Here is a 41127-nt window from a genome sequence, read left to right as displayed (position 1 = left end):
TGGCCTGGATGTAGAAGCCGGACGCGCCGACCAGCCGCATGATGCCGGTCTCGCGGCGGCGGCTGAACGCCGAGACGCGCACGGTGTTGACGAGGGCCCCTACGGCCAGCCGCAGCCGCCGTACGGACAGCAGGCGCCGTACGGCCAACCTCCTTACGGGCAGCCCCCGTACGGCGTTCCGCAGCCGCCGGCGCCCGGTGGGAAGAAGAAGACCGGGCTCATCATCGGCGCGGTGGCGGTGGTGGCCGCCATCGGTGTGGGCGTGTACTTCGTCCTCGGCTACACCGGGGCGTCCGGTCTCACGGACGACGGTGCCCACAAGCTGACGACGCCGGCGAAGGTGCTCGGTGACTACAACCGGGCGACCAAGGACGGCGACACCACTGACAGCGGCTCGTCGACCGTGAAGGACCTGGAGCAGAGCGGCGTCAAGAACGGCACCGCCGTCCTCGGTGCCTACACGACGGCCGACCTGAGCGGCTATGACCCGGACGACCCCACCACCGCGCCGAGTCAGACGGAACTCCTCACGGCCAAGGGCGTCTCACTCATCGGCGCCTACGGCAAGATCGCCGATCCGGAGAAGGCCCTGGACGCGTTCTTCGCGGACATCCAGAAGGACGTCAAGCAGAGCAACTCCTCCAGCAGCAGCTCGACGGGCGGGAGCGAACTGGTCGGGCAGGCCGAGTCGGTCGACATCGACGGCGCGGTCATGAAGTGCCAGGCGACCAAGGCGACGAACCAGTTGACCAAGAAGCAGCAGACCGACTGGTTCTGCGCCTGGGCCGACTACAGCACCATCGCCATGGTCTCCCCCGGCGACAACACGGCCGACGTGTCGAAGGACACCGCCGTCGACATGACCACCAAGCTGCGTAAGGAAATTCGGGTGAAGGCCTGACCTCGGAGGCCTCAACTACGAAGGGCGCCCGGTCAGTTGACTGACCGGGCGCCCTTCGTGTCGTACAGAGACTGTCGGCTACGCCGTCTTCTGCTCGCCCGGGCCGCGGCCTCGGGCGTCGCGCGGGATCAGGGTCGGGTTGACGTTCGACAGGACGACGTCCGCCGTGATGACGACCCGGGCCACGTCCTTGCGGGACGGGACCTCGTACATGACGCCCTGGAGGACTTCCTCCATGATGGCGCGCAGGCCGCGGGCGCCGGTCTGGCGGAGGATGGCCTGGTCGGCGATGGCTTCGAGGGCCTCGCGCTCGAAGTCCAGCTCCACGCCGTCGAGTTCGAAGAGGCGCTCGTACTGCTTGACGAGAGCGTTGCGCGGCTCGATGAGGATCTGGAGCAGGGCCTCGCGGTCCAGGTTGTGGACCGAGGTGATGACGGGGAGGCGGCCGATGAACTCGGGGATCATGCCGAACTTCACCAGGTCCTCGGGCATGACGTCCTCGAACTGGTCCTTGGCCTGCAACTCCCGCTTGGAGCGGATCGTCGCGCCGAAGCCGATGCCCTTGGCGCCGGCCCTGGACTCGATGAGCTTCTCCAGACCCGAGAAGGCGCCGCCCACGATGAACAGGACGTTCGTCGTGTCGATCTGGATGAACTCCTGGTGCGGGTGTTTACGGCCGCCCTGCGGCGGGACCGAGGCCGTCGTGCCCTCCAGGATCTTCAGCAGGGCCTGCTGGACGCCCTCGCCGGACACGTCACGAGTGATCGAGGGGTTCTCGCTCTTCCTCGCGACCTTGTCGATCTCGTCGATGTAGATGATGCCCGTCTCGGCCTTCTTGACGTCGTAGTCAGCGGCCTGGATGAGCTTCAGCAGGATGTTCTCGACGTCCTCGCCGACGTAGCCCGCCTCCGTGAGCGCGGTCGCGTCGGCGATCGCGAACGGCACGTTCAGCATGCGGGCCAGGGTCTGTGCGAGGAGGGTCTTGCCCGAGCCCGTGGGGCCGAGCAGGAGGATGTTGGACTTCGCCAACTCGATGGCGTCCTCGCGGCTTTGGCCGCCGCCGTTCTCACCGGCCTGGACGCGCTTGTAGTGGTTGTACACCGCTACCGAGAGTGCCTTCTTCGCCGACTCCTGGCCGACGACGTACCCCTCGAGGAACTCGTAGATCTCGCGGGGCTTGGGGAGTTCCTCCCAGCGGACCTCGCTCGTCTCCGCGAGTTCTTCCTCGATGATCTCGTTGCAGAGGTCGATGCACTCGTCGCAGATGTACACACCGGGCCCTGCGATGAGCTTCTTGACCTGCTTCTGGCTCTTGCCGCAGAACGAGCACTTGAGCAGATCGCCGCCGTCACCGATGCGTGCCACGGTGTGCTTCCCCTTCGCCTGGGAGACGCCTAGGTCCAGCGGCTCCTGGTGCTGCCTTATGTCCGACGGTACCTTGCCGGGCCCCCCGTTCGGGCCCCCCTTGGCACGGTTCACTTCCACGTGGACCGTGCCAAGGGGTGGTGGACGATACAGGGTCCGGGTCAGCGGACGTCGGCGTTGTTCATCTTCCGGGTGGAGATGATCTGGTCGATCAGGCCGTACGACAGGGCGTCCTCGGCCGTGAGGATCTTGTCGCGCTCGATGTCCTCGCGGATCTTGTCCAGCGGGGTGGTCGAGTGCTTGGCCAGCATGTCCTCCAGCTGGGCACGCATGCGGAGGATCTCGTTGGCCGCGATCTCGAGGTCGGAGACCTGGCCCCGGCCGGTCTCGCTGTAGGGCTGGTGGATCAGCACGCGCGCGTTCGGCAGCGCCATGCGCTTGCCCGGCGTACCGGCCGCCAGCAGGACGGCGGCGGCGGACGCCGCCTGGCCCATGCAGACCGTCTGAACGTCCGGCTTCACGAACTGCATCGTGTCGTAGATCGCAGTCAGGGCCGTGAAGGAGCCGCCCGGGCTGTTGATGTAGATCGAGATGTCACGGTCGGGGTCCATCGACTCCAGGCACAGCAACTGCGCCATGACGTCGTTGGCCGACGCGTCGTCGATCTGGACACCCAGGAAGATCACGCGCTCCTCGAAGAGCTTCGCGTACGGGTCGTACTCGCGGACGCCCTGCGAGGTGCGCTCCACGAAGCGCGGGATCACATAGCGGGACTCGGCGGCGGGGGCCGTGTATTCGGCGCGTGCGTGGTCGTACAGGCCGTTGCCGGGGAAGTTGTTCACTGTCTCTCTCCTGGGGGCTGTGGCGGTCGGCTGGTGGCTGTCCTGGGGCATCAGGCCCCGGTGCCGCCGCCGCCCGGCATACCGGCGGCCGTGGGAATGACGTCGTCGATGAGGCCGTACTCCTTGGCCTCGTCGGCGTCGAACCAGCGGTCCCGGTCAGAGTCGCGAGTGATCTGCTCGATCGTCTGGCCGGTGTGGAAGGACGTCAGCTCGGCCATGCGCTTCTTGGTGTGCAGCAGCCGCTCCGCGTGGATCTTGATGTCGGAGGCCGAACCGGCCAGGCCGGCGGAGGGCTGGTGGATCAGGATCTCGGCGTTCGGGAGGGCGAAGCGCTTGCCCGGGGTGCCCGCGCTGAGAAGGAACTGGCCCATCGAGGCGGCGAGGCCCATGGCGATGGTCACCACGTCGTTCTTGATGAACTGCATGGTGTCGTAGATCGCCATGCCGGCCGTGATCGAGCCGCCGGGGCTGTTGATGTAGAGGTAGATGTCCTTGTCGGGGTCAGCGGCAAGGAGCAGGAGCTGTGCGGTGATCTTGTTCGCGATGTCGTCGTCGACCGCCTGGCCGAGGAAGATGATCCGCTCACCGAGCAGTCGGTTGTAGACCTGGTCGCCGAGGCCACCGAAAGAGGGCTCGCCGGCGGCTGTAGGCATCAGATTCGTCACGTATCCACCTGCTCGTCTTTACGACGGCGCCGGGCCGTCTCACGTGTACTGCCGGGGGCAACGGGGACTCCCCTGCCCTCGTATTCATGGACCCTAACGCGCGGGTCCCTCCGGGGAATCCCGCAAAGGGAACTGTTCGCTGTCAGCACATCGCTGCGCTGGCCTGAGCGGAATCCCCTGGGGTGGGGTGGTTGCGGTCTGTGGCGGGGCTGCGGGTGAGTGGGGGCTGAGCGCGCCGTTCCCCGCGCCCCTTCGGGCGCGCTCCAGTGGACGGTATGGCAAAGGGCCCCGGGGCTTGATGCAAACCCCAGGGCCCCTCGTTCGGCTGCTTTACGCCTCGGTCGGCTCCTCGACGGTCTCCGCCGTCTCGGTGGCCGTCTCGTCGTCCTCGTCGTCCAGGTCGACGATCTCGCCGTTGGTGTCCTTGACCGTGGCCGCCTCTACGACGACCGCCAGGGCCTTGCCGCGGGCTACCTCGCCGACCAGGAGCGGGACCTGGCCGCCCTCTACGACGGCCTGGGCGAACTGGTCGGGGGACATGCCGGAGGAGGCCGCGCGCCGCATGAGGTGCTCGGTGAGCTCCTCCTGGTTGACGTTCAGCTTCTCCTTGTTGACGAGCTCGTCGAGGACGAACTGCGTCTTGATGCCCTTGACCGCGGCGTCCTTGGTCTCGGTGTCGAACTCCTCGGCCGTCTTGCCCTGGATCTCGAGGTACTTCTCGAGGTCGAGGCCCATCTGACCGAGCTGGTGGTGCTCCAGGTTGTGCTTACGGGTGTTGATCTCGTCCTCGAGCAGCTTCTCGGGGACGGGCACCTCGACGAGCTCCAGCAGCTTCTCCAGGACGCGCTCCTGGGCCTGCGTGGCCTGGTCGTACTGCTTCATGTTCTCGAGGCGCTTGCGGCTGTCCGCGCGCAGCTCCTCCAGGGTGTCGAACTCGGAGGCGAGCTGTGCGAACTCGTCGTCCAGCGCGGGCAGTTCGCGGGCGGCGACCTGGGTGACCTTGACGGTGACCTGGGCCTCCTGGCCGGCCGCGGAGCCGCCCTTGAGCTCGGAGGCGAAGGTGGCCTCGCCACCGGCCTCCAGGCCGGTCACGGCCTCGTCGATGCCTTCGAGCAGCTCGCCGGAGCCGATGGTGTAGGAGACGCCCTCGGCGACGCCGTCCTCGAGGACCTCTCCGTCGACCTTGGCCTCCAGGTCGAGGGTGACGACGTCACCGTCGACGGCGGCGCGCTCGACCGGGGAGGTCGCCGCGAAGCGCTCGCGGAGCTGCTCGACGGACTCGTCGATGTCCTCTTCGCTGACCTCTACGGCGTCGACCTCGACCTCGATGCCCGAGTAGTCCGGGATCTCGATGGTCGGGCGGATGTCGACCTCGGCGGTGAAGTTCAGCGTCTCGCCGTCCTTCAGCTCCGTGATGTCGACCTCGGGCTGGCCGAGCGGGTTGAGCTCCGCCTCGTTGACCGCCTCGGTGTAGAACTTCGGAAGCGCGTCGTTGACCGCCTCCTCCAGGACCGCACCGCGGCCGAACCGCTGGTCGATGACGCGCGCCGGGATCTTGCCCTTCCGGAAGCCCTTCACCGTGACCTGCTGGTTGATCTTCTTGTACGCCGCGTCGAGGCTGTCCTTGAGCTCCTCGAAGGGCACCTCGATGCTGAGCCGAACCCGGGTCGGGTTCAGGGTCTCCACGGCGCTCTTCACGGTTCGGTCTCCTTGGGGGCTGACTTCTTGGTTTGCGGACCCAGACAGGTCCGGCGGTTTCTGGTCGCCCGGAGGACTTCAGAGTGTGAGAGACACACGGGCGCGCAGCTTGCATAGTAGCCGCAGCGACAGGACGCCCCAAAAGGCGATCTCGCGAGGTACTCGTGTGGTACCGGTCCCTGGGGTCCGGTGGTACCGGTCCCTGAAGTTCGGCAGGTGGTCGGGGTGGCGGGATTTGAACCCACGGCCTTCCGCTCCCAAAGCGGACGCGCTACCAAGCTGCGCCACACCCCGTCTGGTGCGACACGTAGGGTACATGCCCGCAGGCGGTTGAGCTGCCGCATTTCACGAGCGCCTGGGCGAGCGCCGGGGCGCCGGAAGGGGCATGGGGAATGCGGTGTGCGCGGAGGCCGCCCGAACCGCTACGATGCCTTCTGTGCCGCGGTCGTCTGACCTGCGGCGCGTCGTGCGCGGGCGTAGCTCAATGGTAGAGCACTAGTCTTCCAAACTAGCTACGCGGGTTCGATTCCCGTCGCCCGCTCCATACGAATCAGGGCCAGGTCGGAGGATCACTCCTCAACCTGGCCCTGAGTCGTTCCCGGGGTCTCGACCCCGGTCAGGACTCAGCGGCCGGCCAGAACTCCGCAGCCGATCAGACCTCAGAAGCTGATCAGATCTCAGAAGCTGATCGAGTTGATCGTCTCCGCCAGCGAGTTTATGAATCTGTTGATGGACGGCGCCATGCCGGTCGAGGCGAGGAAGAAGCCGAAGAGGATCGCGACTATGGCTGGGCCCGCCTTGATCGAACCCCCTCGGATCAACACCACCAGGATGATCGCCAACAGCAGCACCACAGACAGTGAAATGGCCACAACTGATCACACCCTCGGTCGGTCCGCACTCCCGGCCCGGGGTCGCAACCCGCGCACCCCGCCAGAACCATCGTGCCACCAACGCGGCCCACGTATGCGGCGGGTGACGCATCGTTGGTCGCAAAGGTTCGGAAGAGGCGCGTTCGCAGTTCGTTCGCATTATTGGCATGCGCACACGAACAACCCTTCCCCGTGTGCCCTTTTGCGCCTTTTGATCGGGATGAATCGTGACATCGTGAATAGATTCCGGACGCGCGTCCGATGGTTTCACCGATTCCCACAGGCAACGCTAGGGTGCCTCAGATGTTCCACGCTGACACGCCCCCGGGCCAGAACGAACAGAGCAAACAGAACGAAAAGAACGAACAGGCCAAACCGCGTGACGCGTTCTTCGACAACGCGAAGTACCTGGCGATCCTGTTGGTCGCCATCGGGCACTCCTGGGAGCCCCTGAAGGGCGACAGCAGAGTGCTTCAGGGGCTGTACATGGTCGTGTACAGCTTCCACATGCCGGCGTTCATCGTCATCTCCGGCTACTTCTCCCGCAGTTTCGACATGAGCCCCGCCCGCCTGAAGCGGCTCCTCACCGGAGTCGCGCTGCCGTACATCGTCTTCGAGATCGCGTACTCGCTCTTCAGCCGCTACGCCAACGACGACCCGCACCAGCGGATCACCCTCCTCGACCCGCTGTATCTGACCTGGTTCCTCTGCGCGTTGTTCATCTGGCGGCTGACCACCCCGATCTGGAAACTGGTCCGCCACCCGCTGCCGATCGCCCTCGGCATCGCCATGCTCGCGTCCTGCACGCCGGCCATGACCGACGACTTCGATCTGCAGCGGCTCGCGCAGTTCCTGCCGTACTTCGTGCTCGGTCTGGTCCTGAAGCCCGAGCACTTCCAGCTGGTGCGCCGCCGTGAGATGCGGATCCTGTCCGTGCCGGTGTTCGTGGGCGCGGTGCTGTTCGGCTGGTGGGCGGTGCCGCGGATGAACGCGAGTTGGTTCTACCACCACGACTCCGCGCAGGAGTTCGGCGCGCCCTGGTGGGTCGGGCCCGTGATGATGCTCGCGATGTTCGGCTGCTCGCTGCTGCTGACCGCCGGCTTCTACTCCTGGGTGCCGAGCCGCACGACCTGGTTCACGGCGCTCGGCGCGGGCACGCTGTACGGCTATCTGCTGCACGGCTTCCTGATCAAGGGCGCCGGTTACGCGGGCCTGTACGACCACAGTTGGCTGCACCGGCCCTACGGCGTCGCCCTGGTGACCGCCCTCGCGGTCACCGCCGTCACCCTGCTGTGCACCCCGCCCGTACGCCGGGTGTTCCGCTTCGTGGTCGAGCCGGACATGGAGTGGGCGTTCAAGCGCGACGCGGCCGAACTGGCCCGCGACCGCGGGCAGTTCGAGCGGCAGCACGGACAACAGGCCGTACGGGAGACGGTCGACGCCTGATCAGGTACGCCTACAGGGACGCCTAGTCGGGAACGCTCAGGCCGAGAAGTGCGCGCATCCGTGCGTACTTCTCGGTCAGTCGTCTCCGGGTCGGTTCGTCGAGGACCGCGAGGCGGGCCGGGTCCGCGTTGTGCGCCAGGTCCGCCTCCTTCACGAGAAGCGCGCCAGGGGTCGCGAGAATGCGCCCCGCGTACGCCTCCGGGGGCTCCCCCGCCCGCTTGGTGAGCGCCAGCACGATGTCCTTCGTACGACGGCTCAGCGCGGCCTCGCTCAGCCACCGCTCGGTGAGTGCGTCGTCCTCCACGGAGTCGTGCAGCCAGGCAGCCGCGATCTGCTCCGCGTCCCCGCCACGCGCGCGTACGCCCTCCGCCACGGCCTGGAGGTGCTCGGCGTAGGGGCGGCCCGCCTTGTCGGTCTGGCCCTCGTGGGCGGCGCGGGCGAGGGTCTCGACCTCGGCCGGGGTGAGGGGTTCGGTCATCGGGGCAGGGCCTGTGCCGCCGCCGTGGGGCCCTCGCGGCAGACCAGCAGCAGCGCCCGGTCGTCGTTGACGTCCTTGGCGACCGCCTCGATCAGGTGCCAGGCGGCGCCGTGGAAACCGCCGGCGACATAGCGGTCGGCCTCGCCGGTGAGGCGGTCGATGCCCTCGACGATGTCCCGGTCGGAGGTCTCCACCAGACCATCTGTGAACAGCATCAACACGTCCCCGGGCCGCAGCGATCCCTTCACAGGGTCGAACTGGGCGCCGTCGTACACACCCAGCAGTGGCCCTTCCGCGGCCTTCTCCTCCCAGCGGCCGCTGCCCGCGCTGAGCTGGAGGCCCGGCGGGTGTCCTGCGGAGAAGAGTTCGTAGTCGCCGGAGTCGAGGTCCAGGACGAGGTGGATCGAGGTCGCGAAGCCCTCGTCCCAGTCCTGGCGGAGCAGATAGCCGTTGGCGGCGGGGAGGAACGCGTGCGGGGGCAGCGAGCCGAGCAGGCCGCCGAAGGCTCCGGAGAGGAGCAGGGCGCGGGAGCCCGCGTCCATGCCCTTGCCGGAGACGTCCGTGAGGACGACCTCCATGGTCCGACCACCGTTCGTCCGGGCCGCGACCACGAAGTCCCCGGAGAACGACTGGCCGCCCGCAGGCCGCAGCGCCATCTCCCGGTGCCAGCCCTGCGGGAGTTGGGGCAGCTTGCTCTGCACCCGGATCCGCTCGCGCAGGTCGAAGAGCATGGTGCCGCCGCGCCGCCAGGGCACGCCCACCCGGCTGCGGAACTGCGCGATCAGCAGCCCGAAGAAACCGCACGCGGCCACCACGAGCACCACGCCCGGAGTCACCCGCGACGGGCCCTCGGTGTACGGGCCGAGCTTCACCGACTCGACGATCAGGCCGGTGGCCGCCGCCGCGTACAGGCCGAGCAGGCTCGCGGGCCGCAGCAGCAGGCCGCCCGCGACGATCGGGAGGACGAGGGCGGCCGGTGAGAACCACACCGCGTTGGCGAGGGTCATCGACACGATCACCGGGATCGTGATCAGCAGCCCGGCCAGCGCGACCCAGTCCGAGCCGTCCCCCCGGAAGTAGTCGACGGCACTTCTGCGCAGGCCGGTGCGGACCCGGTGAACCAGCTTCCTCAACCGGGCCATGAACGTGTCGGCCTCCGCGCGCCGCTCTCGTCCTGCTGCCATTAGTTCGGGACCCTATCCATCCGACCAGCCGCTTGGCACGGGAGGTCCCACTTGTCCCCCCTGCGAGGTTCAACTTCACAGTGAACTTCACCGGAGGCCCTCACGGTGGCGCCCGGCGGAAATTCCCTGGCTCGTCCCGCAATGCCCTGGTAGGCATGGCTCATGGGGACAGTTGCGAGAAACACACCGGCCGAGCCGACCGAGCTGCGGGTACTGCGCCAGGACGAGTGGAACACCTGGTACGACAACCTTGTCAACGCTTTTGGTGGCGTCCCGGAGTCGCCCGAGGAGCGTGAGCTGTGGAGCCGGCTCACCGAGTTCGACCGCTCCCTCGGCGTCTGGGACGGGGACACGTGCGTGGGGACGGCCGGCGCGTTCAGCTTCCGGGTCACCGTGCCCGGCGGCGCCTCGGTGCCCGCGGCCGGCATCACGATGGTCAGCGTGGCCGCCACGCACCGGCGCCGGGGCATCCTGACGTCGATGATGCGCCGGCAGCTGGACGACGTACGGTCCTGGGGCGAGCCGTTCGCCGTGCTGACGGCCTCCGAGCCGGTGATCTACGGCCGGTTCGGGTACGGCATCGCGACGACGCGGACGTCCGCCGAGATCGACACCGACCGGGTGCGGCTCTCGGTGCCGCCGGGGACGGACGACGTACGCCTGCGCTACGCCGAACCCGCCGCCGTACGTGACCAGTGCGAGGCGGTGTACGCGCGGGTGGTGGCCGGGCGGCCGGGGATGACGGCGCGGCGGCCCGGGTGGGAGGACCTGCCGCTGCTGGACCCGGAGAGCGAGCGGGAGGGGTCCTCGCCGCTGCGGTGCGTGGTGGCGGAGCGGGACGGTGAAGTCGTCGGCTACACGCGGTACTTCGTCAAACCCGAGTGGGACGTCCAGGGCCCCAAGGGGACAGTCCTGCTACGGGATCTGGAGGCGCTGGACCCGGCGTCGTACGCGGCGCTGTGGCGGTTCCTCTTCGACATCGACCTGACGCGGAAGATCGCGGTGCGCAGCCGTCCCGTCGACGACGCCTGGCAGCATCTGGTCTCCGACATCCGCCGGTGCGGTATCCGGCAGGTGGACTCGCTGCACGTACGGCTGGTGGACCTCGGCGCCTCGCTGGAGGCGCGCACCTACCAGGCGCCGGTGGACGTCGTGTTCGAGGTCGCGGACGCCTTCTGCCCCTGGAACGAGGGGCGTTGGCGGCTCACCGGCGACGCGAAGGGCGCGTCCTGCGAGCGCACCGACGAGGCGGCCGATCTCGCCCTGTCCGTACGGGAGTTGGGGTCCGCGTATCTCGGCGGGGTGTCCCTGGCGTCCCTCGCGGGGGCCGGCCGGGTGCGGGAGCTGCGGGCGGGGGCGCTGGCCGAGGCGTCGCTGGCGTTCGGCTCGACGGTCGCGCCTTGGCTGCCGCACGGGTTCTGAACCCGCCCAACAGCCCAACAGCCCTACGGCTTCTGGCAGTCGGGGCACCAGAACAAGTTGCGGGCGGCGAGGTCGGCGGTGCGGATCTCGCCGCCACAGATGTGGCAGGGGCGGTTCGCCCTGCGGTAGACGTACACCTCGCCGCCGTGGTCGTCGACGCGCGGCGGGCGGCCCATCGCCTCGGGGGTGTGTTCGGGGCGGACGGTGTCGATGCGGTTGTTGCGGACGCCCTCGCGCATCAGCTCGACGAGGTCGGTCCAGATCGCGTCCCACTCGGCGGGGGTGACGTCCTTGCCCGCGCGGTACGGGTCGATGCCGTGCCGGAAGAGCACCTCGGCGCGGTAGACGTTGCCGACGCCCGCGATGACCTTCTGGTCCATCAGCAGGGCCGCGATCGTCGTACGGCTGCGGGAGACGCGCCGGTACGCCGCGCTCGGGTCGGTGTCCTCCGGCGGGCGCAGGGGGTCGGGGCCGAGGCGGTCGTGTATCGCCTGCTTCTCGGTGTCCGTGATCAGGGCGCAGGTCGTGGGGCCGCGGAGATCGACGTACGACGTGTCGTTCGCGAGGCGTAGGCGGACGGTGTCGGTGGGCGGGGGTGCGGGGGCTCCGCCGAAGTTGACCTTGCCGAACAGCCCGAGGTGGATGTGGATCCACTCGGCGTCACGGAAACCGAGGAAGAGATGCTTGCCGTGGGCTTCGGTGCGGGTGAGTTCCGTACCGGTCAATAGTGCTGCGGCGTCGCTGAACTTGCCCTGGGGACTCGTGACTTGAGTGGCTCGGCCCTTGAAGTGACTGCCGTAGTCCAGCGCGAGCCGGTGCCCGCCGATCCCGTCGGACCTTCGAACAGACCGCCCAGCTTCTCGAACTCTTCCTCTACCGCGAGCACGTCAAAATCGGGCCCTGGCTTGCCAAGGCCCGCACCAAACCTCGCGCGGACCAACTTCCCCCGGAGTACGTGGCCTTGGTGGCGTCACTGTTCGACGGTGACTTGGACCGACGAGGCCGCCTGGCCTGCGGGCCTCGCGCAGTAGTGGCGCTCTCAAGGTCTTGGCCGCCGCGAAGCGAGCTGACTCCAGTGTCGGGAGGCAGATACCGGCGGAAGTGGCATGGTGTCAGAGGCTGCCGCGGAGGACGACCCGAAGGCGATCTCGTTCGCTGCTGAACCGCTCGGGGCATACCACCGGAGCAGCGGGAAGCGCATACTGTGTGGCGTGGCGACTTACAACAGCATCGGTGCGACCTACGCTGACACTCGGCGACCGGACCCTCGAATCGCCGCCAGGATCCATCAAGCCCTCGGTGGTGCCGCCACTGTGATCAACGTAGGAGCCGGCACCGGCTCCTACGAACCGTCACACACGGTGCTGGCTGTTGAACCCAGCTCAGTGATGATCGCCCAGCGCCCGGCCGGGTCCGCACCGGCCCTGGAAGCATCCGCGGAGTCGATCCCTCTCGCCGACGACTCGGCCGATGCGGCGATGGCCCTCCTGACCGTGCACCACTGGAGCGACCTGGAAGCAGGTGTCGGCGAACTCCTCCGCATCGCCCGGCAACGGATCGTCATCTTCACTTTCGACCAGGACATCAGCCGCAGGTTCTGGCTGCTGGACGAGTACCTGCCCGAGGCAGCCGCGGTCGACGACACACGAGCGGTCGCGATCGACCGTTTGGTCACGTTGCTGGGAGGCGCCCGCATCGAGACTGTCCCCATCCCGCACGACTGCGCCGACGGATTCCTCGCCGCCTTCTGGCGCCGACCCGAGGCATACCTCGATCCGCAGGTGCGGGCCGGTATCTCGATGTTCTCCCAGATCAGTGACGAAGTCATCCAGCCGGGCTTGGCCCGGCTGTCAGACGACCTGTCCTGCGGCAGCTGGCACCAACGCCATGCCGACCTGCTCGACCGCGAAGCCTTCGATGCCGGCTACCGGCTTCTCGTAGCCGATCTGTAGAGCCAGGCGATCCGTCTGACACCGGTCGGGTGATATAGCCCCTGACCATCCGACAGGTCACCGTCTCCGCTCCGTGCTCGTCCAGGAGCCGGTCGAAGATTCGCTTGACGGTGTGTCGCTGTTTGCGCGGTGCGTCAAGATCCGTCCACGGCTACTGGTCGCAAGGCTTCAAACAGCTTTCGGTTCGGCTGGAGCGCTCGGGGTGCGGTGCTGGGTGCCGCAGGTGTCTGGCGTACATGTACATGTCCTCAGGGGCCCGAGGGTTCTCCGTAGATGAGGCAGGAGAACGGCTTGGAGAGGTCAGGGGCTACTACGGCACCCCGTGCCCGCGTCTGAACTCCTGTCGCTGCCGCGGAAATTGCGTGGTCGGGTGCGCTGACCCGCGTAGGCCAGAAGCCGTCTTCGCCGAAACAGGGAACAGGGAGGGGACGGCGCAGCCTGACCGACTCACGACGTCAGTCCGTCCTTCGTAGGTTGCGGATTGCCGGAACGGCGAGGAGCAGACCGACGGTGACGAACAGCATTGCTGAGGAGAAGAACAGCACTGTTGCCGCGCCGATCGCCAACGAAGCCGGGCCGGCCACGATTTGCCCCACCGGTCGCATGACGACCGATCCCGCCACGTCGTAGGCATGCACCCGGCCCAGCGTTTCGGGAGGAATTTTCGTCTGCACGCTTGAGTGGAACATGACTAGCCAGAACGCGGAACCCGCACCGTGCAGGGCGTAACCTGTCGCGATCGCTGGGGCAGGCAGGTATAGAGCCACTGCCAGCACGCTGCAAGCATTGCCGGCGAGGGCGATTGCGCCGGCCCGTAGCGGGTGTTGAGGCTTCACCCGGGCGGCCATCAACCCACCGAGAACGGCGCCGACGCCGTACATCGCCATCACGAAACCGAGAGTGCTCTCTCCGTGTTCGATGAGGATGAGGCTCTGCCCGAGAGTGAGGAAGGGGCCGTTCACGGTCACCTGGTAGAGCATGAAGATGACGATGACGCCCCAGAGCCAAGTGCGTGCCGTGAACTCCTGCCACCCCTGGACGAGGTCGTGACGGAGGGTGGGACGCTCTTGCGAGCGGGGGATTCTCAGCCGCAGGGCGAACAGGCACACAGCGCTGACCAGGTATGTCACGGCGTCGATTGCCACCACCGTCCAGACCGACGAGAGCGCCAGCAGCAGGCCCGACAGGGCGGGTCCGAGCACGGTGACGAGTGATTCCGAGACGCGAAGTGCTGCGTTGGCTTTCTGAACCTCATGTGTGGTCCGTCGGATAACACTGACGTAGCCGGGTTGAAAGGCAGCCATCGCGGTCCCGCTCAACGCGAGCAGTGACACGATCAGCCAAAGACTGGGTTTGCCGGCCAAGAAGGAGATCGCGAGTATGCCATGAATGATCAGGCGGGCTATGTCCGCGGTGATCATGACCCGCACAGGGGTGAACCGGTCTACGACGACGCCACCGAAAATGACGAAAACGGCCAGCGGCGCGGTGTTGGCAGCGAGTGCGAATCCCACGCCTGTGACGCCGTACCCTGCTTGCAGCACGGCGACTGTGATCGCAATCGGCACCAGCATCTGGTCGCCGAGGACAGAAACGGTCCGGGCTGTGAAGAGGAGTATGAAATTTCGAGACCATAGCCTCGTGGTCGACTGTGTTGTCCCGACCATTTCGGAGGAACTTACCACCTGGAATGATCCTACCGTTCAGGTGCTTGTGAACGCCGTCGACTGTTCTTGGTCTCGTGCGACACCGAAAAGTCATATTCGACTCGGTCTTCAATCCCAAGTTCCTGGACCAAGCGCTCCACAGTGGAAAAGTCCGTGAACATCATTTCGGTATCGGGAAGACTGCATGTGTCGGTAATGATCTCCTTGGAACCGGATATCCTGGCGAACTGCAGAAGGTTCTCCCAGGTGCCGTAGTCCTGTGCTCCGAGGGCGGTGATGGCGTCGGGAAGTGTGTGGATGAACAGCTCTCGCTGCTGCGCGTTCAGATGCGCGAAAATGTCCTTCATGACTTCTGCTACAAGAGGACCGTGTGCGGCTTCGTCTCTGGCGTGCAAACGCGCCACGAGCGCATGCATGGGCTGAATCGTCGTGTCACGCGCGAGCAATTCAAGGAAATTGTTGATATGGAGTTCGCCGACCACTGTCCACACCAGGAAAAGTATGTCACGCTCCCACTTCTCACTTTTCCCTGCGGTCAGCTCGAAAAGACGCCTGTTGGTAATGGGGTGAGAATAGTCCGGCTCGACATCCAGATCGTACGCTTCCTTCGTACGCTGCATGGCCGTCATGTGCATGTAGGTGTGCCACACTTCATCGATGTGCGACTGTTGCATGGCCTCTCTGGCCTCGTAGCGTTCAACGCCGGGGAACACGCCGTGCGCGAGCATTTCGAATGTCGGGTTGGCGACGTATTCCTCGGCCGCGATCACACGGGCGTTGTAGGCCTGCCACCCCAGTGTGTTCACGAGCCGGCGCTTTTCATCGGAGGCATCGAGGAAAAGCGGATGCTCCGCGAACGGGATGAGATGTACGGGATAGTCCTCCAGATCCGGATCACCGGTTCGCGAACCCATGAAATCGGCCATGTCGGTACGGACCGTGGCTCGCCGAGGCCAGGCCGCAACCAGTCGCTTCAGGGTGTTCGGGCCAACATGGTGTTCCGAACCGAGCTTGTCGAAGTCCACGTCATGGGGCTGCACGCCACTCATGAAAACGCCCCTCCCTCTCGCTCCGAAAAAAATTAAACAAACAACCGGACTCGCAGCCGGCACTCGATTTGCCGCCTCTTGGGATGATTCGCTGAACCTTTTCACTTCTGTGGGACCGAGTGCTGCCGGATCACCCATGATTGCAACTGGCGCCTCATTGTCAAGTGCCACTTTGGGCAAGGAAGCGCCGATCAATATGGGTGATTCGGCCTGGGACGAATCGTTGTGCGGCCGACGTGTGGCGATGTTAAGGTCGTCCGCTGTTTTCGATGCCGGGAACAGGGTTGAGGCGGAACTTCCGCTCAGTGTCAGAGTTTAGAATTACTCAAGGATCCAAGATGAGCTATATTGCTGAAGTGCGTGCCCTGGTGGGCACGCGTCCGTTGATTCTTCCCGGGGCGGCTGTGATCGTCCTTGATTCCCACAATCATGTTCTGCTTCTGCAGCGAGCCGACACCGGTGGCTGGGGCCTGCCAGGCGGGTTCATGGAGCCCGGGGAATCGCTTGAAGAGACCGCACGACGAGAAGTCATGGAAGAGGTAGGTCTGGAGCTCGACGGGCTCACACTGATGAGTGTCTTCTCAGGGCCTGATCAGTATTTCCGGTACCCGAACGGAGATGAGGTCTTCAATGTCACCACTGTATACACGGCAAATCCGCGCGGCTTGAATTTTGACCTTGATCCCCGCGAGGTGGCCGCCGTACAGTTCTTCCAGATCGACGGCATTCCCGCTGATCTCATCGCTCCTGAAGTCCCCATTCTGGAACACTACTCCAGGATGGTAAAGAACTCCCTGTGACGTGCAGGAGGGATGCGGGATGCAATACCTGAAATTTCTGGGGTCCTTGCTCAAAGATGCCGGGGAAGCTGCCCTGGATTTTCCGCAGCGCATGCCGTCACAGGTCAAGGGCTCGGATGCGAATCAGGTGGTGACAGCTGCCGATTTGTATATCGGCAGCCAGATCAAGCGTCACATAGTCAAGCATTTCCCCCAGGACAGCGTGATAGACGAGGAGTCCGGCGTGACCGCCGGTCCGTCGCCGATCACATGGGTGATCGACCCCATTGATGGGACGTCGAATTTCGCTGTGGGGAGCCCTCTGTTCGGAGTCATGGTCGGGGTCCTTGAACACGGGAACCCCGTTGCCGGCGGTGTGGCTTTGCCTGCCCTTGCCGAGATCTATGTCGCCGAGGCCGGACAGGGGGCCTACCGGAACGGTGAAAGACTGCGGATCCCATCAGACTGCGATTTCTCCCAGCAGTTGATCGCCTACGGTATGGACATCCACCCGCAGGAGATTTCCCTCGACTGCGGGCTGATAGCCGGCATCGCGTCCCGCTGCCGGGGAATTCGCATGAGCAACAGCATATTCGATTGCATGATGGTCGCCAAAGGGGCATACGGTGCCTTTATGCACCGGCGGAACGGTATATGGGACTGCGTGGCCGCACAAGTGGTCATCGAAGAAGCTGGCGGTGTGTTCTCCACGATGGACGGCAGTGCGCTCGACTACGGAAATCCCTTGGCCGAGACCTCGGGTTCGTTCTCCATCCTGGCCTGTGCACCCAGTCTCCATGAAGCCATCACAGAAATGACGCGAAAACATTTGCTCGCATGAGGGAAATTCCAGTTTGCTCCGTTCACGTCAGGGAGTCACATTGATATCGCTTGTGTCTGTTGATGTGCAGGATGCGGAACCTCTCGTCTTGGAAGTCCTGCGGTCCGGGCAAATCACCCAGGGCCCCATGGTGGAACGGCTGGAGCAGGCCGTAGCGGAGATTGTGGGTGTTGAGCACGCGGTAGCAGTCAATAACGGTTCAACCGCCCTGGCTCTCAGTTTGCAAGCTCTGGAACTGGGTGCCGGAGACGAGGTCATCACGTCACCGTTCACGTTTTCCGCCACCCTCAATGCCATCCTTGCGAGCGGGGCCACCGCGCGGTTTGCCGACATCCGATCTGCTGATTTCAATATCGACGCAGGACTGATCGAAGAACAGCTGAGTGAACGGACGAGGGTGTTGCTGCCCGTGAGCCTCTACGGGCAGATGGCAGACCTGGCGGCGATGGAAAAGCTATCTGTGCAACACGGACTGACGATCGTCGAAGATGCTGCCCAAGCAATCGGTGCCACCCACTGCGGCCGTGCGGCCGGGAGTTTCGGAGTCGGGTGTTTCTCCCTCTACGCCACCAAGAACGTGACAGCGGGGGAGGGCGGCGTCATCGCCACCGCCAGTGGTGAATTAGCTGAGCGGATACGTTTGCTCCGGAATCAGGGAATGCGTCAACGGTACGATTATGTCTGTGTCGGCGGAAATTATCGTCTTTCGGATATGCATGCGGCTGTGGGGGTCTCGCAGATCGGCCGGCTTCAGGAGTTCAATGAGCGGCGGAAGCGCAACGCGGACAGGCTCTCGCGGGGGCTCGAAGGCATAGCCGGACTCATCCTTCCCAGGGTCACGGAGGGAAGCACCCACGTATGGCATCAGTACACGGTTCGGGTGGCTGGGGATGCCTCGTGCACGCGCGACGAATTGGCGGAGAGGTTGGCACGTCGGGGGGTGGGCACCGGTGTTCACTATCCTCGGCCGGTCTTCGACTATGAGTGCTACCGGGATCATCCCAGGGTGGTGGCGGCCGATGTACCTGTTGCATCGAAGATCGCGTCAGAGGTCCTCTCTCTTCCGGTGCATCCTCGCCTCACGGACGCGGACCTGGACTGCATCATCGAGCAGACCCGAGAGGCTCTCGCATGAACGTGACGAGTCGTCTCCGACTTCTGCTCGTCGGCGCTGGGGCCATGGGTAGCCACCATGGAAGGGTCATTGCCGAAAGCCGGCGCTGTGAGCTGGTAGCGGTGGTGGATCCCGATGAGGACCGCGGACGCGGTTTGGCGAGGCGTTACGGTGCGGTCTGGGCACCAGAAGTCGAAAGCTTTTCCCGTATCGATGCTGTTGTCGTCGCGTCCTCCACCGACCAGCACCGGCAGATATCCTTGGATGCCCTTTCGGAGGGTATTCCTCTGTTTGTTGAAAAACCTCTGTGTGCCGATCTCGGTGACAGCAGAAGAATTGTCGACGTCGCGTTGCGCGGCGGCATCCCGTTGATGTGCGGGTTCATTGAGAGGTTCAATCCCGCAGTGATCGAGGCTGTGGCACATGTAGAGGCGCCGGACGCTGTGTACGCACAGCGAATTTCCACTTATTCCCCTCGTATGCATGCAGGTGTCTCATGGGACCTGCTGGTGCATGATGTGGACATCGCCCTTCGCGTCTTCGGCGAAGAGATTCCAAAAATCCAATATGCCGCGACGACCTGCTTAGCTGGCGAGGGTAGAATCGGGGAGGAAACGGTGGCCGTCGAGCTCGAATTCTCGGATGCCCGGGCCGCTTCGTTGTCGGCCAGTCGAATAGCGTCACGCAAGGCTCGAAGACTGGCCATAACGGAACGCGACAGGACGGTCATTGCAGATCTTTTGACTCCGTCGGTCACAGTCTACGCAGGGTCGATTTCTCGCCCCTTCCTCTTCGAACATGACCTGGGCTCCGGTCCTGAAGTGCTATCCCGGACCGAGTGCTCCGATTACCGTGAACCCCTGGCAGCTCAGTTGGACGGATTCCTGGACATCGTCCAAGGCGAGCGCGACATGCACGCCGAGACGTGCTCGATTCTCCCCAGCCATGAGACTGTCGCGGCCATACTCGACTCGGCGGAAGAGTCTGCGGATTTCGATACGGCGTATGTCAAATGACAGGTCCGGCGGGGTGAAACGCGAATCCGTTCATCTCGTACGGGCTCATTACCTCGGACGCCGCGCAGCGATCCAAAGACACACGACGGCAGGTACGGACGGGACGCCCCGTCCTCCGACGGAACTGCCCCTCACTCTTCCGAAGCCTGCCCAACACATCCCTAACCCTGGAACCAACCGTGAGGTGCTCCCATGTCACTTCCCCGGCTCGCCCACCGGACGTCCACGGTCCCGGTGTCCGCTACGGCCGCCGTGCGGCAGGCCGCCCGGGAACTCGCCCGCTCGGGGGAGCGGGTCATCAACCTTGGTGCGGGAGAGCCCGATCACCCCAGTCCTCCGGAGGTCGTCGAGGCCGCCGCGGCAGCGGCGCGGGACCCGAGACTCCACCGCTATGCACCGAGCCGCGGCCTGCCGGAACTGTGCGAGGCCGTGGCTGAGTACCGGGCCGACTGCTACGGACACGCGGTTTCCACCGATGGTCTCGTGGTGACCTGCGGAGCAAAGCAGGCTGCCTTCAACGCCTTACTGGCCCTGGTCGACCCGGGCGACGAGGTTCTCGTCCCCGGCCCGTGCTGGGTGAGTTACCCGGCGATGATCCGGCTGGTCGGCGGAGTGCCGGTGCCGGTGCCGAGCATGGTGGAGGAGGCTTTCAAAATCGATGTCGGGCGGTTGGAGGCTGCTCGCACCTCGCGAACCAAGGCACTCGTCCTGATCTCCCCCGGCAACCCGACCGGTGTCGCCTACACCGCGCAGGAACTGGCGGACATCGGCCAGTGGGCTCTCGACCACGGGATCTGGGTGATCAGCGACGAGGTCTACGGCGAGTTGGTGTACGACGGCCGTAAACCGGTCTCCATCGCCACCGTGGTTCCGGCGGTGGCGGACCAGTGCGCCGTGGTGCACGGCGTGAGCAAGACCTTCGCCATGACCGGCTGGCGGATCGGCTGGCTCATCGGCCCCGACTGCCTCGTTTCGGCAGCGACGGCGATCCAGTCCCACTCCAGCTCCCACCCCACGGCCGTGGCCCAGTTCGCGGCCGCCACCGCGCTGACCCGGTCCCGGGATCGCGCCGAGGAGATGCGGGCCGGCTACGAGCGCCGCCGCCGACTGGTGCTCGACCGGCTCACGGACGTGCGGGGTATCACGCTTGCTGAACCCCAGGGCGCCTTCTACGCGTTCATTCGTGCCGAGCGCGGCGGCAGGCCGATCGACGACCAGGACTTCGCCGCCCGGCTGCTGCGCGAGCACCGGGTGGCCACCGTTCCCGGCACCGCCTTCGGTGCTCCCTCGCATCTGCGCCTGAGTTACGCCACATCCGACGAGGACGTGGTCGAGGGTCTGGACCGGCTGGTGCGGGCACTGACCTGATCACCAGGTGACCCCGTCCGGGAAGTTCTGCCTGAGCCAGAGTTCCGCGCCCACCAGCAGCCACAGCCGCCGCCCGTAGGCGTCTGCGGAATCGCCGTTCAGCGAGTCCGCCCAGCCGCGGAGCCGGTCCCGGTCGAAGACGGCCGACAAGCGGGCGTCCGGACCGAACAGCAGCCCGTCCACCTCGGCCCGGCGGTCGTCCAGCAGCCACCGGCTGAGCGGCACCGGGAAAGGCAGCTTGCGCCGCGTCGCGACACCAGGCGGAAGGCGGTGCCGATAGGCCTGGCGCAAGGCGTACTTGGTGATGTCCCGGCGCTCGCTGAAACGGGCGACGGGCTCGCCGAGCGCATGGGCCCAGGCAAGCGGGCCGCGCCAGCGCAGCCGGTCGCGTTCTGCGAGGGCCATGGCGGCACCGACGATCCGGTGATCGGTGAAGGGCACCCGGACCTCGACCCCGGCGGCCATGAAGGAGGTGTCCATGACCTCCAGCAGGCCGCGCAGGTGCATCGTGGTGAAGAAGTGGGTCAGCCGTCGCGAGAGGGGTTCGTCGGCCACCTCGGCGAAGGACCGCTCCACGGCGGCTGTCACCGCCTTGTCCTCGTCTACAGCAGCCCGCATGCCGTCGCTGTACAGCGGCAAGCGTTCCTCGGCCGGCCAGTAGCTGTACCGGTCGAGGAAGAGGTCGAGGGTGTCCAGGCCCATTTCCCGCTCACTCAGACCGGCCGCGTGCAGCAGCCGACGTCGCAGCGGCGCCGGCAACCGCCGTGCCACGCTCAGGCGGCGGGTGTCGAACGGTAACCGGAAGATGCGTCCGTAGCCGCCGAAAAGCTCGTCGGCTCCCTCGCCGGACATCACCACGGTGGCGTGCTGTTTGACGGCCTTGGCCAGCAGATAGAGCGCCACTTCGTTGTGCATGCCGAGGGGTTGGCCCTTCAGCCGGGTCAGCTCCGCGGCTTCGGCGAGGTAGTCCCGCGCACTCACCGGTACGGTCAGATGCCGTGCACCGAGGGCGTGGGCGGTGGCCCGTGCATCTTCCACCTCGTCGTATCCGGCGCCCGGCACGGAGGCGGTCACGGTGAGCAGTTCGGCCTCGGTGCCCTGCGACAGTTCCAGCGCGATCACCGAGGAGTCCAGTCCGCCGGACAGCAGCACGGCCAGCGGTACGTCACTGACCGAGGTCTCCCGCACCACCGATCCCACCAGGTCCTCCAGCGGACCGGAGAGGTCCTCAGCCGGCTGCTGACCAAGACGCCACCACGGTCTCAGCTCGCAGCGTCCTTTGCGGACCCGAAGCCAGTGACCCGGCGGCAGGGACCGCACGCCCTGGAAATAGGTGTCCTCGGTGAGCGGCTGCCGAAAGGCCAGGAAGGAGGACAGGGCTACCGGGTTGAGGCGCCGGCCCAGGGCCGGCAGGCAGTCGAGCACTCCGGCCGGCTGCGAACAGAAGGCGACCCGCCCGTCGGCCGATCCGTAGTACAGCGGTTTCACGCCCAGCCTGTCCCGCACCAGTACCACCTCACCGGTGCGCCGGTCGTGCAGGGCGAAGGCGAACATGCCGGCAAGCCGCGACAGGCAGTCGAGACCCCACTGGTGATACGCGGCGAGCAGCACCTCGGTGTCGGAGGTGGTCCTGAAACGGTGCCCCAGCCTGGTCAGTTGCCCGCGGAGGGACCGGTAGTTGACGATCTCGCCGTTGTAGGCGAGGGCCAGGTCACCGTCGCAGTACTCCATCGGCTGGGCAGCGGTGTCGCTTGGGTCGAGCACAGCAAGCCGGGTGTGCCCCAGCCAGACGGGGCCATGGCGCAGTTCTCCGCGGCCGTCAGGGCCACGGTGCGCCAGCGAGGGCAGCAGGCGGGACAGCCGCTCTTCCCGCGCGAGCGGCTGTCCCGTTGTGTCGACCAGTCCGACGATGCCGCACATCAGGGCCCGCCGAACATCTCGCGGGCCCGTTCAAGGTCCTTGGCATCGTCCACCTCGACCCAGCGCAGCCCGTCGGTGGGTACCGCCCGGACGCCGCCGTGTGCGGAGCGGGTCCTGCCGAGCACGTACTCCAGCGACCGCTGCCGGTGTGCCGGTTCGGCGGCGGCGGGAAGCAGTTCCCCGAAGGCGGTCTCCCGGGACAGCAGGTGAAGGTTGACCAGCTTCCAGCAGTTGGCCGGGTCGAAGTCCTCGCCCCGTTCGGAGGTGTGGGTCCAGGACCGCACCATCTGGCCGGGGCTGGTGGTCACGGTGGATCCGTCGATCTCGGGCCGCCACGGTTCGACCAGCGTGGCATCCGGTTCCGTGGTGCCGAGCAAGGTGTCCAGGAGGCGGTCGTCGAAGAGCACGTCCCCCTCAATCAGGAGGACGCGGTCCACGTCCGTCGACTCGGCGAGCTGTCGCAGCCCCATGGCGGCGGACCAGGCGGTGCCGGTCGCCGCGAAATCCTCGTTGACGGCGAACTCCGCCCCGCTGCTGCCGAGTTCCGCACGCACCTGCGCTGCCCGGTACCCGACGACAAAGACCACGGGTGCCGCGTCGACGCGGGCAAGCGCGTTCCTGGCGCGCAGGGCGATGCTCCGGCCGCCGACCTCCATCAGACACTTGGGGTCGGCCTCGGTGTATGGCCGGAGACGGCTGCCCAGACCGGCCGCGAGGACGACGGCGCCGATCTTCGCCCCCACGCCCGGCGCGGGCCGCGCACCGCTCACCGTCCCGCCCCGGCTGTGCGGTTGCTTGAGGCAGCGTCGAGCTGCTCCACGTGGCGCAGGAGTTGGTCGGGGCCCGGGGCCCAGTCCAGCTGATGCACCGGTAACCGGTCCGCGATCAACTGCGAAAAGCGTTCCACGCTGCGCTCCACCTGCTCCTCGGACACCTGCTGGTAGCCGTGCCAGTTGGGGTACAGCGGATCACGGGAGCCCAGACACACCTGCTCGATCCAGGACCGCACCTTCTTGGGATCGGACAGTGGTCTGATGCCGGTGGGCTCTTCCGGCGCGAAGTTCAGGAAGACCACCGAGCTCACCGGCGCCCGGGTCACCACCGAGGCCCCGGCCCGAGCGATCACCTCCCGGGTATCGAGCACTTCCTTGGGGTAGATGCCCCAGGCCTGGGTGTACGTCAGCTCCCGCTGCTGGGGTGTCATCAGCGCGTGCAGGAAGTCGAAATCATGCAGGGTGCCGGTGGAGAGGCTGAAGTTGGACGGCCACCCGGTCGCCCACAGCTGGTCGCCGTCCCAGCGGAGGAAGCTGGTGTCGCAGGAGAGCATCGCCACATCGAACCGGGCGAGGGTGTGCAGCAGGATCGTCGTTTTGCCGTTACGGGAGTCGCCGGGGAAGAGCACCGCCTGCCCGCTGGGTGTGACCACCGCGCTGGCGTGCACGACGAGTTCCTCGTCCGCCTCGGCGAGGCTGGTGGCCAGCCCTTTGATCAGCCGGTCGGAGTCCAGCCGCAGCAAGCCCTCGTCCGGCTGATAGACCCGCACGAGACGTTCGCGGGGGCTGACGAGGCAGACCGTCGCCGTCTTGTCGATCAGAACGGCGTGCCGGCCGTCGGCAAGGTCGATCCGCCGCCCACGGGTATTGGTCGGGTACAGGCTGGCGTCGATCACGAGTTCGGTGCCGGCGCCGAGTTCCGCCCGCACCTCATCGCCCACATCGGTGGCAAGCGCCTCCACCCGTACGTCGGCGTCGGCCTCGCGCGTGACACGGGGGAGGAACGGGTCGAGGGCCGAGGCCAGCCGGTCGACCAGTCCGGCTGCGGAGCAGGCGAGTTCGATCCGGCGCTCACCGTGGGCGAGTACGCATTCCTCGGCCGTGGTGGTGCGCCGAGCCTCGTCGTTCAGTCGTCGCAGGATGTCCATGGCTCCTCAGCTCTTCTCGGCCGGTCCGCTGACCACAGCCCGGATCCGAGCGGTGATGCGCTCGGCGCTCATGCCGTACTCGTCCAGCAGCTCACGCCACTCGCCGGTGCGTCCGTAGCTGTCCGGCATGGCGACAGCGTGTACGGGGGGATGCGCGGGCGTGCCGGCCAGGGCAGCCGTGACAGCGGCGAACAGGCCGCCGTGCACGCTGTGTTCCTCGACGGTCACCACCGTCCGGCACCGGCCGGCTACCTCGGTAATGGTTCGGTGGTCCAGGGGCTTGAGGGTGGAAACGTTGATCACGCAGGCCCGAATCCCGTGCCGGGCGACCTGCTCCGCCGCGGCCAGGGCTTCCGGCAGCAGCACTCCGGTGACCATCAGCGCAACGTCGCACTCCTCACCGCTGTGGGTCAGCACCTGGGCCGGGCCGATGCGGAACGGCTCGTCCGGGGCCGTCACGACCTCCGTGGCGAACTTGCTCAGTCGCAGATACATAGGTCCCGGAGTCTCAGCCATGGTCAGAAGTGCCTGATAGGCCTGGTGGTAGTCACCGGGTGACAGGACGGTGAGGCCGGGCAGCGCGGTCATCAGGGCGAGGTCTTCGACCCCCTGGTGCGAGCCGCCGTCATGGCTTGCTGACAGGCCGCCGTGGGTGGCGACGATCTTCACCCCGGCGTCCGCGTAACTCACCGACTGCCGGATCTGGTCGAAGGCCCTGCCGATGAAGATCGCGTACGTGGTGGTGAACGGCACGAGGCCCGCCAAGGCCATGCCCGCGGCCATGCCGATCATATTGGCCTCGGCTATGCCCGCGTTGAAGTGCCGATTGGGGAACTTCTCCTGGAACCAGTCGGTGCGGGTGGACCGGGACAGGTCCGAGTCGAGGACGACGATCCGCTCGTCGCCCTCGGCGAGCTTGATGAGGGCGTGTCCGTAGGCGTCTCTGGTGGGCCGCTTCACTGGGAGGCCGCCGCGCCGATGTCGGCCAGGGCGAGAGCGAGTTCCTCGTCGCTGACGGGGTGATGGTGCCAGTGCATGACGCCCTCCATGTAGGAAACGCCCTTCCCCTTGACTGTGTTGGCGATCAGCACGGTGGGACGCCCTCGCTCCGCCAGTGCCGCGCGCAGGGCCGTGTCCACGGCATCGAGGTCATGGCCGTCGGTCTCCAGCACGTGCCAGCCGAAGGAGCGCCATTTGCCGGCCAGATCGCCGAGCGGCATGATGTCCTCGGTGTCCCCGTCGCCCTGAAGGCGGTTGCGGTCCACCAGGACGACCAGCCGGTCCAGGCCCCACTTGGCCGCCGCCATCGCGGCCTCCCAGTTCTGTCCCTCCTGAAGCTCGCCGTCGCCCACCATGCAGAACACCCGGTTGTCCTGTGCCTGGTACTGCCAGGCGAGCGCGAGGCCGACACCGAGCGAGATGCCCTGGCCCAGCGAGCCGGTGGAGGCGTCCACCCCGGGCAGGGCGGCGGCGTGCGGGTGGCCGTGCAGTCGGCTGTCGAGACGGCGCAGTGTCATCAGTTCCTGGGGCGGGAGGTATCCGGCGCGCGACAGGGTGGCGTACAACGCCGGAGCGCCGTGTCCTTTGCTGAGCACGAAACGGTCCCGGCCCGGATCGTGCGGGGCCCGGGGTTCGTGACGTAGGTGCCGGAAGTAGAGCAGCGCGAGCATTTCCACCATGGACAGACTGGTGCCGCCGTGGCCGGTCTGGTTGTTGTGGATGGAGCGCAGGATCCACTCCCTGATCCAACGGCAGTGTTCCGTCAGCTCGGCCCGTTCCGCGGGCGTCAGCGGAACGCGCAGGGGTTCACTCACCGAAGGCCACCTGCCCCAGGGGACGGCCGTAACGGTCGCTCACCCGTTCCTTGTCGTCGAGCAGGGCCGGGGAGAAGATCTCCACGAGTTCCACCGGCTGCTGCCCGTCGTTGCCGATGGAGTGCGCGATGCCCGGCGTCGACGTACCGCAGTCGAGCGGGTGCAGCAACGAGCTGCCGTCTTCCTGCCGCAGCGTGAGCGTGCCGGTCCGCACCCGGAAGAACTCCTTCCGGATGTGATGGAAGTGGTAGCTGGAGGAACGGCCGGGCAGCAGCCGGGCGAAGGACACGCCCCACTGACCGGAGTCGACGAGGATGTGGTTCTCGCCGTAGGGCTTGTCCAGGCTGCGCACTGCCCTGGCCACCAGCTCCTCGTGCGGGGCGTCGGCCATCGAGAGGAAGCCGGCGATCTCCTCCTCGGGGATCGAGGGCAGGAGGGCCGTCAGCCGCTTCCGGACCTCGGTGTCCGAGGCCGCACGCTGCGCCGCGGCCAGGGCGTCCACCTGCGGCAGGGCACGGGTGAGGGCTGCCTGGTCGGCCGGGTGGCTGAGCAGGGCCACGGCTTCGGCGGGTGTCGCCCAGCGCGCCTCAGGGTTGTCCGGGTCGCGCGGGGCAAGGGAGGCCGCGGGCGCGGTGAACAGGTACAGGCGGATGGTCTTGCGGCGGGTCTCGTCGATTCCGCCTGCGGAGTCGATGGAGCCGCGTTCGTAAGTCCCCAGCTCCTCGTGCAGGGACAACGAGGTCAGTCCTGTCTCCTCGTATACCTCACGGCGTGCTGCGTCCAGGTGGGACTCGCCTTGTTCGAGGTGTCCCTTGGGCAGGGACCAGGAGGTGCCGCTCTGATTGACGACGGCGACCTCGCCCAGCGGGCTGACGATCACTCCGCCGGCCACCTCGGCCACGTTCTGGCGGGCGCTCACGGCTTGCGTCCGATCATCTGGACGTAGCCGTCCCCGAACCAGAACCGCGCGAGCGGGTGGTCGTAGTGCAGGTACATCGGTGCCAGGAACCTGCGCAGATTGCTGAAGCCGTAGGTGTAGCGGGTGATGCGTTCGACCTGTTCACATCCGGCGTCGGTGAACCACTGTGCAATCTGTTCCTCGGTGAAGTCGAAGTCATGGTAAGTGGGCGCCTGCACCCGGTCCTTGATGGTCAGGAGCAGGTCGGCGTCGATGAGGCCCCGCAGTACCGGTTCGGCCCCCGGTTCGATGGGTTCGTGCTTGTTCTTCTCCGTCAGCAGCCAGTCCATGGAGGCGTTGACGCCCTCCATGCTCAGATTGTCGATGGCGGCCCGGAACTCCTCGTCCTGCTTGTACCGGTCGCGCATGAGGTTGAAGAACTGGTAGAGCAGTCCCTTGCCGTTGGCCATCACGGAGACGAAGGTGTAGCCGCCCGGCTTGGTCACCCGGACCAGTTCGCTGTGTCCCCGGCGCGGATCGGCGGTGTGGTGGAGGACCCCGGCGCAGTGGACGAAGTCGTAGGTGTCGTCCTTGAGCGAGAGGCCCAGGACGTTTTCGGACCCGAGGGAGGAGCGGTCGCCGAACTCGGCGAGCGCGGCGTCGGCCACGTCCATCCAATCGGATCCCAGGTCCACCGAGTGGACGTGAGCCGCGCCCAGTTCGAGGAAGGCCCAGGACGCGTTGGCGTTGGAACCACAGCCGGCATCGAGGACTTGCTTGCCCTTGAACCAGTCCGGAGGCAGCTGGAAGTACTCATCGGATAACAGAGACACCAGACGGCGGTATGTGTCGGGATTTTCGACCTGTTCCCGGTGATGGGCGTCGAACACCTGGCGGGTCCTGGCTTCCAGCTCTTCGTTGTAACTGTCGTCACGATCCATGTGTTCCTCCCGGTGCCGTGGACTGCCGTGCGCACATCACTTGGACTCCATCGCGAGCCATGAGTCGAGCTGCTGGAGGGCGAAGACCTCCGACACGGAGGCGATCTCCTGCTCGACCTTCGCCGAGGATCCGGTGTCGCGGATGCTGCCGTAGATCTCGCGTACGGCGGCAATGCTTGCGCGCAGCCCGTGGTTGGCGTAGATGACCATGGAGACGCCCGCCTGCCGGGCCTCGTCCACGGTCCAGTGGTAGTAGGTGGTGGGGACCACCACGACGGGACAGGGCCGCGTCCATCGCTGCATGAAGTCGGTGATCTGCTCGGGGCCGTCGGACTTCGAGTGGATCAGTACGGCATCCGCACCCGCGTCGGCGTACATCTCGGCCCGGCGGAGCACCTCATCCGTGCCGTAACCCGCGATGTAGGCCTCGGTGCGGGCGATCAGGAGGAAATCGGGATCGCTCTGGACGTCCTTGCCGACGGCGATCCGGCGGGCGAACTCATCGGCGTCGACCAGCCGTTGGGCACCGGGGGCAAAGCTGTTGATCTTGGGGAAGACCTTGTCCTCAATGCACACCGCGGCGATGCCCGAGGCCTCGTACTCCCTGACCATGTGTGCCACGTTGAGGGCGTTGCCGAATCCGGTGTCGCAGTCTGCGACGACCGGCAGGCTGGTCGCCCGGTCCACCTGCACCGCAGTCTGCAGGTAGTCGGTCATGCTGAGGAGGCTCGTGTCGGGAAGAGCGCGGGCGGCGGAGACTTCGAAGCTCGACACCCAGACCGCCTCGAATCCCGCGTTCTCCGCGAGGACTGCGGTGAGACCGCTGTTCGCTCCGACGACCGTGACAGGGGCGGCTGAGCTTAATGCTTTCCTGAGTATCCGTGATTTCGGATGGCGCATAGAGAGAACTCCTCACGAGAAGGCCTGATTCTGCTCAGGCATCCCAACGTATGGACGGCTCCGACGGAGCGTCAACCTCTTTATTCGCTAGCAGTATCGAAGGGCTGCGTTCTGTTTTTCGGGCACCGTGAAATCGCGGCAAAACATGCAGAGAGCTGCGTTCGCTCGGCTGTCTGAGGCGACGGTGAGCTCACGCAGGAAGATGATCGGGACGGATGTGGAGGAGCCGTGCCGATGGCTTGTGGAGGGCAGCACACCACTGGCAACCCGCCCCAACCTGGTCCAGGCGTTCATGGCGTGGGCGAGACTTTACGGGCGGGTTTGTCCGGTGCAGTTCGCCGCAGGCGGGGCAGGGCTGACAGGCCTGGAGCCATAGGTGGTACGCCATCAGTTCCGCGCATCGGCGAACAAGGGACACGGCGGGTTTTGATTCTCGCCGTAAGCCGTGGAGGGGAATTGTCCACTTCCGTCGCTGAAGAAGTTACCTGAGGTTCGGCATTGCTGACTAGCAGTCTTCGAAAGCCTGGTTACGGGCACCGCTTTGCTGCGGAATGGATACAAGAAGACCCCTGACGGTCAGAAACTTGACGATCGACCGTAGGCTGATAACGCCCCGTCAGTCAAGGATTCGGCGAGCGTTCATCATTGAATCGTTTCGGCATGGTTATTGCTGACTTACACCATATTGGCAGTCTCGGGGTGTTCGGGCTGCGTTGCTCTTGCGATCGGCGTGGAATGGCCACGTGTGTCCGAGGGCGGCCGGCGGCCGGGTGATTTCCCACCCGTGATGGCGCAGGCCCTCGGGCGTTGTCGTCCCACCCGGCCACGCGGAGCGCGCCAGTGGGCGGGTTCCGCAGGGAGGCCATGGCCCATGGCACCTGCCGGTCCGCAATTGCCGGGCATTCTTCCGGAACGTCACATCTTTGGCGGGGTGTTCACGATTCCAATGAGCCCGTGCATGGGTGGTGGCATGTCGAAGATCGCGGTTTGCCACCGGGCGAGTTGGCTGCCCTGGGGGTTGGTGGCGAAGATCTGGCTGGAGATGGTCTCCCTCGCCCTGGACCGACGCGATCGCCACGGTGATCCACCAAATCCCACCGGACCCCGGCTGAGCAGTGAATTCCCGTCCCTGCAAGCAGCGTCACCCGCACCGGAACCGTGGAACCCGACGCTCATCGGACGCGACAGTCGGGTCACCCAACGCTCACAACTGGCCAGACACCTGGAAATGATTCGTCAGAGAAACTGGCAGACCATCACGAAATTTCGAGGTTGGCTCTCTCGAAACCTCGTGGCCATGTCGCAGAACCCTGTGGCAAGCTGAGGCAGAGCTGTCTGTAATCACACACAGGTGGGGTCGGTGAAATTCCGAGCCGGCGGTGAAAGCTCAAATGGGAGTTTGTGTGTGAGGATCATATTCGTGCGCCATCGACCCCGTGCGGCCTCTGACGGGGGCGTGGGTGGCTGCACGCTGTGTCCTCACTCCTCTCCGAGGGACGGATCGCCCCTCGGAGAGGGCCTTCAAAGGCACAACTCGACACGATCCATGAGGCCATCGCCGCGATGGCTGCGGGGAGGCCGGTCGTCGTGGTGAACACCGAGCAGTGGGAGAGCGAAGGCGGCCTGATCCCCGCCTCCATGGCGTGCCACACCGTCGAAGATATCTGTGATCCGCTGCCGACGACCGCGTGCGAACGACTCGAACTCCTGCCCAGGTACCAGGAGAACCAGGATCCGCGAGGCACTGACTGCACAGTGACGGTGGACGCCCGCCGAGGTGTCTCCACTGGCATCTCGGCCGCGGACCGCGCCCCTACCATCCGCCTACCGGCCGACCCCGGGACCGTGGCCTCCGACCTGTCCCGCCTCGGGCATGCGGTGCCCCTACTCGGTGTGCGGCGCCGGAGCGGGCACACGGAGGCGACTCTCGGCCCGGCGCTTCTTGCCGGGTGCCGTCCGGCGGGCGTGCTGTGTGAGCTGATGAACGACGACGGAACCTTGAAGTGCCTGCCCGATCTGCGCGCCTTCGCCGACGAGTTCGACCTCCCCCTGATCGGCGTCGCCCAACTCAGCGACTACCGGCGGAACATGGACGGCGCCGCCGGACCGACGCGGGCTCACCCCGTCGGTATGACCCTCAAGGCGGCCCGGTAGTCCTTGGCCGGCTCCTCCCCGCGACACCCGTATCCGGAAGGCTGCTGTGACTCGCTTACTCTTCAACCCTGGCCCGACCAACACCTCGGCGGACGTACGTGAAGCGCTGCTGACCGGCGACTTCAGCCACCGGGACCTTGAGGTCGCCGAGGCCGGAAGGCGTATCCGGGAGGGGGTGCTGGCCGCCACCGGAGGCACCGGCACACACTCCTGCGTGTTGTTCGCAGGCTCAGGCACCGCCGCTTCTGAGGCCATCATCAGCTCGTTGGAGGGCCGGCTGCTCGTGGTGGTCAACGGCCGCTACGCGGAACGGCTGGCCCTGATCGCCGAACGGTATCGTGTCCCGGTCACCCGTCTGACGGTCGACCCCTTCACCCCGGTGTCAGCCGCCGAAGTGGCAGCCGTCCTTGACGCCGACCCCTCCCTCACGCACGTGGTGGTGGTCCACCACGAGACCACTACCGGCATGTTGGTGCCGCTTCGCGAGATCGGCGAGGTGGTCGCCGAGCGGAACAGACTGCTGGTGGTCGACAGTGTCAGTGGGATCGGCGGCCACGAGTTCGACCTGGTGGCGGACAACATCGCCTTCTGTTCGCTGAACCCCAATAAGTGCCTCGAATCGGTTCCTGGAGTCGGCATCGTCCTGGCCCGCACCGACGAATTACCCGCTCTTGAGGGCAGGGCCCGCACCTTCTACCTCGACCTGCACGAGCAATGGCGACGAGGACAGCAGGGCGAATTCCCCTACACCATGCCTGTTCAGGTGCTTTTCGCCCTCGATCGCGCGGTCGAGCGCTGGCTGCACGAAGGCGTCGGTCCGCGCATCGAACGGTATGCCGCCGCGGCAGCGCACATGCGGCGCCGACTGACCGAGGCGGGCCTCGAAATAGTGGAACTGCCGCAGGGCTGTGCCGGCAACGTCATCACCACGGTACGTCTGCCCGTAGGAGCGGACTTTCCGAAAGTCGTCCAGTCCATGCGTGACCGGGGCTTCACTCTCTACTCGAATCTGGACTCCGTCTCCGGCGGCCGCTTTTTCCTGGCCACCATGGGCACGATCAATGAGGCAGACATCGACGCGGTGGTCAAGTCCCTCTCCGAGGTCTTGCAGGAAATATTCGTCCTCGACGAATGAGTACATAACTTGTCGGAAGCAAGGGCGGTCAGCCTCCGCCGGTCTCCTCCGGGCTCGGCGTCTCCGAGAGCTTCGCCGCCCAACACCCGGACGGGATGAAGAAGTTCCTGAAGGCGACGGTCCGCGGAATCCAGTTCGTCACTGTCCTGACACCTACGCTGGAGGACGACATCGCAGCAAAGTACTGGCCGCACCTGACCCGCGACCCGGCAAAGGAACGCTGTTATGACCGCGAGACCTACTTTCGGGAGGCGCTCGGCGACGCCGTTGAGATCTTCGGTGCGGACTTCGTGCCGGGGATGCGGCGAAGCGCGCTGCTCCTGCTCAAACCGGATGGGCTGGTGGCGGGAAAGCTCCGTCCCACCTCCACATTTCTGCAGGACCACGGGTTCCGCGTGGTCCTGGCCAAAGAGGTGTTCCTCGGCGGGCACCGGTGGCGCGAGATGTGGCGCTACCAGCTCACCACCGCCACCCTCGACCGCTTGGCCGTCAATGAGTGCTTCCTGACCGCAGGCCCCTCCCTGCTTCTGCTACTGCGCCATGACGCCGAGGACACACTTCCGGCAACGGTGCGCCTGGCCGGACTGAAGGGCTCGGCGGACCCGCTGAGCCGCGCCCCCGGCACGCTGCGCGGCGCACTCGGGCAGCACAACAGGGTGCTGAGTTATGTGCACGCTGCCGACGAGCCGGCCGATCTGATACGTGAGCTCGGTGTGCTGTCCGATGCGCTGGAGCGCCGGAGCGTACTGGCCAGACTGGCCGCGGACGAGTCCGGACCACAGGGCGAGGAGGAACTCGCTCAAGCGCTGTGGCGGCACGGCGGAGCCGGACGAGACCTGTGCAGTTCCTCGGCACTGACCCGCGTGACGCGGCAGGTGCGCTCCTGTGCGCCCGGCGGACCCTCCGCCCTCGGCCCGTGGACACGTCTGCTCGACCAGATGGAGAGCATGGCCCAGGGCGCGCGCATCGACTGGCGTGCGCTCCGGCGGGACCTGGAGGCCACGAAGGTCCAGGTGGACGACTGGGATCTCGCCGCCCTGGGCGCCGACTTCACCGTGCATGACGAGCCGGAGTTCTCCAAGACACTGGGCGGACCGGACCTCGAAGCCTGGTCCCGGGCCGCATCGGCCGACTGATGTCCTGGCCCGCGCCGCGCGGGCCCTCGGATTTGGCACCGACGCCCGCCCTACGAATCTTTCCCTTTCCGAGATCACCGCCGACTTCCGGGAAGCGGTGCGTTCGGTGAAACCGGAAGATTCGGCCCGGGGCGAATCGGTGGGGAGTTGTATGCAGGCTCCGTTATTCTCGTCGCTTGCGACAAACATCTTAGCCGCTACTGATGATGGAGATTACTTATGCAGATGGCTCTGGACCGGATGGTCTCCACCTTGCGGGCTCGGAACTTGATCCCGGAGAGGTGCGAAGCGGCATTCATTGTCGGGTCGTCGGCTCGTGGGTGGAGCAACGAGAGGAGCGACTACGACATCTACGTGATCAGCAGGGAGCCGTGGCCGGTTCTCGAAAGCATCGGGGTCGGAGTTCCCCTCCAGCCGGCCGAGGTCGGGTGGCACACCTTCTACACCGAGGGTCGCGGATGGGACCTCGCCTACTGGCTGGACACCCAGGTCGACCAGATGCTCGCCAAGGTCTCATGGGATGAGTACGACCAGGTACGGGCCACGAGCGGCGACACTCTCGCGCAGCGAGAAGAAGTGTTCCTGGAGAGGATATCGACCTGCGTCCCGTTGCTCGGTGAGGACTGGGTAATGCGGCGTCGCTCTGAAATCGACGCCTCGGCATTCCGTTCCATCGTGGTCACGCGCTCGCTCGGTGCGGCGAACATGGCTGTCGAGGATGCTCTCGGGCAGCTGGAGAACGGCGATGTGAACAGTGCGGTGATTTCGGCCCGGTTCGCGCTCGGGCACGCTGTCGACGCCTTGCTGGAAGAGCAGGGGGAGTACGGAAGCAACATCCCCAAGTGGCGAGCACGCAGGTTCAAGGAAGCCAACCCAGCGGCGCTCTCGTTCGACAGGTACTGGGATCTGGAGACGATGCGCAGCTACGACCCCGACGACCCGGCGCGATGGATCAACGAGGTTCTCATGTTGTGCCAGGAATTGTCCTTGAAGATATCCGTCTGACGCGTTGATTCCGGTCGCGGATTTACAGCCTCGACGCAATCCATTCCATACATACTGTTCGAGCGGGGAGCCGTCATCAATGGTGGACGAGAGTTATGGCCCGGCTGGGCAGCTGAATGGTAATTCCCTTCGTCTCGGTCAGTGCATGTTCGGTCAGATCCCGCCCCCGCTCGATGCTGCACCAACAGCCGCATGATTCGCTTACGCCTCGATGAGTTGACCCTCGGGCGGGTGCGTATAGCGGTGAGTCCCCTGTGGGAGGCCTTCTCCAGCCTGGCCTTGACCCTCAGGTACCGTAGTGAGATTCCCTACCCGTACACAAAATGGGGACGGACAGCACTGCCTCGGGTTTCACCTGCCTTACGTCAAGAACTGGCCGCGGTGGTACGGGATCAGCAGACAATTACGTCACACGTGCTGACGCCGATCCCGAGAGAGTCAACACCCGTCATCGACGACGAATTGAAAGCTCTGCGAGAGGCTGGCCACGACAGGTTGGCTCAGCTCGTCGGTGACTATTGGACCATTGCGATCGCCCCCTACTGGCCTGCTATGCGGGGCGTCCTGGAGGAAGAGATCCTGGTTCGTGGCCGCACCCTCGTGACGGAGGGGACCGACAGAATGCTCCGGGACCTCGGGGGCCGGATCCGGTGGGAATCCCCCGAGTTGAGGGTTCCTCACCAAGCCGATCTGGACTGGACGATGACGGATGGCCGCTTGATCATCGTGTCCGTACTCTTCGCCCACGGCACACGTGTCTTCTCCACCCATGACGGCACGGTCGCCTTCTCCTACCAGGCACAGGGCGCCGCGGTACTCAGCGGGCACACCGGCGATTCCGTGAAACCGGTTGGTGAAGTACGCCCAAGAGACCGGCTGACCACCCTGCTCGGACACGGCCGTGCAACAGTCCTGCGCGCCTTGCTGTCACCGACCACCACGACCGGGCTGGCCAACTCCATCGGCCTGGCGCCCAGCACCGTGTCGCAACACCTTTCCATCCTTGCGTCAGCCGGCCTGGTCAGGCGCCATCGCGTAGGCCCACGCGTCTTGTACGAGTTGGAGGACTCGGGCGTCGTCCTGCTCACCGAGTTGAGCACCTGACCTGTGCCTGCTCGGACCGGTCGGTCGGATGGGACCCGTAGTTCCGTAGCTCCCGCTCGCTTTCGGCGTGCGGCTGTTTCCTCTCCTGTCCTGTGTTCCGCGTAATTCGGTGCCGGTCCTTGATCCAGGGCCGGGTAGTCAGGGCTTGCCGGGAAACAGCCGTCGCTGCCGGCTCCGAGGCTCGTTGCCATGGTGCGGGGAGGGGCCTTGACCCTTGATCTTGGACACACGAGACACTGGATCCTGAGGATCTGAGAACGGACGACTCGTGGTCATGAAGAGCTATCCGCCGCAGTTCAAGGCGCAGGGCTTCGGCGTAGTCGCGGGATGCCCGGTTCGTGATCGTGCGACGGCGCCGAAGCCCCAGGGCTCCGTCGTTCTCGTAGAGCGTTCGGTTCGATGAGGGATCGGGTAGCTCGTGCTGCTGACGGTTGAGTGCCCAGGATGGGATGGACGCAGGCAGACAGGCTTCTGGGCCGGTCAGCCCAGCTTCTCGTGGGCCGCGTTGAGGAAGGTGTTCATGGGTCCGCGCAGGTGGTCCCACGCGGCTTCGGGCCGGCCGAGGTCCTCCCACAGGACATGGTTCACCGCGCTCGCGTAGTCCTAGGCGAGCTGGTAGAGCTGCGGGCCGATGAGGACCAGGATCATCCGCTCGCAGACCCAGAGGCTCTCGATGAGGGCCCGTTCGGCGGCGAGCCACTCGGGTGTGCGGCCGGAGGACCACTCGGGTGCCTCGTAGCGTTCCTCGGCGAGGCGTGTGCCTTGCTGCGTGAGCTGGATGAACTCCTGGAGCACCTGAAGCCGTTCGGCGCGGCGGGCCTCGGCCAGCTGGACGGCCTGGCGCTTGTCCTCGGTGCGGGCGGCCTGGCGTGTGGTGGTGAGCTGGGCCAGGTAGGAAATGCGTCCGCCGAGTACGACACCGATCGACGATGCCCAGACCTGATTCACCCGTTCACGTTAGCCGACAGAGCTGCGCCGTTCTGGCGGAGAGTCCGGTGATCATGTGATGCCCAGGGCGGTGAGTGGCCGGGTGATGTCGCGGGCGCGGTGGCGGAGGGCGGCGGCGATGTTGGTGTGGCCGGTGAGCCGGAGTGCGCCGATGGCCAGGTTTCGCAGGGCGGCCATGACCCGGGGTGCGGTTCCGGTGCGCATGTGGGAGGCGCCCTCGCCGTAGGTGACGTCTCGGACGTGGTGGAGCTTGATTTCGATGCCCCGGTACTCCCGGACGCGGTGGGCGATTTCGGCGGGGTCGGCCTGCTCGGCGGCCAGGCCGGTGATGGCGTAGAGGCGTTCCAAGGTGACCTTGCCGGTGGCTACGACGCGGCGGCGCACGATCTGCAGAGCCTGGACAGCGTAGGGGAAGGGCAGGCTGTCAATGGTCGCAGTCTTCATACGCCGGATCTCGTCCCGGCCGTGGGCGGTGGCCTGGGTCTTGTCCAGCAGGGGGAGCTCACGCCAGGGCAGGGCCTTCAGCATCCGGTGCAGCGTGAGGTGGTTGGCTTTGATCAGCGCGATGTAGTGCGCCTGCTTGTCCTCCACCAGGAAGCGGGCGTGTTGGGTCTGGTGCGGATCGGCAACGCGCCCCGAGCGATGGCCACCTGGCGCAATCTCGCCGTCGGAGCCCTTCGCATGGCCGGAGCGAAGAACATCGCGGCCGGCCTCCGCCGTAACTCCCGCGACCCTCGGCGTCCCCTCGGACTCCTCGGCCTCGGATGATCACGAACCGGACGCCACGCCATGACGCCGAAGCCCTGGTTCAAGGCGGTCGCGGTCGCGCTGTACCAGTCGCGGCCCGAGGCGACGATCCGGCAGGTCGCTGCCGATCTGAGCATCGCCCCCGAGACCTTGCGGAACTGGGTGCTGGCAGCGGGCGCGAGCCGACCGCGGGGACGCCGGGCGGAGGTGGCGACAGAGCCGCCGACACCGCTGGAGTCGGAGAACGCAGCTCTGAACAAGAAGGTCCGCGAGCCGGAGGCAGAACGTGTGACCCTGCGCAGGGCGGCGAAGGATTTCGCCGGGGAGATGTGCTGGTGAACCGCTTCCAGTTCGTTGCCGATCACCAGCGCCGCTACGGCGCGAAGCGGCTGTGCACCGTCCTGGGCATCGCCCGTTCCAGCTTCCACTTCTGGCGCCGGACGGCCGCGGACCGGGCCGCCCGGCAGGCGGCAGACGCCCGCCTCGCCGCCCGGATACGGGCCCTGCACCACGGATCAGGCGGTACCTACGGCGTCCCCAGGATCACCGCCGAACTCCGCGACGACGGCGAGCGAATCAACCACAAGCGCATCGCGCGGGTGATGCGTAGCATCGGCCTGGCCGGAGTGCGGCTGCGTCGCAGGCACCGCACCGCACCGCACCACGATCACGGACTTGGCTGCGGCGAAGGCCCCGGACCTGATCGGCCGCGACTTCACCGCAAGCGAGCCGAACACGAAGTACGTCGGCGACATCACCTATCTCCTGCTGGAGGGCGGGAAGTTCCCGTATTTGGGAACCGTCATCGACCTCGCCTCACGCCGCCTTGCCGGATGGGCGATCGCGGACCACATGCGCACCGGTCTCGTCACTGACGCCTTGGCCGCCGCTGAACGGACGCGCGGCAGCCTTGCCGGAGGGGTCCTGCACACCGACTACGGAGCCCAGTACACCAGCCGGGCCTTCGCCGACGCCTGCCGCCAGGCCGGCGTTCGCCAGTCCATGAGCGCGATCGGCTCCAGCGCGGACAACGCACTCGCCGAGTCCTTCAACGCGACGTTCAAACGCGAGACGTTCCAGGGCCGCAAGACCTGGTCCAGTGAACGCGACGCCCGCCTCGACGCATTCGGCTGGCTCAACCGCTACAACACCCGACGCCGTCACTCCCGCCTCGGACAACGCAGCCTCATCGCCTACGAGACAGCAGTAAACACAACGTCAACTACCCCGGCCCAAGCCACGGGCTATGCGGCTTGGGCCAGAGAGACGGCACGTCCTGCGGCTGACGCCAGCCTGCTACATCCACGTCACCCGCGGCCCAGTATGAGCCTTCCGCAACGGTCGCCGATCATCATGGACGGGGCGTTGGTGTTGCCCGAGGTGATGCTCGGCATAATCGCGGCGCTGGCCAGACGCAGTCCGCCGACTCCCCGCACGCGCAACTGGGGATCGACGACGGCGAGTGCGTCGATGCCCATGCGGCACGTGCCCACCGCGTGGAAGTCGGACTGGGAGAAGGCGCGCAGCGCGGCGATTCTTTCCTCTCTGGTCGTGATAGGTGTGTCAGGCACGGCGTTCTCGTCCTTTACCCACTCACGGAGTCCCTCTGCGCCCATCAGCTCCAGGGAGAGTTCGAAGCCTTCGAGGGAGTTCTCAAGGTCCTCCTGCGTCTGGAGGAAGTTCGGCTGGATCACGGGTGGGGTGTATGGGTCGGCTGAGCGCAACTTGACGTAACCACGGCTGGTCGGGTGCAAGTTCATCACGCCGATCGACATGGACTCGTCCGGAGCCGGCGCGTAACCGACGCGCGAGTAGTAGGTCTGGAACTCGAACCGGGGCGCCCCCGGCACCCGGCCGCTGCCGGTGAAGATGTTGACGTCCATGGCGGTGATGTGGGACTCCGGCTCGGGAACCCTGAGCCCTCTCGAAACGACGGAGATCAGGTGATCGTGCAGGTTCGCACCTACACCGGGCAGGTCGGTCACGACGTCGATGCCGTGCGGCTCCAGGTCACCCGCCGCGCCGATGCCGGACAGCTGAAGCAGCTGAGCGGTGTGCACCGAACCCGTGCTGACGATGACTTCTTGCTCGGCCTTGACGGTGTACTGGCCCTCGCCCGACTCGATGACGACGCGGTCGATGACGTTCTGGCTGTCGAACGTCAATCGTGTGACGTGAGCGTCCGTCACGACTGTCAGTCGAGGATCGGTGAGATGCGGAGCGAGGAACGTGGTGAACGCGTCCTGACGGATGCCGTTGAGCACGTTGAGCCGGGTATAGCCGACACCGAACTGGCTGGCGCCGTTGTAGTCGGGGTTGTACGGGTAGCCGAGGTCGACGGCGGCTGACAGAGTGGCGCGTGAAAGGGCGTTACGCCGCGTCAGCTCGTCCGACGGGAGGATCGGTCCGGTCAACGCGTCGAGCGATGGGCGCACATTCGCGTAGTCCCAGCCCTCAGCTCCTTGCTTGGCCCAATTGTCGTAGTCGGCCGGATTGCCGAGGACCCATACCATCCCGTTGATTGAACTGCTGCCGCCCGCGAGTTTGCCGCACACGAATGACTGAGGTCTGTTCATCAGGGCGGGCTGCGGCTCCGACTGGAGCGGCCAGTTGAGGGGGGAACCCGGGGCGGTCAGCGTGCCCGCTTTCGTGAAATCCCGCACTTCCGGTAGGTCATTGGACCCGCCCGCCTCGATCAGCAGCACACTCGCTTGTGAATCCGCCAGTAAGCGGGCGGCCAGCGTACAGCCTGCTGAGCCTGCTCCCACGATGACGTAGTCGTAGAGGTTGCCGCGTGCGGAACTGCGCGTCTGCCCGGCTGCCATCAGCCCGGCAGACGCCGCGGACACGCCGAACATCTTGAGCAGTCCCCGCCGGCTGAGCGTGCCCGCCCGTACCTGACGGACAATCTCTTGGGGATCGTGCGACGTTGATTTGGCTATGCCGGACATACACATCCTTTGTTTGGGTCGGCTTTCGTCGAAGACCTGTGTGGGAACAGAACCGGACGCAAAGGTAGCGATCCAACGATGCTTATCCCAGAGGGCGTTCGGCCCGTAGCTATTCAGCGGGGGTGCGGCGTCCGGGCGGCGTGATCGCTGGGCTGGTGTTGCGGGGGAACCCGTTGAGCCCGAGGAGGGGCTAGGTTCTGTCTGGTGGGTCGTGTGGCTGTCGGGTCGCTGTCTCGTTGGTCTTGGTGTGGGGCGGGGTGATCTGACGAACGCGGAGTGGGTGCGGCGGCTGGTGGAACGACCACTGTTCGGCCGTGGCCGGTACTCCGAATGGCACGCATGCGTTGTCGGTCCCGGTGCGGCGTCAGGGCAGAGACGCGAATACGTCCCTCAGCCTCACCGAACAGAAGCGCCACCGAACCAGCCGTCCCACTGCTCATGCGTCCCCCCAACTGCTATGAACCACCAGCATCTCGCGGTGCACACCGCCAGGAGAATATGCAGAATTCGACATTGTCCTCATAAGCATCAGCAAACTGGCTGAAGATCAACCCTCCGGGCCGTGGAGCGTGCAGGTCATCGAGGAAGGCACAAGCCCCAAATCCGGAATCGCAGAAACTTTTCAACGAAGGAAGCGATGCTCTGGCGTGGCAGCCAGCCGGGCCCGCGTTAGCGGGGCTCCGAGCTGGAGGCGAAGCCGGAAGCTCAACAGGCAGGAGAGCGAAGCGACCTGCCTGTCTCAGTCAGCGAAGCTGACGGGTACTTTTTCGAAGCGAAGCGGAGGAAAAGCTAGCCCGGCGAAGCCGGGCCCGATCCGCAACGCGGATCGGTTCAACGCCCCCGCGAAGCGGGGGCGTTGCTCTGGGGGGCTGCGCAGCAGCCCCTTACCCGTCT

The 41127-nt window shown here is 66.0% G+C and carries 37 protein-coding genes, 2 tRNA genes and 1 pseudogene; 18 read left to right on the top strand and 22 right to left on the bottom strand.

Annotation, left to right across the window (positions count from 1 at the left end; translation table 11 throughout):
• A partial coding sequence (locus ACNFOC_RS13910; RefSeq protein WP_416959422.1) for a hypothetical protein occupies positions 1-901 on the top strand: 901 nt, incomplete at its 5' end.
• A gap of 78 nt (positions 902-979) precedes the next feature.
• Here ACNFOC_RS13910 and clpX read toward each other — a convergent pair.
• The 5 genes from clpX to ACNFOC_RS13885 all read right to left on the bottom strand — a co-directional run bounded on the left by clpX (position 980) and on the right by ACNFOC_RS13885 (position 5765).
• Positions 980-2266, bottom strand: a complete 1287-nt coding sequence (gene clpX / locus ACNFOC_RS13905; protein WP_033285988.1) for an ATP-dependent Clp protease ATP-binding subunit ClpX — start codon at positions 2264-2266, stop codon at positions 980-982.
• 161 nt (positions 2267-2427) lie between these two features.
• Positions 2428-3108, bottom strand: coding sequence for an ATP-dependent Clp protease proteolytic subunit (locus ACNFOC_RS13900; protein WP_317881617.1), 681 nt, complete (start codon positions 3106-3108; stop codon positions 2428-2430).
• Positions 3109-3158: 50 nt separating this feature from the next.
• Positions 3159-3761 carry an ATP-dependent Clp protease proteolytic subunit gene (locus ACNFOC_RS13895; RefSeq protein WP_043676731.1) on the bottom strand — a complete coding sequence of 201 codons (603 nt, stop codon included), beginning with the start codon at positions 3759-3761 and terminating at the stop codon, positions 3159-3161.
• A 342-nt stretch (positions 3762-4103) separates the two neighbouring features.
• Entirely contained in the window at positions 4104-5471 is a 1368-nt protein-coding gene (gene tig / locus ACNFOC_RS13890) for a trigger factor (RefSeq protein ID WP_416959421.1), read from the bottom strand.
• Between the two features lie 217 nt (positions 5472-5688).
• A tRNA-Pro gene (locus ACNFOC_RS13885) sits at positions 5689-5765 on the bottom strand.
• 176 nt (positions 5766-5941) lie between these two features.
• Between ACNFOC_RS13885 and ACNFOC_RS13880 the strand changes: the two genes are divergently transcribed.
• Positions 5942-6015, top strand: a tRNA-Gly gene (locus ACNFOC_RS13880).
• A gap of 133 nt (positions 6016-6148) precedes the next feature.
• On the opposite strand, the gene ACNFOC_RS13875 is transcribed toward ACNFOC_RS13880, so the two are convergent.
• Positions 6149-6343, bottom strand: a complete 195-nt coding sequence (locus ACNFOC_RS13875; protein WP_026151384.1) for a hypothetical protein — start codon at positions 6341-6343, stop codon at positions 6149-6151.
• A gap of 303 nt (positions 6344-6646) precedes the next feature.
• Here ACNFOC_RS13875 and ACNFOC_RS13870 point away from each other — a divergent pair, with 303 nt between their 5' ends.
• On the top strand, positions 6647-7789 hold the full coding sequence (locus ACNFOC_RS13870; RefSeq protein ID WP_416959420.1) for an acyltransferase family protein: 1143 nt from the start codon (positions 6647-6649) through the stop codon (positions 7787-7789).
• A 22-nt stretch (positions 7790-7811) separates the two neighbouring features.
• On the opposite strand, the gene ACNFOC_RS13865 is transcribed toward ACNFOC_RS13870, so the two are convergent.
• Both ACNFOC_RS13865 and ACNFOC_RS13860 read right to left on the bottom strand, forming a co-directional pair.
• Positions 7812-8267, bottom strand: a complete 456-nt coding sequence (locus ACNFOC_RS13865; protein ID WP_416959419.1) for an HD domain-containing protein — start codon at positions 8265-8267, stop codon at positions 7812-7814.
• Positions 8264-9451, bottom strand: coding sequence for a SpoIIE family protein phosphatase (locus ACNFOC_RS13860; protein WP_416959418.1), 1188 nt, complete (start codon positions 9449-9451; stop codon positions 8264-8266). Before ACNFOC_RS13860 ends, ACNFOC_RS13865 begins: the two co-directional genes overlap by 4 nt.
• A gap of 162 nt (positions 9452-9613) precedes the next feature.
• Between ACNFOC_RS13860 and ACNFOC_RS13855 the strand changes: the two genes are divergently transcribed.
• Complete coding sequence (locus ACNFOC_RS13855; RefSeq protein WP_416959417.1) at positions 9614-10873, top strand: GNAT family N-acetyltransferase; 1260 nt, start codon at positions 9614-9616, stop codon at positions 10871-10873.
• 23 nt (positions 10874-10896) lie between these two features.
• Here ACNFOC_RS13855 and ACNFOC_RS13850 read toward each other — a convergent pair whose 3' ends face one another.
• Positions 10897-11700 (bottom strand): Fpg/Nei family DNA glycosylase, encoded by an 804-nt coding sequence (locus tag ACNFOC_RS13850; protein WP_416959423.1) that lies wholly within the window; start codon positions 11698-11700, stop codon positions 10897-10899.
• A gap of 384 nt (positions 11701-12084) precedes the next feature.
• Here ACNFOC_RS13850 and ACNFOC_RS13845 point away from each other — a divergent pair, with 384 nt between their 5' ends.
• Positions 12085-12825, top strand: coding sequence for a methyltransferase domain-containing protein (locus ACNFOC_RS13845; RefSeq protein ID WP_416959416.1), 741 nt, complete (start codon positions 12085-12087; stop codon positions 12823-12825).
• 455 nt (positions 12826-13280) lie between these two features.
• Here ACNFOC_RS13845 and ACNFOC_RS13840 read toward each other — a convergent pair whose 3' ends face one another.
• Both ACNFOC_RS13840 and ACNFOC_RS13835 read right to left on the bottom strand, forming a co-directional pair.
• Entirely contained in the window at positions 13281-14492 is a 1212-nt protein-coding gene (locus ACNFOC_RS13840; RefSeq protein WP_416959415.1) for an MFS transporter, read from the bottom strand.
• A gap of 29 nt (positions 14493-14521) precedes the next feature.
• Positions 14522-15541: a diiron oxygenase gene (locus ACNFOC_RS13835; RefSeq protein WP_416959414.1), complete on the bottom strand. Its 1020-nt coding sequence runs from the start codon at positions 15539-15541 to the stop codon at positions 14522-14524.
• A 338-nt stretch (positions 15542-15879) separates the two neighbouring features.
• Here ACNFOC_RS13835 and ACNFOC_RS13830 point away from each other — a divergent pair, with 338 nt between their 5' ends.
• The 5 genes from ACNFOC_RS13830 (at position 15880) to ACNFOC_RS13810 (ending at position 20659) form a co-directional block, all read left to right on the top strand.
• Complete coding sequence (locus ACNFOC_RS13830) at positions 15880-16341, top strand: NUDIX hydrolase (RefSeq protein WP_416959413.1); 462 nt, start codon at positions 15880-15882, stop codon at positions 16339-16341.
• A 19-nt stretch (positions 16342-16360) separates the two neighbouring features.
• Entirely contained in the window at positions 16361-17161 is an 801-nt protein-coding gene (locus tag ACNFOC_RS13825; protein ID WP_416959412.1) for an inositol monophosphatase family protein, read from the top strand.
• A gap of 52 nt (positions 17162-17213) precedes the next feature.
• Positions 17214-18296, top strand: coding sequence for a DegT/DnrJ/EryC1/StrS family aminotransferase (locus ACNFOC_RS13820; RefSeq protein ID WP_416959411.1), 1083 nt, complete (start codon positions 17214-17216; stop codon positions 18294-18296).
• Positions 18293-19291: a Gfo/Idh/MocA family protein gene (locus ACNFOC_RS13815; protein ID WP_416959410.1), complete on the top strand. Its 999-nt coding sequence runs from the start codon at positions 18293-18295 to the stop codon at positions 19289-19291. The genes ACNFOC_RS13820 and ACNFOC_RS13815 overlap by 4 nt, the downstream gene beginning before the upstream one ends.
• Before the next feature lie 192 nt (positions 19292-19483).
• The gene (locus ACNFOC_RS13810) at positions 19484-20659 is read left to right on the top strand and encodes a pyridoxal phosphate-dependent aminotransferase (RefSeq protein WP_416959409.1); all 1176 of its coding nucleotides are present in this window, start codon (positions 19484-19486) and stop codon (positions 20657-20659) included.
• On the opposite strand, the gene asnB is transcribed toward ACNFOC_RS13810, so the two are convergent.
• From asnB to ACNFOC_RS13770, 8 genes are read right to left on the bottom strand one after another with little or no spacing between them, the layout of a single operon-like run.
• Positions 20660-22579, bottom strand: a complete 1920-nt coding sequence (gene asnB, locus ACNFOC_RS13805) for an asparagine synthase (glutamine-hydrolyzing) (protein ID WP_416959408.1) — start codon at positions 22577-22579, stop codon at positions 20660-20662. It abuts the gene before it with no gap.
• Entirely contained in the window at positions 22579-23349 is a 771-nt protein-coding gene (locus ACNFOC_RS13800) for a phosphocholine cytidylyltransferase family protein (protein WP_416959407.1), read from the bottom strand. Before ACNFOC_RS13800 ends, asnB begins: the two co-directional genes overlap by 1 nt.
• Complete coding sequence (locus ACNFOC_RS13795) at positions 23346-24500, bottom strand: hypothetical protein (RefSeq protein ID WP_416959406.1); 1155 nt, start codon at positions 24498-24500, stop codon at positions 23346-23348. The genes ACNFOC_RS13800 and ACNFOC_RS13795 overlap by 4 nt, the downstream gene beginning before the upstream one ends.
• A 6-nt stretch (positions 24501-24506) precedes the next feature.
• Positions 24507-25460 (bottom strand): transketolase family protein, encoded by a 954-nt coding sequence (locus tag ACNFOC_RS13790; protein WP_416959405.1) that lies wholly within the window; start codon positions 25458-25460, stop codon positions 24507-24509.
• A complete protein-coding gene (locus ACNFOC_RS13785; RefSeq protein ID WP_416959404.1) occupies positions 25457-26314 on the bottom strand; it encodes a transketolase in 858 nt (285 codons plus the stop codon). Before ACNFOC_RS13785 ends, ACNFOC_RS13790 begins: the two co-directional genes overlap by 4 nt.
• Positions 26307-27233 (bottom strand): NUDIX domain-containing protein, encoded by a 927-nt coding sequence (locus ACNFOC_RS13780; RefSeq protein WP_416959403.1) that lies wholly within the window; start codon positions 27231-27233, stop codon positions 26307-26309. The genes ACNFOC_RS13785 and ACNFOC_RS13780 overlap by 8 nt, the downstream gene beginning before the upstream one ends.
• Entirely contained in the window at positions 27230-28153 is a 924-nt protein-coding gene (locus ACNFOC_RS13775) for a class I SAM-dependent methyltransferase (protein ID WP_416959402.1), read from the bottom strand. Before ACNFOC_RS13775 ends, ACNFOC_RS13780 begins: the two co-directional genes overlap by 4 nt.
• Before the next feature lie 36 nt (positions 28154-28189).
• The gene (locus ACNFOC_RS13770) at positions 28190-29053 is read right to left on the bottom strand and encodes an isocitrate lyase/phosphoenolpyruvate mutase family protein (RefSeq protein WP_416959401.1); all 864 of its coding nucleotides are present in this window, start codon (positions 29051-29053) and stop codon (positions 28190-28192) included.
• Positions 29054-29924: 871 nt separating this feature from the next.
• Here ACNFOC_RS13770 and ACNFOC_RS13765 point away from each other — a divergent pair.
• From ACNFOC_RS13765 to ACNFOC_RS13740, 6 genes are all read left to right on the top strand, one after another.
• Positions 29925-30377 carry a hypothetical protein gene (locus ACNFOC_RS13765; RefSeq protein WP_416959400.1) on the top strand — a complete coding sequence of 151 codons (453 nt, stop codon included), beginning with the start codon at positions 29925-29927 and terminating at the stop codon, positions 30375-30377.
• A 149-nt stretch (positions 30378-30526) separates the two neighbouring features.
• Entirely contained in the window at positions 30527-31207 is a 681-nt protein-coding gene (locus ACNFOC_RS13760; RefSeq protein WP_416959399.1) for a 3,4-dihydroxy-2-butanone-4-phosphate synthase, read from the top strand.
• A gap of 46 nt (positions 31208-31253) precedes the next feature.
• A complete protein-coding gene (locus tag ACNFOC_RS13755) occupies positions 31254-32342 on the top strand; it encodes an aminotransferase class V-fold PLP-dependent enzyme (protein ID WP_416959398.1) in 1089 nt (362 codons plus the stop codon).
• A gap of 95 nt (positions 32343-32437) precedes the next feature.
• Positions 32438-33478 carry a nucleoside-diphosphate kinase gene (locus ACNFOC_RS13750; RefSeq protein ID WP_416959397.1) on the top strand — a complete coding sequence of 347 codons (1041 nt, stop codon included), beginning with the start codon at positions 32438-32440 and terminating at the stop codon, positions 33476-33478.
• A 219-nt stretch (positions 33479-33697) separates the two neighbouring features.
• A complete protein-coding gene (locus ACNFOC_RS13745; RefSeq protein WP_416959396.1) occupies positions 33698-34483 on the top strand; it encodes a hypothetical protein in 786 nt (261 codons plus the stop codon).
• Between the two features lie 414 nt (positions 34484-34897).
• Positions 34898-35587, top strand: coding sequence for an ArsR/SmtB family transcription factor (locus ACNFOC_RS13740; protein WP_416959395.1), 690 nt, complete (start codon positions 34898-34900; stop codon positions 35585-35587).
• A gap of 603 nt (positions 35588-36190) precedes the next feature.
• Here ACNFOC_RS13740 and ACNFOC_RS13735 read toward each other — a convergent pair.
• Positions 36191-36535 (bottom strand): hypothetical protein, encoded by a 345-nt coding sequence (locus ACNFOC_RS13735; RefSeq protein WP_416959394.1) that lies wholly within the window; start codon positions 36533-36535, stop codon positions 36191-36193.
• A 51-nt stretch (positions 36536-36586) separates the two neighbouring features.
• Entirely contained in the window at positions 36587-37126 is a 540-nt protein-coding gene (locus tag ACNFOC_RS13730) for a hypothetical protein (protein ID WP_416959393.1), read from the bottom strand.
• Positions 37127-37138: 12 nt separating this feature from the next.
• Here ACNFOC_RS13730 and ACNFOC_RS13725 point away from each other — a divergent pair, with 12 nt between their 5' ends.
• A complete protein-coding gene (locus ACNFOC_RS13725; protein ID WP_416959392.1) occupies positions 37139-37303 on the top strand; it encodes a hypothetical protein in 165 nt (54 codons plus the stop codon).
• Between the two features lie 21 nt (positions 37304-37324).
• A pseudogene (locus ACNFOC_RS13720) lies at positions 37325-38506 on the top strand (IS3 family transposase); the annotation flags it as partial.
• Between the two features lie 83 nt (positions 38507-38589).
• Here the strand turns inward: ACNFOC_RS13720 and ACNFOC_RS13715 are convergent.
• The gene (locus tag ACNFOC_RS13715) at positions 38590-40233 is read right to left on the bottom strand and encodes a GMC family oxidoreductase (protein ID WP_416959391.1); all 1644 of its coding nucleotides are present in this window, start codon (positions 40231-40233) and stop codon (positions 38590-38592) included.
• Between the last annotated feature and the right edge of the window lie 894 nt (positions 40234-41127).

This window comes from Streptomyces colwelliae, from assembly GCF_048158785.1.
Lineage (GTDB): Bacteria > Actinomycetota > Actinomycetes > Streptomycetales > Streptomycetaceae > Streptomyces.
Note: the sequence above shows the minus strand (reverse complement) of the source record. Positions and strands in the feature narration are given on the sequence as shown.

Bases quoted from the DNA above. Each gene is read 5' to 3' on its own strand.
- ACNFOC_RS13795 (WP_416959406.1), bottom strand. From the start codon at position 24,500: ATGGACATCCTGCGACGACTGAACGACGAGGCTCGGCGCACCACCACG.
- ACNFOC_RS13825 (WP_416959412.1), top strand. From the start codon at position 16,361: ATGCAATACCTGAAATTTCTGGGGTCCTTGCTCAAAGATGCCGGGGAA.
- ACNFOC_RS13855 (WP_416959417.1), top strand. From the start codon at position 9,614: ATGGGGACAGTTGCGAGAAACACACCGGCCGAGCCGACCGAGCTGCGG.
- ACNFOC_RS13830 (WP_416959413.1), top strand. From the start codon at position 15,880: ATGAGCTATATTGCTGAAGTGCGTGCCCTGGTGGGCACGCGTCCGTTG.
- ACNFOC_RS13895 (WP_043676731.1), bottom strand. From the start codon at position 3,761: ATGCCTACAGCCGCCGGCGAGCCCTCTTTCGGTGGCCTCGGCGACCAG.
- ACNFOC_RS13775 (WP_416959402.1), bottom strand. From the start codon at position 28,153: ATGGATCGTGACGACAGTTACAACGAAGAGCTGGAAGCCAGGACCCGC.
- ACNFOC_RS13815 (WP_416959410.1), top strand. From the start codon at position 18,293: ATGAACGTGACGAGTCGTCTCCGACTTCTGCTCGTCGGCGCTGGGGCC.
- ACNFOC_RS13860 (WP_416959418.1), bottom strand. From the start codon at position 9,451: ATGGCAGCAGGACGAGAGCGGCGCGCGGAGGCCGACACGTTCATGGCC.
- ACNFOC_RS13765 (WP_416959400.1), top strand. From the start codon at position 29,925: ATGGCACCTGCCGGTCCGCAATTGCCGGGCATTCTTCCGGAACGTCAC.
- ACNFOC_RS13745 (WP_416959396.1), top strand. From the start codon at position 33,698: ATGCAGATGGCTCTGGACCGGATGGTCTCCACCTTGCGGGCTCGGAAC.
- ACNFOC_RS13770 (WP_416959401.1), bottom strand. From the start codon at position 29,053: ATGCGCCATCCGAAATCACGGATACTCAGGAAAGCATTAAGCTCAGCC.
- ACNFOC_RS13840 (WP_416959415.1), bottom strand. From the start codon at position 14,492: ATGGTCGGGACAACACAGTCGACCACGAGGCTATGGTCTCGAAATTTC.
- ACNFOC_RS13750 (WP_416959397.1), top strand. From the start codon at position 32,438: ATGAAGAAGTTCCTGAAGGCGACGGTCCGCGGAATCCAGTTCGTCACT.
- ACNFOC_RS13715 (WP_416959391.1), bottom strand. From the start codon at position 40,233: ATGTCCGGCATAGCCAAATCAACGTCGCACGATCCCCAAGAGATTGTC.
- ACNFOC_RS13810 (WP_416959409.1), top strand. From the start codon at position 19,484: ATGTCACTTCCCCGGCTCGCCCACCGGACGTCCACGGTCCCGGTGTCC.
- ACNFOC_RS13865 (WP_416959419.1), bottom strand. From the start codon at position 8,267: ATGACCGAACCCCTCACCCCGGCCGAGGTCGAGACCCTCGCCCGCGCC.
- asnB (WP_416959408.1), bottom strand. From the start codon at position 22,579: ATGTGCGGCATCGTCGGACTGGTCGACACAACGGGACAGCCGCTCGCG.
- ACNFOC_RS13835 (WP_416959414.1), bottom strand. From the start codon at position 15,541: ATGAGTGGCGTGCAGCCCCATGACGTGGACTTCGACAAGCTCGGTTCG.
- ACNFOC_RS13870 (WP_416959420.1), top strand. From the start codon at position 6,647: ATGTTCCACGCTGACACGCCCCCGGGCCAGAACGAACAGAGCAAACAG.